Origin of the sequence: Telluria aromaticivorans (assembly GCF_013003915.1) — a bacterium.
In the GTDB taxonomy this organism is placed as follows: Bacteria; Pseudomonadota; Gammaproteobacteria; order Burkholderiales; family Burkholderiaceae_D; genus Telluria; species Telluria aromaticivorans.
Genome location: NZ_JABAIV010000005.1, coordinates 304,687 through 361,241, shown reverse-complemented (window position 1 = coordinate 361,241; position 56,555 = coordinate 304,687). Strand labels below are relative to the sequence as shown.

Sequence of the window (56,555 nt, the reverse complement as noted above, 5' to 3'; positions counted from 1 at the left end):
GGGCCGGATAAGTGATCGCCATCGTGCAGAACACGGCTGGTCCCGGCTCGGTGTCGACGTGCAGCACCTCCAAGCTGCCCTCGCCCGGTATGACGCTGGCAATGGCGGTATCGAAGCAGCCGTTCGAGCGCGCCCCCAGGAAGACGCCGATGACCATCTGCCGGCTGAAGTCGACCGCCGGCAGGGGCAAGTCGGTGCCGGCATGTTCCTGCCACAGCGTGGCCCAGGCGTCGGCGTCGCGCACCACGACCTCGCGCGGCGCCGTGATCGCGGAGCGGGTGGTATGGGAGAGCGTCTGGAAGGCCAGCGACCCACCCGGCGCCGGCAGCAGGTCGACCGGTTCGACCTTGTGGCCGGCGCCCAGGCCGAGGTCGGCCTTGTCGAGGTTCTGCAGCATGGTGTCGAACAGCGGGCGCAGGCTGGCGTCGCTGCAGCTGGTACGTGGACCGGCAATGGTCTGGCCGGCGCTGCACAGCACCGCCTGCGGGCTCAAGCCCATCAGGGTCTGGGCGTAGGCCGCGTCGGCGCACTGGCCGGCGCGGTCCCACAATACGTATTTGCTGTCGATGACGTACAGCTTGTTGCGGGTGTCGGCACAGGAAGCACCCTGCGCCATCTTGATGTACTCGGAAACGACCGGCACGCCGCCATTCGGCTCGCCCACGGCGATACCCTGCACCGCAGTGCGGCTGGACTGCTCCGTAGTGGAGTCGTCGCCGCCACAGGCAGCCAGGGTAACGCCGATCACGGCGACAGAAAGCAGGACGCGCCCAGCCATGTTCATCTTGTTCTTCTCCTGCTGGCGTGTCTCTTCGCCAGTCGTTTCCTTGGGAATAAAAAAACCCGCCGACACTCGCATATCAGGCGGGCAAACGGAAAACCAGATAAAACCAGATACCTGATGATGAGTATCTTAAGGTTCCTGCATAATTCATTCCCCCCTAAACTGTCGGCGAATTGTCATCAATTTGTAAGGGCGTCGACGGGGCGCCTGGCCCGGGAAGCCTAGTTCATCGCTCTATGTCGCCAGTGGGCCCTTGCTCCTATACAATGCGCGCAAGGAGAAACTATGTATTGCGCAGCGTCCAGTAACCGCAAGTCATGCAGGATGGATACGTGAACCGTATCTTTTTCCGCTTTTTCGTGCTGGTCATGCTCTCGATCACGGCGGCTACCTTCGTGATTTACTTCGCGTTCAGCCGGCTGTTCGGCGATCCGCTCGACGACATCGCCCGCAGCCAGGCGGCCGCGCAAATCTTCCTGCTCGAACAATACGTCGACAAGGCGCCGTCCGACGAATGGCTCACGCGCCTGAACAACGTGCGCGTCGTCTCCGACGTTCGCTACGACCTGGTCACCCTAGCCGAGGCGCGCGCCGCCCTCGGCAGTAGCAGCGGTACTGCGCTCGACCGCGGCGAGATCGTGCTCGATCCCGCCCGGCGCACCCTGTTCCGCCGGGTCGACCTGAGCGGCGAACGCTATATCGGCAGCCACGAAGAAGTGCTGCGCGCCGAAAACCTGCCGATCGACATCGGGCAGGCGCTCAAGATGGAAGCCCTGCGCTATGTAATCGTCGCGATCGCCCTGCTGCTGCCCATCGCGCTGTGGTCGCGTTCGCACTGGCAGGGACTGCAGGCGCTGTCGCGCGTGGCGGACGAATTCGGCAGCGGCAAGCTCGGCGCCCGCGCGCGCATGAAACCTTCCGAGGCGGTCTACCCGCTGGCCGAGCGCATCAACCACATGGCCGACCGCATCGAAGACCTGCTGGAAGCACAGAAAAGCCTGCTGCATTCGGTGTCGCACGAGCTGCGCACGCCGATCGCGCGGCTCGAATTCGCCCTCGAACTACTGGACGCGCGCGCCAAAGACCCCGACCTGAGCCGCCGCATCGGCGCGATGGAGGGCGACCTGCGCGAGCTGAATGCCCTGGTCAACGAGCTGCTCGACATGAGCAAACTCGACAGCGCCCGCAACCTGCAGGCCGCGCCGGCTCCGGTGGCGCCGGTCCTGCGCGAATGCACGGAGATGCTGCCGCCCTCCCCGCACCAGCTGGATTGCGTGCTGGCCGAGGACCTGGGCGAGCTGGAACTCGACCGCCGCCTACTGGCGCGCGCGGTCTGCAACCTGCTGCGCAATGCGCAAAAGTACGCCACTGGCCGCATCCTGCTGGCGGCCACGCGCAACCCACATGCGGTCGAGATCACGGTGGACGACGACGGCCCGGGCATTCCCGAAGACGAGCGCGAAAAGGTGTTCGAGCCCTTCTACCGGCTCGATCGCAGCCGCGACCGCGCCACCGGCGGCTTCGGCCTGGGCCTGTCGATCGCGCGCAAGGCCGTGGCGCTGCACGGCGGCACCGTGCGCGCGGAAGCATCAAGGCTGGGAGGGGCGCGCTTCGTCATTACCCTTCCCGTTTAACGATCATGATTGAGATTTCCATGAAGCGCATCGTCCCTTTCCTGTTCCTGCTGCTGGGCGTGGCCGCGCAAGCCTCCGCCGAAAAGGCCGACGCCTACAAGCAGACCAAGATCGACTGCCGCAAATGCGACCAGGACACGCTCACCGGCATCGCGCTGATGGATGGCGGGGTGACGATCACCCGCGGGACCATGCTGATCGACGCCTGGCGCGGCCGGGTCGAGACCTCGCCCGAGGGCTACCAGCGCGCGACCCTGGAAGCCGGCAGCGGCAGCAAGGTGCGCTTCCGTCAGAAAGCGGACGGCCCGGGCGAGCAATGGATGGAAGGCGAAGCCGAGCGCGTGGAATACGACGACAGGACCGGCCTCGTGAAGCTGTTGTCGAAGGCCAGGGTACAGCGCCTGCAGGACGGCGCACTGGTCGACGAAGCGGTGGGCGAATTCATTTCCTACGACAGCCGCAAGGAGCAGTTCAGCCTGCGCAATACCAGCACCGGCGACGACCGTGCCGGCGCCGGGCGCGCTTCCATCGTGATCCAGCCGCGGCGCCGGCCGCCCACGCCGGTAGCAGCCGGTACCGTCACGCCTTGAGCCGGTGCGGACATCATCTTGATGTCGCGTTCCCGCCAGCGGCGCATTACACTATTGTCATGAACGGAGACCCATCATGACGATGCAATTACGCTGCCGCTGCGGCAAACTACGGGGACAAGTCGACACGGCGCGCGTGGCCGCGCGCGCGGTCTGCTATTGCAAGGACTGCCAGGCTTTCGGGCGTTTCCTGGGCCCGGGCGCGCTCGATGCCGCCGGCGGCACCGAGGTCGCCGCCACCCTGCCCGCTGCCGTGCGTTTCGACAGCGGCCTGGAACACCTGGCCTGCATGTCGCTTAGCCCCAAGGGCCTGTACCGCTGGTATGCCAGCTGCTGCCGCACACCGGTCGGAACCACGCCGCGCGACCCGCGTACCTCGTATGTGGGCTTGATACGGGCCTGCCTGGATGTCTCGCCCGAACAGATGGACCGCGAGCTCGGTCCGGTCAGGTCCCACGTGAACACGGCATCGGCAACAAAGCCCGTAACGTCGGGCGGCGTCGCTACCTTCGGGGTCGTGGCCAGGGTCGGAATGATGCTGCTGAAGGCGCGCCTGGGAGGCGGCTACCGCGACAATCCCTTCTTCGAGCCGCGCTCCAGAACGCCGGTGAAGCCGGTGCAGGTGTTGTCGCTGGAAGAGCGGAAGGCGCTGACCCGCTAGGCCAGCGCCGAACCAGCGCAATCAGCGCTGGCTGGTCTCGGGGACGGTGCGCACGTGCGTAATGCCGTACCACAGGTGTTCCCACCAGTAGTCGCGCGAGTGCACGGTCACGAGGCATGCCTTGTCGATGCCGCCCTTGAAGAGCGGATCGGGACACTTGTTGGTCATCAGGGCGTGGCGCTGGTTCTCGGCATTCACCAGGGCGATGGCGAGCCAGATCGCCAGGCCCGCGAAGAAGGCCGCCAGCGACCACGCAATGTGGTTCACATGGCTGGTCTCAAACAGGTCGTCCTCGTTGGGCCGGGACCCATCGTACATCTTGAGGACTTCGCGTTCGACGTCTTTGCTCATTTGGTCTTGGCTGCCTTCGCAACGAGTGCGTCCATGACCTGGGCGGTCGCCTGCAGCATCTGGCTCACGTCCTGGATCTTGTTCGCTTCGGCCACCTGGCCTGGCGAGACCACGTACTTGCCGTCGATGATGATGGTCGGGGTGCCGGTCACCTTGTAGGAGGCCTGCAGCTGGCCCAGGCGGCGCAGCTTGGTGGTCACGCCGAACGAGTTCCAGGTCTCCATGAACTTGGCTTTGTCCAGGCCGTTCTTGGTGGCCCAGTCGATGATCGCGTCATCGGTCATCAGGCGCTTGCGCTCGACGTGCACGGCGCGGAAAATCTTCGGGTGGAATTCTTCCAGCTTGCCCATCGCTTCGAGCGTCAGGAACAGGTGCGCTTCCGGATCGGCCGGGCCCTGGAACGGCAGGTGCACGCGGCGCATGACGATGTTGTCGCCCTGCTTCTTGACCCAGCTCTGGATCATCGGTTCCACCATGTTGCACGCAGGGCAGTGGTAGGCGAAGAATTCGATGACTTCGACCTTCTTACCCACCGCCTGGACCGGCTGGGGAGCGGTCAGCGTCTGGTAGTCCACGCCGTTTTTCGGGTCTGCCGGCGAAGCAAAGGCAGTGCTGGCGACCATGGTGGCGGCGATGAGGGCAAAACGCAGGGAACGCATAGATTTCCTTCCACAAGTGATTGAGCAAACGCCGGGAGATTACCATCTTTTTACGCTCCCTTAGTAGCTGGGGCGGCAATTTTGCATTTGCTTACGGATTTAACGGTTTGATGTTGAGTTAGTGGCTATGAAACCAACTTGGGTTCCCGCCTTCGCGGGAACGACGGTCTTGGAGCAAACTGCAAGTTCAGATCTCGCGGCCCGCTCATTTAGCACGTCGTTCCCGCCCAATTTTCAGACCGAAATCACCTCGGCCGGCGTTTCCGCACACCGTCCAGCACCTCGCACAGCGCCGCCGCCCCCTCCACCGTCCGCGGCCCCGGCCGCGTCAACAGCTCACCATCGACCGTGACCAGGTTGCCCCGCTTCACCGCTGTCATCCCCGGAAACGGCGCCCACACCTTGAGCCCCGGATTGGCCGGGTCGTAGCGCTTGCCGGCCAGGATCGCCTCCGGGTCGGCCGCCAGCACCGCCTCGATACTGACCTCCGGCGCCACCACCTTCAGCGCACCAAACACATTGCGCCCGCCGCAGATGCGGATCGCATCGCTGGCGATCTGCGCATCGTTGAGCGTGTACAGCGGCTGGTCCCAGATCTGGTAGAACACCGTCACGGGCGAGCGCTTGCCGTAGCGCGCCTCGAGGCCGGCCAGCTTCCTGCGCAAAGCCCCTGCCGCCGCCTGGGCGGTGGGGCCGGTGCCCAGCAGCCGGCCGAGCCGCTCGATATTGCCGGCCACCTCGGCCAGCCGGTTCGGCTCGCTGTGGAAGATCGGGATGCCGAGCGATTCGAGCTGGGCGATCTGGCGCGCCGTGTTCCCGGTATGCCAGACCACGATCAGATCGGGCTTGAGGCTGAGGACGCGCTCCATGTCGATCTGGCTGTTGCTGCCGACCAGGGGGATGGTCTTGGCCGCTGCCGGATAGTCGCTGTAGTTCATGGCGCCGACCACGCGCGCGCCGCCGCCGGCCGCGAACAGCAGCTCGGTGGCATGCGGCGCCATCGAGATGACGCGCTGCGCTGGCGCCTGCACGGTGACGCGGCGGCCGGCGTCGTCCACCACGCTGACCGCCGCCCCGGCACTGACCGCGGTAAAGGCCAGCAGCGCCGGCAGCAGGCGAATCAGCCTGCCCATCAGAAGTCGTACCGCAGCGACAGCTTCAGCTGGCGGCCATCGCTCGGGTAGATGCCCGAACGGCAGCCATAGGCGTTGCTGTAGTACTGGCGATCAAGCAGGTTCAGGCCCGTGACGGCCGCTTCCCATGCGCCCATGCGGTAGGCGTAGCGCGCGTCCACCGTGGCGTAGGACGGGATGCGAGCGCCGCAGGTGTTGGTGAAGTCGTTGCCGTAGCGCTGGCTGCCGACCCACTGCGCGCCGATGTCGGCACTGTGGGCGTCGCTTGGTGTCCAGGCCAGGCGCGTGGTCACTACGTTCTTCGGCACCAGCACCATTTCACGGCCGGCGTTCGGGCCAGCGGTGAACTCGGCTTCGACGCGCTGCCACTGGCCGGTGAAGCGCCATGCCTGGCCGAGCGCGAGCTGGCCTTCGACTTCGACGCCCTGGCGGCGGGTCGGGTCGAGGTTGGTGTTGGCGCCCCAGCCGCCGGACAGGGTCGGGTCGAAGAAGATCTCGTTGCGCAGGCGGTGGCGGAATACGCGTGCGGAGATGCGGCGCGCCTGGCTGCCGGCGCTCACGCCCAGTTCCAGGTCGCGCGAGGTCTGCACGTCCAGCAGCGCGCCGGTCGAGCGGTAGCCGTTCTCGTCAGCGTTCGGGATGCGGTAGCTTTGTCCGGCCTTGGCGTGCAGGGTGAGGCCTGGCGCGGCATCGATGCTGCCTTCGACGCTCCAGCCGTTCTGCGACTGCTCGCCGGCAGGCACGGCCAAAGTAGCGTTGGCCTCGTCCTTCTCGAAGCGCTCGTGGCGCGCGCCCAGGGCCAGGCGGGCGTTGCTGGCGCCGGCGAAGCGCATCTCGTCGCGCAGGTAGACGGCTTTCGAGTCCTGGCTGGCGTTTGAGCCAAAGCTGGTGGCGCGCTCCCAGCGCACCAGGTCGATGCCGGCGACGAATTCGTTCTCCAGGGCGGCCCAGCGCGCGGTCTGGCGCAGGCGCGGCGAGAACTGGGTCTGGCGCGAGCGGTAGGTCGCCTCGGACAGGAAGCCGCCGAAGTCGTAGGCGGAGCGCACTTCGCGCTCACGGTGGCCCAGTTCGGCGGCCAGCTCGAGGCTGCCGACGCGGTGCTCGGCGAAGGCCGTGACGCGGTCGCTGTCGGTGGAACCGAAATCGTTCGGGGTCAGGGTCTGGCGTGGGTTGGCCTCAAACTGCGCTTGCGTCAGTGAACCCGGGAAACGCATGTGCTGGCGCGCGCTGTCGACGCGCATGCCAAGCCGCGTGCCATCGACGGCCCACTGGAAGCCGCCGCTGATCCCCTTCTGGCGGAAGGCGTTGTTGTCGCGGTAGTTGTCGGTACCCTGGTGGGCAGCGGCCAGGTCGAAGGAGAGCGGGCCTGCGCCGTGGCGCACGGAAGCACGCACGTCGTGCTGGTCGAAGCGGCCGCCCTCCACGCTCAGCGAGCCGTGGTAGCCGGGCGCTGCACCGCGCTTCGTGATGACATTGATGACGCCACCGGTGGCGCCTTCGCCATACAGCACGCTGCTGCCGCCGCGCGTGATCTCGATGCGCTCGACGGTATCGACCGGGATCGAGGCCAGGGTCGCGCCGGACAGTTCGTTTTCGTTCATGCGCACGCCGTCGACCAGGATCACCAGGTTCTGGCTGCTGTTCGAACCGAAGCCGCGCAGGTCCAGCCCGAAGTCGGGCGAGCCGTCCAGGCTCTGGCGGCCATAGGCGCCGCCGATCTTGCGGATCGCGCTGTTGACATCAAGGGCGCCGGCGCGGCGGATCTCGTCGGCCGTGATGACGGTGGCGCCGATCGGTGCGTCGGCGGCTTGCGCCGGGAAGCGCGCGCCGGTAATGACGACAGCGGGCAGTTCGGGCGCCCGGACGCTTTGTTCCTGGGCACAGGCATTGGCAGCAAGGATGGAAGACGACAAGGCGCAGGCCAACGCGAGCGGCGTGAGGGCCGGCGCGCTGCGTGGTACGGCAGCAAATTTCATGTGATGGTTCTCGGGTAAAAGCACCGGCCTGCGTCCCCGCACACCGGAGTCAACGGAAGACGCCACCAGCATGCGAGCCCATGGCGCTTCCACCTGTCCTGGCCGGTATCCGGGCTTGCAAGACCGACCGCCTCACCTTCCTATGCGTCGCTGCACAGTGGTGTTCGAGGCGGCCTGCCGTCCCCTGGCACTACCTGGAGGACGACGCTTGTTGACCGTTGCGGGGGCAGCACATCTTGGCAGCAGCGCGCAGCGCCGTTGCCTCGTGTTTCCCGTTTAACTGCGCTCGCTGATCGCGGGCGCGGGCACCAAAACGCAGCGATTATAACCTGACAAGCCCTGGGCCGCGCTTGGGCGCTCCTGTCGGCACTTTGGCCGTCCTGTCGCAAAAGCTTGGCCTTTCGACCATCGTCTGGATATAGTCGAGCCAGTACAAGAACAACATCGACAAGGAGTCCTGCATGCATCGACAAGGAAAACATAGAGGCCTGCGCACGGCCGTCCTGGCTGCGCTGCTTGCCATCGGCGGCGCCGGCGCCTGGTTCGCGCAAGCCGACATGCCGGCAGCCGCCGTGCCGCCGTCGCTGGACGGCATCGCACTGGCGGCGCCGGACGCCGCCGCGGTCACGGTGCCCAGCAGGCCGGATGCCTGGGGCGGGATGCGTACCGCAACCCACGCCACGCTATCCGACCGTGTGGCGAACTACCGTATCGAAGCGACGCTCGACCCGGTGAAACACGTGGTCACCGGCCGCCAGCAGCTCAGCTGGCGCAACCGCAGCGCGGTCCCGGTGCGCAGCGTCTACGTCCACCTCTACATGAATGCCTTCGAGGGCGAAGGCAGCACCTTTCATACCGAGCAGCGCCAGCGCGGCGAACGCTTCCGCAGCGGCCAGGGCAGTGGCGACGGCGACGGCGACGGCGACGGCAAATGGGGCCACATCGCCCTGCGCAGCGTGACGCAAGGCGGCGCGCAGGTCGCATGGCATTTCGTCCAGCCCGACAATGGCCCGCCCACCGACCACACGGTGGCGCGCTTCGACCTGCCGCAGGCGGTGGCGCCGGGTGCGACCACCACGTTCGACATGGCCTTCACCACCCAGCTGCCGCGCGTGACCGCGCGCACCGGCTATTTCGACAGCTTCCACCTGGTGGCGCAGTGGTTCCCCAAGATCGCGGTACTGGAACTGCCGGGCGAACGCGGGGCCACGGCGCCGCGCTGGAACGCGCACGAATTCCACATGGATTCGGAGTTCTACGCCGACTTCGGCAGCTACGACGTCAGCCTGACCGTGCCGAAGGGCTATACGGTCGGCGCCACCGGCGAACTGCAGGGCGCGCCCGCCGAAAAGAACGGACAGCTCACCCACCGCTACGTGCAGCACGACGTGCACGATTTCGCCTGGACCGCCGACAAGCGCTCGGCTGCCCCGCTGGTCGAGACCTGGAACGGCCCGGGCAGCCCGCCCGTGACCGTCCGGGTGCTCTACCCCCTCGAATACGCAGCCAGCGCAAAGCCGGCGATGAAGGCCGCCAGGGATGCGCTGGCCTGGTTCTCGCGCACGCTCGGCCCCTACCCTTACCGCACGCTCACCGTTGTGATCCCGCCATTTAACGCGCAGGAAGCAGGCGGCATGGAATACCCGACTTTCATCACCGCCTCGGGCTATGCCGAGGTGCCGGCCAAGTCGCTGGCCGAGTATGAGCTGGACGGCGTGACCATCCACGAATTCGGCCACGGCTATTTCTACGGCATCCTCGCCAACAACGAGTTCGAGGAACCGATGCTCGACGAGGGCCTGAACGAATACTGGGACACCCGCATGCTGCGCGAGCGCGGCCAGCAGGTGCACCCGCTGCCGCAGTTCTTGCAAGGCATCGGCGTGGCACCCGCCTTCGCGGCCTTCGACACCCTGCGCATGGCTTCGCCGCGCGACAAGCCGGCCGACGCGCCAGGCCAGAACGCCTGGCGGCGCCTGCAGGGCATCGGCCCGGTCTACACCCGCAGCGCCACCGTACTACGCGACCTGGAGGCGCGCATCGGCAGCGCCGCGATGGAGCGCGGCTTCAAGGAGTACTACCGCCGCTGGCAGTTCCGCCACCCGAGCATTGCCGACTTCCGCGAGGCGCTGGCCGATGGCAGCGGCGCCCGTGCGGCGGTGGAGGACGTCTTCGCCAAGCAGGTGTATGCGACTTCGCGCGTCGATGACCGCGTGTCCGAGCTGTCGAGCGACGAAGCGCTGCCGCTGGCGGGTACCCGCCTCGTGGATGGCAAGCGCATCGGGGAGACCGGGGCGGCGCTGGACAAACGCATCGCGGAGATCCGCAAACAATGGGAAAAAGCGAATCCGGCAGCGAAAAAGGGGACCGGCCCCTTCCCCTGGCACACCCAGGTGACGGTGCGCCGCGAAGGCGCCAGCGTGCCGCAGACGCTGCTCGTGAAATTCGAGGACGGCAGCAGCGAGACCGTGGATTGGCACGCCGATGAAAAGTGGCGCACCTTCAGCTGGACCAGGACCGCGCGTGCGGTATCGGCCGAACTCGATCCGCGCCGCAACCATTACCTCGACGTGAACAAGCTCGACGACAGCCGCACCATGAAGCCTGACGGCAGCGCATCGACCCGCTGGGGCAGCGAAGCTGCGGCCCTTTACCAACTCATCCTGTCCTTCATCGCCACCGTATGACGACCATGAACGCTCCTGTTGCAGCGCCGACGCTGCAAGCTGCTGCGCCGCGCGCCGCCCCTGTCCAACATGGCTTGCTGCGCGCCCTCCGGCCTGCCCTGCAATGGCGCCTGATGCTGCTCTGGCTGCTGGCCTTGCTGCTGCCGGCCATGGTGGCCGCGCTGCCGGTATGGCGGATGCTGGGCGCCGCCTTCGACCGCTCGGTGCACGCCCCGGCTTTGGCGCGGCGGCTCGACCTGGTCGCCATCTCCGACGTCCTGAGCCTGCACGGCCAGCATGCCTCGGCCCTGGCCGGCGGCAGCCTGGTGGCGCTGGTGATGACGCTGCTGCTGTCGCCGCTGCTCACCGGCGCGGCCATCACCGCGGCGCGGGCCCCGGCCCCGATCGGCTTCGCGGCGCTGGCTGCCGGCGGCGTGCACGAATATGGCCGCCTGCTGCGCATGATGCTGTGGGCGGTGGTGCCGCTTGGGATGGCCGCTTTCCTGGCCTCGATCGCGGTCGGTGCGGCGGACGAGCATGCTGCTAGCGCGGTGCTGGAATCCTCGGCGGGGAATGCGCAGCTTGCCGCCGCGGTCATCGCCGGCCTGCTGGTGCTGCTGGCCCATGCCACGCTCGACGCCGGGCGCGCGGTGCTGGCGCTGGACCGGCGCCGCAAGTCGGCGGTGCTGGCCTGGCGCGATGGACTGCGCGTGCTGGCGCGACGGCCGCTCGCGACGCTCGGCTTCTATGTCGGGGTGACGGTGGTGGGGCTGGGATTGGCCGGCGCGCTGGCGGTGGCGCGCCTGAATGTGCCGGCGCTGGGTGCGGCCAGCCTGGTGGGCGGGCTGCTGCTGGCGCAACTGGCGGTGCTGGCGCTGGCGTGGATGCGTTGCGCGCGGCTGTTCGGGTTGATGGAACTGGCGCGCGGTGTGGTCGTACGCTGATCGGTCAATGGGACTGGCGCGCGGGATGGGCACGCTGATGGGGTTTGGTAGGGTGGGCGGGTCTTCCCGCCCGCGCGTTCAAATCATGGCAATGCTGCCCGTGCGTCAGTTCACCCGCTAACTATCACCGCGTGGGCGGGAGACCCGCCCACCCTACAAAGGCAAAACCGGTGGCGTTACGTGCCGCGCTTGCCGCGCGCAGCCTCTTCCGCCTTCTTGGCCGCCTTCTCTTCCGCCAGACGTGCCTTCTCCGCGACTTCAGCGGCATGCTGCGCCAGCGCCGCCGCCCGGCTTTCCGGCGTCTCGAGGCTGATCCGCCCCAGCGCGCCGGTGCGGTAGTCCTGCAGCAGCGTGTGCGCACCTTTTTCGTAGTCGAATTCGCCGCCGCGCACGCGGAAGCCGCGGCGCGCCGCCACACCTTCGATCACCGAGACGCCGTCCATCCCGTCGGTCTTGAAGCCGTAGCGGGCGGTCAACAGTTGCGGGTAGCGCTCCAGCAGCAGGTTGCCCAGGTATTCGGCCACTTCTTCCTCGATCAGCGCGTTGGTGCCGATCGCATGGCTCGCGGCGAGCATCAGGCCGTCGCTGGCCATAGCGATCTTCGGCCACAGCATGCCGGGAGTGTCGACCAGCACGGTGTGCTTGCCGAGGTAGAGCTTTTGCTGGACCTTGGTCACGGCCGGTTCGTCGCCGACCTTGGCCACGCGTTTCTTCAGCAGCGCGTTCATCAGGGTGGACTTGCCGACGTTCGGAATCCCCATGATCATGATGCGCAGCGGCTTGGTCGGCACGCCGCGGTGCGGCGCCAGCGACAGGGCCAGGTCGGGGATGCGCGCGACATCCGCCGCTTTCTTGGTCGTCATCGGGTAAGCGGTCACGCCCTTGCGCGCCTCGTAGAACGCTTTCCACGCGGCGGTCGCGACCGGGTCTGCCAGGTCGGTCTTGTTCAGGATTTTCAGGCAGGGGCGCTGGCGGAAATTACGCAACTGGTCCACCAGCGGGTTGCAGCTCGCCTCCGGCAGGCGGGCGTCGAGGACTTCGATCACCAGATCGATGTTCTCCATCTGCTCGGCGGCTTCCTTCTTGGCCGCATTCATGTGCCCCGGGAACCATTGTATCGACATGCTCTATTCTCTCAATCTTCAATCAGGGCGCTATTTTACGCTGGTGCTGCGGCATCGAAGCAACAGACCAGCCGTTCTGGCCAGTCTGTTGATGCAATGCAACGCATTTGATCTTGACCGGCGCACACTTGTGGTTCTCGTCCCTGCCTGCAATCCGGAGAATTACATGCGCATCATCACCCATAAGGTCCCGAACAAGTCGCTGGCACGCTGGTTTGCATTCGGCATGCTGTGCGGCGTCATCGGCGCCGCCTGCTTCGTCGACCGCTTCCCGCTGCTGCCGGTCTAAAGTCTAAGGCCGCGTCGGGGCTCCCGGCTGGGCACAGGCACTGGGCGGCAGTGGCTGGCCCGGCTCGAAGGCCGCCAGGCGCTCGCGCGCCATGTTACGGTCCTTCGCATATTCGGCCAGATAGCGGTCCCGTTCCTCGCTCTGCCACTCCGCGTTCGACACCCCGTTCATCGACTTCGTGCGGCTGGCAACCACCCGCCCCGCCAGGCGCGGCATCAACAGGCGGTCCGGATCGACGTTCTCGCGCAGCAGGTAGCCGTCGACGTCGCGCAAGGTCAAGGGCAAGGCCGGCGTTTCGTCCGTCATCAGCTTGCCAAACACCGCCAGCCTGATCTCGCGCGGCCCGGTCTCGAGCACCTCGTTGTAGGTCGCCACCGCGAACGGCCGGCCACGCGCATCGTCAACCCGCCCGGTGACCACATAGCGGCCAGGCTGGCGTACATCGAGGCGCAGGTAGAAATTCAGCGACCCGTTCTCGACCGCTTCGCGCACCTGCCCGCTCCAGGTGGCCGGCAGGGTCGGCGTGTACACCACGTCGAACAGCGCGAAGCCATTGCGCCCTCCGGCGGTGTAGCGCACCTCGGTGCGAATGGTGCCGTGAAAGCCCGCCAGCCCGGTCTGCGCCGGCGACAGCACGCCGGCGAAGGCATTGTCGCCGGAGACCGGGTCGGCACCGGCGCCGTCGTCAGCAAAGGCCAGCGCCACCTGCCCGGTGGCACGGCTGGCGCCGTAAGTCATGCCCTGGGCCACCGCGCGCGTGACCACCAGCGGCACGGTTTCGCCCTGCGCATTCACTGCCCGCAGCGAGAACGCGGCGGATTCGCCGGCGGCCAGGTAGACATGGGATTGCGAAGTCTGCAGCAGCACCGTGGCGGAGGTAGCCCCGCCCTCGACCCGCATCGGGTGCATCTCGGCGATCGGCTGGTTCGGGTGCAGCTGGTCGGGGTTGTGCGCGGCCGGGCGCGACTCCATCGGGTATTTGCTGCCTTCGCGGTAGCTGCAATAGGTGTGGTCGGTGAGCTGGACGTGCTCGACCAGCTGGCGGCGGCGCTCGGCGCGGTCGTTCGGGATCGCCAGGCCTTCGTTGCCCCCGACCTGGCCGAAGAACTGGGGGCCGGCGGGCGGCGGCGCGGAGGCTACGGTGGAAGCCGCCTGTTCCGCGCCGCCTTTCATCCAGAGCCCGAGCGCGGCCAGCGCCGCCACACCGAGCCCAAGGGGCAAGGCGTAGCGGCGCCAGCCGCGTGGCGCAGCAGGTGTCTGCCTAGAAGGCACTGTTCACCACGGCGTTGCGCACGACCCCCACGATGCCGCCCCAATTGCCGTTGGCGTAGTGGTTGTAGGCCTCGCTGTCGTCGCGGAAGATCACCGAGTGATAGCTCCACTTGGCGCTGCCGCCCTCGTTGGCCGCGGTGCCGAGCGCGAGGTCGTTGCAGAACCAGTCGCTCGGATTGCAGTAGGAGCCGCCGGAACTGCCCGCCACGCCGCCGGTGCTGTGGTAGGCCACGGCCTCGTCGTCCTGGCCTGGCAGGATGCCCGAATAGGCGGTGCCCTTCGCGCCCGCGTACATGTAGAACCAGACGTTACGCGTGGTGTTGTGGTTGTACATGGCGCGCGCTGTCGACGTCTTGAGGTCCTGCACCAGCGGCTCCGAGGTGGTCCAGGAACCGGCGTCGGACAGTTCCGAGCCGCCGCCCGCACCCGATGCGGCGCGCACCCACTTGATGTTCCAGCCGGTCTGCGAGCTGCCGTCGCTGTTGCCGCATACGCCGGCCGTGTTGGCGCTGGCGTTCTTCTTCAGGCGCGCCGAGCCGCCGTAATTGGCCAGGGTATAGCCCATCATCAGGTCGCCGGCGCTGTGGGTGACCACATAGCACCAGTTGGTGCCGGTGCAGAAGCAGTCGAGTGCATCGCGCACCTTGCCGCTTTGCGAGGCGATGCTGCTGCGGCCGTCCCAGTTGACGGCCTTCTTGTTGATGCCCGCCGCAGTCGAGGACGGCCCCCAGTAGGCGAAGTCGTTGTAGTTGCCGATGGCCCCACCGCCGGTGCGGCCATTGATCCAGAGGGTGTAGTTGGCGGCGGATGCCAGGCTTGACGCGAGTAACAGGCACAGCGCGCAGATGATGCGTATTTGTCTCACTGTCTTTCTCCTTTTGTCGTCGTTGTCAGCCGACTGTACGGCTGAGTTCGACTCTATGCCTGACATTTACGCGTGTCAATTTGCACAATTGAAAAGGATTGCACTGTCGCTTTATTGGATCGGACCGCTCAGAGGGCCGTATTCACCACCGCGCTGCGCACCACGCCGACGATGCCGCCCCAGCTGCCGCCGGCATAGTGGTTGTAGTTCTCGACGTCGTCGCGAAACACCACCGAGTGCCAGCCCCACTTGGCGCGCCCGCCCTGGTTGGCCGCCGTGCCGAAGGTCAGGTCGTTGCAGAACCAGTCGCCCGGGTTGCAGCAGGAGCTGCCCGAACTGCCGGAAACGCCGCCGGTGCTGTGGTAGGCCACGACCTCGTCGTCCTGCCCCGGCAGCAGCGCCGAGTAGGCCGTGCCCCTGGCTGCCGCATACATGTAGAACCAGACGTTGCGCGTGGTGTTGTGGTTGTACATGGCGCGCGCGGTGGAGGTCTTGAGGTCCTGCACCAGCGGTTCGGAGGTGGTCCAGGAACCGGCGTCGGACAGTTCCGAGCCGCCGGCCGCGCCGGAGGCGGCGCGCACCCACTTGATGTTCCACCCTAGCTGCGAGCTGCCGTCGCTGTTGCCGCACACGCCACCAGTTGCCGGGCTCGCGTTCTTCTTCAGGCGCTGCGAGCCGCCGTAATTGGCCAGCGTATAGCCCATCATCAGGTCGCCCGCGCTGTGGGTGACGATATAGCACCAGTTGGTGCCGGTACAGAAGCAGTCGAGGGCGTCGCGGACCTTGCCGTTTTGCGTGGCGATGCTGTTGCGGCCGTCCCAGTCGACGGCCTTCTTGTTGACGCCGGCTGCGACCGTGGATGGTCCCCAGTAGTTGAAGTCGCTGTAGTTGCCGATCGCCCCGCCGCCGGTGCGGCCGTTGATCCAGAGGGTGTAGTTGGCCGCGGCTGCCAGGCTGGAAGCGAGGAACAGGCATAGCGCGCAGAAGCTGCGGATAGCTCTCACGGTTGTCTCCCTGTTATTGGTGTCGCCGAGTACGGGCGCGTCGAACCACACGGCCGCACCGGGGCGAAGTATCCAAGGAAGGGTTAGATCGGGAGGATGGGGGCTGCGTTCCGCGCTGAGGCTGCGCGTCGTGAACTCAGGTTCCGGCCTGCGCCGGAACGACGGTTTTGAAGCTGGAAATGAAAAAAAGCGTTTGCTATGTTCGGCTGCCCTTGCTCGTCATCCCGGCGAAGGCCGGGGTCCAAGTCCATCGCGCAGCCCAATCCCTATTCGAGCTCCGCCAGCACCTTCAAATGCGCCACCACGCTCCGCCCCAGCGCCGACAGCGCATACCCACCCTCGAGGCAGCTGACGATGCGGCCCTGTGCATACTGTTTGGCGATGCCCATCACCTGGCGCGTGATCCAGGCGTAGTCGGCCTCGACCAGGCCGATACCGCCCATGTCGTCCTCGCGGTGGCCGTCGAATCCGGCCGAGACGAAGATCATCTGCGGCTTGTGCGCATGCAGCGCGGGCAGCCACAGCTCCGTCACCAGCTTGCGCACCGCCTCGCCATCGCACAGCGCCGGCACCGGCACGTTGACGCTGGTGGCGGTGATCGGCTCAGGGTCGCAATACGGGTAGAAAGGATGCTGGAACAGGCTCACCATCAGCACGCGCGGGTCGTTGCGGAAGGCATCCGCCGTGCCGTTCCCGTGGTGGACGTCGAAGTCGACGATGGCTACGCGCTCCAGCCCGTGCACTTCCATCGCATGGCGCGCCGCGATCGCGACGTTATTGAAGAAGCAGAACCCCATCGGCTCGGTGGGCGTGGCGTGGTGCCCCGGCGGGCGTACCGAGCAGAAGGCGTTGTCGACTTCACCAAGGATCACGGCGTCGGTCGCCGCCACTGCCGCGCCGGCCGCGCGCAGGGCCGCCTGGTAGCTGTGGTGGCAGAGGATGGTGTCGCCATCGAGCGGATAGTAGTCGCCTTCGAGCGGCACGTTGTCGCGCACCAGCGCCACTGCGCCCGGCGTGTGGTTGCGCAGGATGTCGCTCATGTCGGCCAGCGGCGCGCTGCGCTGTTCCAGCAGGCCGTCCAGGCGGGCCGAGATCAGCTGGTCGTCGATCGCCTGCAGGCGCGCCGGCGATTCGGGGTGCCAGTCGCCCATCTCGTGCCGCAAGCAGTCGGGGTGGCTGTAGATTGCTGTGCTCATTGTGCTTGTCTCTGCCTGCGTATTTTGTGCCGGACCACCCATGCGCCATGCATGCGTGGCCGCGCCTGTTCACCCGCGCGCCCTTTCTCGCATAGAATCAATGCGAAGGCTTGTTGCCGACGGAGTATAAAGCTTGCCGATGGCGCTAATCTACCATGCCGGCGCCCGCCTCCGCTCGACCAGCATGGCGCCCGTATCGAATGAACCACCGAATGAACCACCGGAACCCAACCATGTTCAATCAACTACACGCCGCCGCGCGCCAGGTCAGCCAGGTCGTGGTCGGGAAGGACCAGCAGGTCCGCCTCGCCATCACCTGCCTGCTGGCGGGCGGCCACCTGCTGCTCGAAGACCTGCCCGGCGTGGGCAAAACCACGCTGGCGCATGCGCTGGCAATCTCGCTGGGCCTGAAGTTCAACCGTGTCCAGTTCACCAGCGACCTGCTGCCGGCCGACGTGGCCGGCATCTCCATCTACGAGCGCGAGAAGAACGACTTCGTATTCCACCCCGGCCCGATCTTCACCCAGGTGCTGCTGGCCGACGAGATCAACCGGGCGACGCCCAAGACCCAGTCCGGCCTGCTGGAAGCGATGGAAGAACGGCAGGTCAGCGCCGACGGCGTCACCCGCGCCCTGCCCGAACCCTTCTTCGTGATCGCGACCCAGAATCCGGCCAGCCAGGTCGGCACCTTCCCGCTGCCCGAGTCGCAGCTCGACCGCTTCCTGATGTGCCTCTCGCTGGGCTACCCGGACGCCGCCGCCGAACGCGCGCTGCTGATGGGTGAAGACCGGCGCGCCATGCTGCGCAACTTGCAGCCGGCGATGCAGCCGACCGAGCTGGCGCAAGCGCAGCGCGCGCTCAAGGAAATCCACGCCTCGCCTTCCTTGATTACGTATGTGCAGTCGCTGGCCCAGGCGTCGCGCCAGAACGGCCTGTTCGCCGAGGGCCTGTCGCCGCGCGCCGCCATCGCCCTGCTGCAGGCCGGGCGCGCCTGGGCGGCGCTGGAGGGACGCGACCACGTGATCCCCGAAGACATCCAGGCCGTGCTGGTGCCGGTCTGCGCCCACCGCCTGCGCCCGCTCAAGGCGGCGCAGGGCATGGCGCTGGCCAGCCGCGACCTGGTGCTGCAGCTGCAGAAGTCGGTCGCGCTGTAAATGGTGGCGGGCTCGAGCCGGTCATCGGGAGGACTGCGCGGCTGGGCGCGCCGCACGACCGGCAAATGGCTGCCGCGCCGCGGCACGCTTGACACGGGCGAAGTGGTGCTGAGCCAGCACCGCATCTTCATCCTGCCTTCGCGCGCAGGCATCGGCTTCGCCGTGCTGCTGCTGGTGCTGCTGGTCGGGTCGATCAATTACACGCTCGGCCTGGGCTTTGCCCTGACCTTCCTGGCGCTGTCCTGCGCGCTGGTCGACATGGTCTTCACCTACCGTAACCTGGCCCATCTACGCCTGCAGCAGGGCCGCGTGCCCGCGGTCTTCGCCGGCCAGGAAGCCCAGTTCGAACTGCACCTCACCAACCGCACCGCGCTGGCGCGCTACGGCGTCTGGATCGATTTCGCCGACAGCGCGGAGCAGCGCCACGTCACCGACATCGGCGCCCACGGCAGCGCGGCGGTGCTCCTTGGCGTGCCAACGAGCGCGCGCGGCTGGCTGCAGCCGGCGCGCGTGGTGCTGTCGACCCGCTTCCCGCTCGGCCTGTTCCGCGCCTGGAGCTACTGGCGCCCGGCGGCACGGGCCCTGGTCTACCCGCGCCCGGAAGAAGGCGCACCGCCGCTGCCATCCAGCGGAAGCGGCGCCGGCAGCGGACGCCTGGGGGGTAACGACGACTTCGCGGGCGTGCGCAGTTACCAGGCAGGCGACTCGCCGCGCCAGCTTGCATGGCGCCAGATCGCCCGGCTCGACCCCGCGCTCGGCGGGCAGCTTGTGACCAAGCATTTCGAAGGCGGCGTCAGCGACGAGCTGGTGCTCGATTTCGCCGCGCTCCCGGCCCAGCTCGACCTGGAACTGCGGCTGTCGCGCATGACGCGCTGGGTGCTCGATGCCGAGCAGCGCGCCCTGCCCTATGCCTTCCGCCTCGGCGCCACGCATTACGAAGCCGCCGCGGGCGCCGCCCACCAGGCGGCCTGCCTGCGCGCGCTGGCGCTGTACGGCATGAAGGAAGCTGCATGAAGGCCAACGCGCTCAAGGCACTCTCGCGCGACAAGGCCGACACCCTGCTGCTGCTGGGGAGCGCGGTGCTGGTGCTGGCGCCGCACACGGCGCACCTGCCGCTGTGGGTGTCGCTGCTGTGCGCGGCCACGCTGGCCTGGCGCGCCGCCGTTACGCTGCGCGGCAAACGCATGCCGTCGACGCTGGTGCTGCTGCCGATTGCTGCCGCCGCGATGGCGGGCGTTCAGTTCAGCTACGGGACCATCCTCGGGCGCGACGCCGGCGTTGCCATGCTGGTGCTGCTGGTCGCCTTCAAGATGCTGGAGATGCATGCGCGCCGCGATTTGTACGTGGTGATCTTCCTGTGCTTCTTCCTGGTGCTGACCAACTTCTTCTACGCGCAGGGCATCGGCAGCGCGCTGCTGATGGTGGCCGCGGTGCTGGCCCTGCTCACCACCCAGCTGTCCTTCCAGTTCACCGGCGTCGTGCCGCCGCTGCGCGCACGGCTTGGCCTCGGCCTGAAGATGCTGCTGTTCGCAGCGCCGATCGCGGTGGTGCTGTTCGTGGTGTTCCCGCGCCTGGGCGGGCCGCTGTGGAGCATGCCGGGCGGCGGCGGTGGTGGCGGTGGAAAGTCCGGCCTGTCCGACCGCATGGCCCCGGGCCAGATGTCGAGCCTGGCCATGTCGGACGACCCGGCCTTCCGGGTGCGCTTCCATGGCCGCGTGCCCGACAAGGGCCAGCTTTACTGGCGCGGCCTGGTGCTCGATGCTTTTGATGGCGTGGCCTGGACCCGCGGCGGCTCGACGCCGACGCGCACCAGCGTGCCCTTGCGCGTGCGCGGCGAGCCGCAGCGCTACGAGGTCACGCTGGAGCCGTCCGACACGCGCTGGCTGTTCACGCTCGAGATGCCGCGCCACCTGCCGCCGGTGGCCGGACACAAGGTCAGCGTCTCGCACCAGCTCGAGATGACCAGCAGCCGCCCGCTGGCGCAGCGCGTGCGCTATACGATGGCGTCCTATCCCGACTACACGCTGGACCGCGCCGATGCACTGGACGACCCGAGCCAGTGGCTGCTGCTGCCCTATGGCTTCAACCCGCGCGCCCTCGCCGCCGGCCTGGCATTGCGGAAGGAACCGGAGCCGGCCCGCCGCGTCAATGCCGTGCTGCGCCAGTTCCGCGAACAGCCCTTCAGCTACACCTTGGAGCCGCCGCTGCTCGGCCGCCATTCGATCGATGAATTCCTGTACGGGACGCGCAGCGGCTTTTGCGAGCATTACTCGGGCGCCTTCGTGTTCCTCATGCGCGCGGCCGGGATCCCGGCGCGCGTGGTCACCGGCTACCAGGGCGGCGAACTCAATCCGATCGACGGCTACATGACGGTGCGCCAGTCCGATGCCCACGCCTGGGCCGAGGTCTGGATGCACGGGCGCGGCTGGGTGCGGGTGGATCCGACCGCCGCGGTGGCGCCGGAGCGGGTGCGGCGCAACCTGGCCTCGGCGGTGGAAGCGCCGGCGCCCTTCGGCATCGACGCGCTGCGCGGCCTGTCGATGTTCCAGCTCGAGCGCGATTCGGTGCTGGGCCGCCTGCGCAACGCGATTGGCGCCGTCAACAACGGCTGGAACCAGTGGGTGCTGAACTACACGCCTGAACGCCAGCGCGGCGTGCTCAAGAACCTGCAGTCGAGCCTGGGAGGCTGGCGATTTGTCGCCTTGCTAACGTTTGGCGCTGGAGTGTTGCTCCTGGGCAGATTTTTGCACCGCCGCGGGGAAATTGATCCTGTCGAAGCGGTATACTCTTCCCTATGCAAGCGCCTTGCCCACCTGGGCCTGGCCCGTGCAGCGGACGAAGGGCCCACCTCCTATGCGGCCCGGATCGCGGCCACCCAACAGCTGGCGCCGCCATCACGTGAAGCCGCCGCCGAGTTCTTGCGCCGCTACAGCGCATGGCGCTATGCGCCACCCCAGCCCGAGACGACCGTGCGGCTGGCCACTACCTTGAAGAGTTTATTGTCGCAAGTTAGATGAAATCGATTGTTCCCCTGTTTGCTGCGTTGGCACTGGCCTTTGCCCCGATCGGGCAGGCTGATGCCGGCGCGAAGGATCCACACGCCCGTAGCGTTTCCGCCAAGGCCAAGCCTGGCAAAACGAAGGCAAAAGCGACGGCAAAGACCAAAGCCGCCAAGTCCGGCAAGCGGGTCTCGATCAAGTCGAGCCGCGTGATCAAGACCGCAGCGGCGGCCGCCGTGATCGACTACGACGGCGAGCACAGCAATTTCCTTGAATGGCAGGCCATGCGCGAGTTCATCGACGAGATGGTCAGCCAGCACGGCTTCGACCGCGCCTACCTGGAATCGCTGTTCGCCCAGGCCCGCTTCATCGATTCGGCCGTGCAGCTGGTCAAGCCCATGCCACCGGGCAAGCCGAAGAACTGGCAGGTCTACAGCAGCCGCTTCATCGAGCCGATCCGTATCGCCGCCGGCGTGCGCTTCTGGAACGAGCATGCCACGACCCTGGCGCGCGCCGAGGCCGCCTATGGCGTGCCGGCCGAGATCATCGTCGGCATCATCGGCGTCGAAACCATCTATGGCCGCGACACCGGCAAGTTCCGCGTGCTCGACACGCTGGCGACGCTGGCCTTCGGCTATCCGGACACGCCGAACCGCGCCAGCCGCATGCAGTTCTTCCGCAGCGAACTGGCCAACACCCTGCTGTTTGCACGCGAGCACAAGGTCGAACCGTTCTCGCTGCTCGGTTCGTTTGCGGGTGCGGTCGGCATGCCGCAGTTCATGCCAGGCAGCATCCTGAAATTTGGCGTCGACTTCAATGGCGACGGCCAGATCGACCTGCGCAATTCGCCCGAGGACGCGATCGGCAGCGTAGCCAACTTCCTGGTCCAGCACGGCTGGAAAACGGAATACCGCGACGCACCAGCGGTGCCGGCCGACGTGTCGCCGAACCATGCCTGGGAAAAGCTGCTCGACCGCGGCCTGGCCGCCACCTTGCGCCCGGAAGAGCTGCGCGCAGCTGGTGTCACGGCCGCCACTGCCCTTCCGGCCGAGCGCCTGTATGGACTGGTCGACCTGCAGAATGGCGCCGAGGCGACCGAATACTGGGTCGCGAACGATAACTTCTTTGCCATCACGAAGTACAACCGCAGTTATTTCTATGCCATGTCGGTGATCGAGCTGGGCCGGGCAGTAAGCGCTTCCAGGGCCAATTAGGCCTTGCTTAATGGAAAAGTTTGTATCGAGTTGTAACGCTTTGCGTTTGTTGTAGCCGCGCCTACGCTCCCCTTTTGCGTGCATACCCCCCGGGGGTATGCACCATTCTGCCCAAGATTCTCCCCAGAAACGTCCATCGGCGTCTCATACTCCCCAAATTGTTGCAATCCTGTCAGCATTTACCATACCGTGCGGCATCTCGGCCCGGATGGTTCTACACTGACGCTTAATCAAAAAACAATTAATGTTTCCGTGACTTTATGAGAGAATTGCATTGGGGCTATTGTTGCGGTGAGACAACAATACTCGGGATAGAAGTCTGATTCTTGTTGCTAGTGAGTATCAGATTGAAAATTAGTTGTACAATTGAATAGATAATTACGAAATACCAGATTCGGAGTCGAGCGCCGCATGGGGACTCCGTCCAACCCAAAATAGGATATTGAATCATGACAAACCAAGTCGGCATCGATATGAACAGCGATTCGGAGTCCGATGAACTCCTGCAATACAACCCGAACCGCCTGCTCGACACCCTGATCGAGAACCTGCGCCTGAAGAACGACGCTGCACTGTCGCGTGCCCTGGAAGTGGCGCCGCCGGTGATCTCGAAGATCCGCCACCACCGCCTGCCGGTCGGCGCTTCGCTGCTGATCCGCATGCACGAAGTCAGCGACCTGTCGATCCGCGACCTGCGTTACCTGATGGGCGACCGCCGCGCCAAGTTCCGCATCAGCGACAAGCAGTTCAAGCCGAAAGAAGGCGCATCGCCATCGAAAGAGGCGTAATCGCCGGCTGGCACAGTGCAGGGCCACGGCCCTGTTGTTGCCACGCCAGTTGTAGCCAGGAGGGTAATCGTCGCGACGCGCGTTGTGCAGTCGTGTAGATCGGCTTCCTGGACTGCAGGTAGTAAAAAAGCCATCCGTCGGATGGCTTTTTTGTTGGCTGCAGCGTTCGCTTCAAGCCGGGAACACGCCCGTCGACAGATAGCGGTCGCCGCGATCGCAGACCACGAACACGATCGTCGCATTCTCGACCGTCTGCGAGATGCGCAGCGCCACTTCGCAGGCGCCTGCCGCCGAGATGCCGCAGAAAATGCCCTCCTCGGCCGCCAGGCGGCGCGCCATCTGTTCGGCCGCGGCCTGGCCGACCGACTCCACCTGGTCCACGCGCGCGCGCTCGTAGATCTTCGGCAGGTAGGCTTCCGGCCACTTGCGGATGCCCGGGATCGACGAGCCTTCTTCCGGTTGGGCGCCGATGATGCGGATCGATTCCTTCTGTTCCTTCAGGTAGCGCGACACGCCCATGATGGTGCCGGTCGTGCCCATGGCGCTGACGAAATGGGTGACGCGGCCGTCGGTATCGCGCCAGATTTCCGGGCCGGTGGTTTCATAATGGGCGCGCGGATTGTCGCCATTCGCGAACTGGTCGAGGATGATGCCCTCGCCGTTCTTCTGCATTTGTTCGGCCATGTCGCGCGCGTATTCCATGCCGCCCGATTTCGGCGTCAGGATGATCCGCGCACCATAGGCGGCCATGCTCTGGCGGCGCTCGATCGACAGGTTGTCCGGCATCAAGAGCACCATCTTGTAGCCGCGGATCGCGGCGGCCATCGCCAGTGCGATCCCGGTATTGCCGCTGGTTGCTTCGATCAGGGTATCGCCCTGCTTGATCTGGCCGCGCTCTTCCGCGCCAAGAAGCATCGACATGGCGGCGCGGTCTTTCACCGAGCCGGCCGGGTTGTTGCCTTCGAGCTTGCCAAGGATGATGTTGTTGCGTGCGGCTGCGTCCGCGCCGGGCAGGCGCACCAGGCGCACCAGCGGGGTATTGCCGATCGTGTCTTCGATGGTCTTGTAAGCCATTCCTTGCTCTCTCGCGATTTCCTAAACCGCTATTCTAATCCGGACGGCAAGGTGGCGTTTGGAGCTGCCGCGAACCGTAGGGCGGCGCGGCTCAACCCGGCAGCCTGGCCAGCCCGCGGCGCTGACGCCGCCCACGCTTTCAAATCTCGTGAGCAGACGCCAAGGCTGCTCGAATTGCGCTTGAACGCGTGGACGGCGTTCGCGTTTCGGACGGATCAAGGCGCCAGGGAAAGCCGCCCAGCCTACGGAAAATCAGCGCTGCGGCAGCGGGTAGGTGGCGACACTGACGTTGCCGTCCTTGTCCACCGCCTGCACGCCGAAGAACACATTGTCCTTCGACAGGTCCACGGTTGCCTCGACCACGTTGCCGACCCACTTGGCACCCTGCCAGTTGGACGCGGTCGTCTCGCGCCACACGATGCGGTAGCCGGCCAGGTCCGGTTCCGCATTCGCCTGCCACACCAGGGTCGAATCGTTGGTCAGCTTGTCGGTGCGCAGCTTGACGTTCTGCGGCGCAGCCGGTGCCAGCGCCAGCGAGGCCAGCGCGGCCGCGTTCACCTTGGTCACCCTGGCGATGTAATCGTAGTCATTGAACTCCACCAGGTCGCCGTACACCTTGCCGTTTTCGGTGCGCAGGTCCTGGTGCTGGTGCGCGAAGTCTTCGGCCGGTTCGGTAAAACGCAGCGCCGCATAGCCCTGCTCCAGGAAGGGCATGTGGTCGCCCCCGCGCAGGTAACGGTCGGCGCGGTGGATCACCGACACCTTGAAGCCCTTCACATAGCGCTCACCCTGCTCCTTGGTATGGCGGGCCAGCTGGCGCGAGAGCGAATCGCTGTCGCCGCCGGTGGCCACCAGCTGGCGCACGGCCTCGCTCATTTCCTTGGTGGCAGGGATGCTCTGCGAGAACAGGCGCACCTGCTTGTTGTCCACCTTGCCATTGTCGGCGCGCGAGCTGCCGATGATATCGTTGGTGTACATGCCGGCCACGTTCAGGTTGTTCTTGCGCGCCTGTTCCGCCCAGTGGCGCGCGCCCAGCAGGCCCTGCTCTTCGGCAGCGACCGCCATGAACACGATGGTGGCGTCGAACTTGTACTTGGCCATCACGCAGGCCAGTTCCATGGCGGCGGCGGTGCCGGAGGCGTCGTCGTTGGCACCGGGGGCGTCGGCGGTGTAGTTCATCACATCGGTCACGCGCGAGTCGTAGTGGCCGCTGGTGACATAGATGCGGTCCTTCGAGGCTGCCTGGGTGCCCGGCAGCGTGGCGACCACGTTGACGATCTCGGTCGGGCGCGAAATGCGCGCCGACACCGGGGCGATGTGGCTGTCGAAGGCCACCTGAAGGGGCGTGCCGGCGCCGCAGCTTTCCAGCTCGGCCTTGATCCAGCGCCGGGCAGCGCCGATGCCGCGCGTCTCGGATTCGGTTTCCGACATGGTGTGGCGAGTGCCGAAGCTCACCAGCTTGGCGACATAGCCTTCGATGCGCTTGGGGGAGATTTCCGCCAGAATCTTGTTGATCTGGGGCTGCTGACGCTTGACGTCCGGGGCGGCCGGGCTTGCAGCTGCGGCAGCGGCGGAACCGGCTGCCACAGCGAGGAGTGCTGCTAACAGGGATGAAGAGATGCGTGCGTGAGGCATGAGTACCTTTCTGGTTGTCGTGTGCGAGTCGATATGCACATCTTCTCACGCGGATTGCTTGGTGTCAGTCAATACACAGCATGGCGGGCACAGCCCTGCCTAGCCCATAAAAAAAGGCTGCCGCGGCAGCCTTGTTGCTCATCAGGCGGCGAGCGCCAGCCTGGTCGGCGCAGCGCCTGGCTGCCGTGCCTCGTGCAAGCGGAACACGCTCACCACCTGCGCCAGGCGGCCGGCCTCGGCTTCGAGCGAGGCGGCCGATGCCGTCGCCTGCTGCACCAGCACCGCATTCTGGCGCGTGGCTTCGTCCATCTGCCCGATCGCATCGTTGACCTGGCCGATGCCGGTACTCTGTTCGGCGCTGGCGTGCGTGATGTCGGCCATGATGTCGGTGACGCGGCGTACCGAATCGACGATATCGTCCATGGTCGTGCCGGCTTCATCCACCAGGCGCGCGCCGGCATCGACGCGCTCGACCGAGCTGCCGATCAGTTCCTTGATCTCCTTGGCCGCCGCCGCCGAGCGCTGCGCGAGGCTGCGCACTTCGGTGGCCACGACCGCAAAGCCGCGGCCCTGCTCGCCGGCCCTGGCCGCTTCCACGGCGGCGTTCAGCGCGAGGATATTGGTCTGGAAGGCGATGCCGTCGATGACGCCGATGATGTCGACGATCTTCTTGGACGAGGCGTTGATCGAGGCCATCGTCTCCACTACCTGCGACACCACGGCGCCGCCGCGCAGCGCCACTTCGGACGCCGATTCCGCCAGTGCATTGGCCTGGCGCGCATTGTCCGCGTTCTGGCGCACGGTCGCGGTGAGCTGCTCCACCGACGCGGCAGTCGCTTCCAGGGTGCCGGCCTGGCGTTCGGTGCGTCCCGACAGGTCACGGTTGCCGTTGGCGATCTCGGTCGACACGCTGGCGATGCTCAGGGTGCCGTTGCGCACCTGCTCGACGATGCCCACCAGGCTGTCGCGCATGCCCTTCATGGCGAACAGCAGGCTGCCCTGGTCGTTGGGTGCCGTCTCGATCTTGACGCCCAGGTCGCCGGCCGCGATGGCGCCGACGATCGAGGCGGCGTAGTCCGGCTGGCCGCCGAGCTGGCGCAGCAGGCCGCGGGCGATATACCAGGCGCCCATGGCGCCGGCTGCGATGGCGCCCACGCACAGCAGCACCATCCAGCCGAAGAAACCGGAAGCCACGGCGCGCGCGCCGGCGGCGTCTTTGTTATTGAGTTTTTCCTGCAGGTCGATGAAGCGGTTGATGCTGGCCAGCCAGTCCACGAAGGCCGGCGCCGCCTGCTGCGCCAGCATTGCATTGGCTTCCTGTACCTGGCCTGCGGCCTGCAGCGCGCTGACGCGCTCGATCAGCGGCTTGGTGCGGCGCTCCTGTTCCTTGATGGCGGCCAGCGCTTCTTTCTCGGCCGGAGAAACCTCCGCCAGCTCCTGGAACAGCTTGTCCATCGGACCGGCCGAACGGGCGTAATTCTCGTCCAGGGTCTTGATCAGGCCATTTGGCGCGGCAGCGGCAGCCGGGTCGGCGGCCAGTACCACGTCGCGCAGCGCAATCGCACGGTCGTGGACGCTGCCGCGGAAATTGATGGCGTAGCGTTGCTTGACGTTGTTGACGTCGTTGATGCGGTTTAGCGTCTGGTCGATCTGTCCGACCCGGCTGATGGCCAGGCCAGTCAGGACTATCATCAGGAAGAAAACAGCACCGTAGCCGATTGCGAGGCGGGCACCGATAGTCAGGGACTTCTTTGTCATGGCGATATCGTTGGAATGGGGGCTGGACCGGTGCGCGGAATGCGCATTCTTAGTTTCCCAGCGGCAATCAGTAGAGTATCTTATAGACAGGGTTCCGCTAACAAATTCGTCATTAATGTTGTTGCAACCCAACAGACAATTTGGGTTATCGCCAACATTTCAATATAAGTGACGGAATTGAATATTTTGCGGCGAGAAGGTTTTGCTCGCGGAATGAAAAAACCCGCGTCGCCGCGGGTTCGTTCTGGTCCGTATGAGCTTACATCGCCGCCTTCTGCTCCGCCGGCTTGGCCTTGGCATCCGTCTTGGCCGAGGTTTTCTCGGCCTTGGCCGCAGCCGGCTTGGCAGCCGCGCCTTCCTTGGCCTTGCCGTTGACCTGCAGGCCGGCCTCGGACAGCTTCATGGCCTTCTTGTCGCCGACACCCTTCACGCGCTGCTGGAAGTCGGCCCAATCCTTGAACTCGCCCTTGGCGCGTTCGTCGAGGATCATTTTCGACATGCTCGGGCCCACGCCCTTGACGCCGTCAAGTAGCGCCGCGTCGGCCTTGTTGACGTCTACCTGGGCGAAGGCAAAGCTGGTCGAAGCGACCAGTGCGGCGACAGCAAGCATCAGTTTCTTGATCATGTGATTTTTTCTCCGTTGGTTTTCGCAGGCTGGACGGCGACGCCGCCCATCCCTGCATTAACGGAGCTGCCCGGCCGCCGTTGACGGGCCGGGTTTGATCGAGCTCAACCGGGGAACAGTTCTTCCCGGGTCACGGTCGCCGTGCCCAGCTTGCCGACCACGATGCCGCCTGCGCGGTTGGCGGTGGCGAGGGCTTCGGCCAGCGGCGCGCCTGCGCCCAGCATCGCGGCCAGGGTCGCAATGACGGTGTCGCCCGCGCCCGAGACGTCGAACACTTCGCGCGCGTCGGCGTGCACGTGCAGCACTTCACCGGCGCTGTACAGGCTCATGCCCTCTTCCGAACGGGTGAGCAGCAGCGCGTCCAGGCCCAGCTCGACCCGCAGGCGCTGGGCCTTTTCCGTCAGCTGTTCCTCGGTCTTCCAGGTGCCGACCACGCGCTGCAGTTCCGAGCGGTTCGGGGTCAGGATGGTGGCGCCCTGGTAGGGCGAGAAATCGTCGCCCTTCGGGTCGACCAGCACGATCTTGCCGGCCGCGCGCGCAGCTTTCACCATCTCGGCCACGTTTACCAGCGCGCCCTTGTTGTAGTCGGACATGATGATCACGTCGTAGTCGGGCAGCAGCGCCTTGAACTGGTCGAGCTTGTCGCGCAGGACGGTTTCGGTCGGGGCGTCCTCGAAGTCGATGCGCACCATCTGCTGCTGGCGGCCGATGACGCGCAGCTTGATGATGGTGGAAATCGCGTCGTCGCGCTTCAGGTAGCTGTGGATCGCGGCGCCGGCCAGCAGTTTCTCGACTTCGTCGCCCGCTTCGTCGTTACCGGTCACGCCCAGCAGGCCAGTATGGGCGCCCAGCGCGGCCGCATTGCGCGCCACGTTGGCGGCGCCGCCCAGGCGCTCTTCGCGGCGCTCGATGCGCACCACGGGCACCGGGGCTTCGGGCGAGATGCGCGAGACTTCCCCGAACCAGTAGCGATCTAACATGACGTCGCCCACCACCAGCAGGCGGACATTCGAGAGTTGCGGGGCCGCCTGGTGGCGGAAACTGTCAGTCGCCAGCAGGCGGCTCGGGGTCAGGTCGGTCATGGGTCTGTCTTCTCGATGCGGCAATGCGCCGCATCAGTTCATCACGTTGAGTTCTTCGCTACGGCGCGGCGGGTAGGTCTCCCAGCGGCTGCAGCCCGGGCATTGCCAGTAGAACTGGCGCGCCTTGAAGCCGCAGTGGCTGCACTGGTAGCGCGCCAGCTTCTGGGTGTAGCGCTGCACCAGGTTCTTCACCATCGACAGCTCTTCCCAGACGTGGGCGGGAGCGTCCATCAGGCGCGCTTCCAGCAGCTTGTCCAGGCCCAGCAGGGTTGGGTTGCGGCGCAGTTCCTCGATCACCAGCTGCTTGGCCGCCTCCACGCCATCGAGTTCGATGACGGCCTTGAATACCACCTCCACCAGGTCGATCGACGAGGCCTCGAGCAGGTAGGCGCGCAGCAGGTTGACGCCTTCCTGCGGCCGCCCCACCTTGCGGTAGCCATCCATCAGGCGTGCGGCCACCAGCGCCACGTGCGGCACGCTCTGGTGCTCGACGCGGCGCCAGGTCATGATCGCGGCTTCGACGTCGCCCTGGGCCAGCTGGGCGTCGCCATACAGGATGGTGGCGCGCACGCTGGAGCGGTCGACCTGGATCGCCTTGTCCAGCAGTTCCATGGCGTCGCTCGGCTGCAGGTGCACGATGGCGTCCTGCGCCAGCTCGCAATAGAACTGGGCGATTTCCTTCTGGCGCGCACCGGCGCCCGATTCCTGCAGGCCACAAGCGACATCGATCGCGCGGCGCCATTCCTTTTCGCGCTGGTAGATTTCCAGCAGCGCGCGGCGCGCCGGCACGGCATAGGTGGTGTCGACCAGCAGGTTGAAGGTCTCTTCGGCGCGGTCCAGCAGGCCGGCTTTTAAATAGTCCATGCCGAGTTCGTACTGGGCCTGGGCCTTCTGCTCGCCCGGCAGGTCGGGACGCGACAGCAGGTTCTGGTGGACGCGGATGGCGCGCTCGATCTCGCCGCGGCGGCGGAACAGGTTACCAAGGGCAAAGTGCATGTCGGCCGATTCCGGGTCGAGCTTGACGATCTCGATGAAGGAATCGATGGCCTTGTCGGGCTGGTCGTTGAGCAGGTGGTTCAGGCCCTTGAAGTAGCCGCGCGGCAGGGAGCGCGACTCGGACACGATTTCATTGATGTCGACGCGGGCGGCGATCCAGCCCAGGCCGAAGAAAAAGGGGATGCCAAGCAGCATCCAGATTTCGAATTCCATGTGTTTTTATTCTTTGTGGCGTGTAAGCAGAGCTTACAGCGCCGGGTTCACGGCATCCGGCTGCGGCTGGGCGGCGCCGGTACCGGCGGCGCTCTGCAGGGCCTGGATGGTGTTCTTGTGCTGCGAGGTCTGGCGGCGCTGGCGGAACACGGTCGGCGTCAGGGCCAGGATGCCAAGGGCTGCGCCGGCGATGAAGAAAGCCAGCAGCATCAGCACGAGCGGGCCGCGCAATTCATAGTTGAGGAAGAAATGCAGGTCGACTTCCTGGGTGTTTTTCAGCGCGAAGCCGAAGAACAGCACGAACAGGATGAAGCCGGCGATGGTTGAAACAAATTTCATCGGAAGTGACCGCTGGTTGAGTGCGCAATGGCGAAGTGTCGCATATCCAACATGATATTTCAAAAGGCGTGAGGCTGCCGGGCGGCTGAGCCACGACGAACCCACCAAAAAAAACGGCATCCCCAAGGGGACGCCGTTCTTGCCTGCCAGTTCGCAGACGACTCCAGAAGACCTCAGTCCTCGACGATCGGTTGCCCGACCATGGCGTCCACCCGCTCGCGCAACTGTTTGCCCGGCTTGAAGTGAGGCACCCGTTTTTCGGGCACCATCACCTTGTCGCCGGACTTCGGGTTGCGGCCGATGCGCGGGGGCCGGCTGTTCAGCGCGAAGCTGCCGAAACCGCGGATCTCGATGCGTTGCCCGGTCGCCAGGGCGTTGGTCATCGCATCGAGGATGGTCTTGACAGCGAATTCCGCGTCTTTCGCCACCAGCTGGGAATAACGCTCAGCCAGTCGGTTGATCAGCTCGGACTTGGTCATCTCGTCGCCTCAGGAACTATTAGTTCTTGTTATCGAACTTGGCCTTCAGCAGTGCGCCCAGGCTGGTGGTGCCGGTAGCAGCGCTGTTGTCGTTGGCCAGCTTGCTCATCGCTTCCTGGGTCTCGACATTGTCTTTCGCCTTGATCGACAGCTGGATGCTGCGAGCCTTGCGATCGATGTTGATGACCAGTGCTTCGACGGTGTCGCCCACTTTCAGGTGGGTGCCGGCGTCTTCCACGCGGTCACGCGAGATTTCCGAAGCGCGCAGGTAGCCTTCGACTTCTTCGCTCAGCGAGATCACGGCGCCTTTTGGCTCAACCGACTTGACGGTACCGGTCACCAGCGAACCCTTGTCGTTCATCGACGAGAAGGTGTTGAACGGGTCGCCTTCCATCTGCTTCACGCCCAGCGAAACACGCTCGCGCTCGACGTCGATTGCCAGGACAACGGCTTCCAGCTCGTCGCCCTTCTTGAAGCGACGCACGGCTTCTTCGCCGGCTTCGGTCCACGACAGGTCCGACAGGTGGACCAGGCCATCGATGTTGCCCGGCAGGCCGATGAAGACGCCGAAGTCGGTGATCGACTTGATCGAACCCTTGACCTTGTCGCCCTTCTTGTGGGTGACGCCGAAGTCGTCCCATGGATTCGCTTTGCACTGCTTCATGCCCAGCGAAATACGGCGACGCTCTTCGTCGATTTCCAGGACCATGACTTCCACTTCGTCGCCCAGCTGGACAACCTTGTTTGGAGCCACGTTCTTGTTGGTCCAGTCCATCTCCGACACGTGCACCAGGCCTTCGATGCCCTGCTCGACTTCGACGAACGCGCCGTAGTCGGTGAGGTTCGTGACTTTACCGAACAGGCGGGTGCTCTGTGGGTAACGACGCGACAGGCCGGTCCAAGGATCGTCGCCCAGCTGCTTGACACCCAGCGAGACGCGGTTCTTTTCCTGGTCGTACTTGAGGACCTTGGCGGTGATTTCCTGGCCAACCGACAGGACTTCGGACGGGTGACGCACGCGACGCCATGCCAGGTCGGTGATGTGCAGCAGGCCGTCGATGCCACCCAGGTCCACGAACGCGCCGTAGTCGGTGATGTTCTTGACGACGCCGGTAACCACGGTGCCTTCTTTCAGGGTTTCCATCAGCTTCTGGCGCTCTTCGCCCATCGAAGCTTCGATGACAGCGCGGCGCGACAGCACGACGTTGTTACGCTTGCGGTCCAGCTTGATGACCTTGAATTCGAGGGTCTTGCCTTCGAATGGGGTGGTGTCCTTGACCGGACGGGTGTCGACCAGCGAACCCGGCAGGAACGCGCGGATGCCGTTCGTCAGGACGGTCAGGCCGCCTTTGACTTTACCGTTGACGGTACCGGTGACGATCTCGCCCGATTCCATTGCTTTTTCCAGAGCCAGCCACGATGCCAGGCGCTTGGCCTTGTCGCGCGACAGGATGGTATCGCCGAAACCATTTTCCAGCGATTCGATGGCCACGGAAACGAAGTCGCCAACAGCGACTTCCAGTTCGCCCTGGTCATTCTTGAATTCTTCGATAGGGATGAAGGCTTCCGACTTCAGGCCTGCGTTGACGATCACGAAGTTGTGATCCAGACGCACGACTTCAGCGGAAATGACTTCGCCCGAACGCATGTCTTGACGCGACAGCGATTCTTCAAACAGGGCGGCAAAGCTTTCCATACCGGTTGCTTCGGTGGTTGCAGTAGACATAAAGGTTATTACTCGAGTTAGCCCAGCAGGCCGACGATAATGCGGACTGAACTGGGGTTAGGTTGAAACACACCTGCGAAAACAGAATTGTTGTCGCAGGCACCCTACAGGACGATGTGCTGTTGTTGGGCTTGCGTACCAGGCGCATGAACTGCCGCACCTGCTACATTCACCACCTCTTCCAGCACGTCATCCCGGCGCAGTCGCAAACAATGCCACTGGCATTGTTTGCCCCAAGTTCCTGTGCGTTTCCCGCGGCGATGACTCGAGCCAACGATGACGCAACGAACCTGGATTCCGGCCTGCGCCGGAATGACGGTTTTTAGGCTGACAACTCCGGGCAAACCGCCATTTCTAAACTTTCAACACCAAACTCAGGCGTCGAAATCAAGCATGCGCATACCACGACAACACCTGTTCGACCGCTTCCGCAGCCGTCATATCGGAGGTATCGAGGAGATGCGCATCTGCCGCCGGGGCCAGCGGGGCGATCGCGCGCTTTGTGTCGCGTTCGTCTCGCTCCTGCAAATCCGCCAGCAGATCGTCCATATTAGCAGAAATTCCTTTGTCAATCAATTGCTTATACCTGCGCTCGGCACGTGCCTTGACGCTTGCGGTCAAGAAAACTTTTAACTTCGCGCCAGGAAATATCACGGTGCCCATGTCGCGTCCATCGGCCACCAGGCCGGGGGCTTCGCGGAAGCCCAGCTGCAGCGCGAACAGCGCATGGCGCACGGTCGGCAGCGCAGCGATCTTCGATGCGATGTTGCCAACTTCTTCCGCGCGGATCGCTGCCGTCACGTTCTCGTTGTTCAGGAACACGTCACCGCCGACAAAACGCGCAGGCAGGTGCTCGGCCAGCTTGGCGATAGCGTGCTCGTCGCGCAGCTCGACGCCGCGGCGTAGCGCCTGCAAGGCGGTCAGGCGGTACAGCGCGCCTGAGTCGAGCAGGTGAAAGCTGAGGCGCTCGGCGACGCGAGAGGCAACCGTGCCCTTGCCGGAGGCGGTCGGGCCGTCGATGGCGATCACTGGGATAGGATTGTTCGGCATATTTTTGTCAGGCGGGCAGTTGTAGGGTGGGCGGGTTTCCGCCCACGCGGTTACGTGTTCAGAATAATTCGTTCCTGGCGATACCCGCGAACGCCTCGAAATACTCGGGGAAGGTCTTGGCCACGCACTTCGGGTCGTTGATGCGCATGGCGTTGCCCCTGCGCGCCTTGCCGTCGAGAGAAGCCAGCGAGAAGCACATCGCCATCCGGTGGTCGTCGTAGGTGTCGATGGTGGCGGGCTTCAGCTGCTCGGGCGGGGTGATGCGGATGTAGTCCGGCCCCTCCTCCACTTCGGCGCCGACCTTGCGCAATTCGGTCGCCATCGCGGCCAGGCGGTCGGTTTCCTTCACGCGCCAGCTGCCGATATTGCGCAGCGTGCTCGGGCCGTCCGCATACAGCGCGGCCACCGCGATGGTCATCGCCGCGTCCGGGATGTGGTTGAAGTCGGCGTCGATGGCTTTCAATACGCCGTTCGAACGCGCCTCGATCCAGTTCTCGCCGCGGGTGACGATGGCGCCCATGCGCTCGAGCGCGTCGGCGAAGCGCACGTCGCCCTGGATGCTGTGTTCGCCCACGCCCTCGACCCGCACCGGCCCGCCGCCGATCGCGCCGGCCGCCAAAAAGTACGAGGCCGACGAGGCATCGCCCTCGACATGGATGCTGCCCGGCGAGGCGTAGCGCTGGCCCGGATGCACGGTGAACGAGGACCAGCCGTTCTGCTCCACCGTCACGCCGAAGCGGCGCATCAGGTTCAGGGTGATCTCGATATAGGGCTTGGAAATCAGCTCGCCGACCACGTCGATCGATACCGCGTGAGTGAGGGCCATCAGGGGCGCCGCCATCAGGAGCGCAGTCAGGAACTGGCTCGACACATTGCCGCGCACCGCCATGCGGTGCGCGTGGATGTGGCCACGGCGGATGCGCAGTGGCGGGAAACCGGCTTCGCCGGTGTACTCGATCTGGGCGCCGACCTCGTTCAGTGCCTCGACCAGGTCGCCGATCGGGCGTTCGTGCATGCGCGAGACGCCGTGCAGGGTGTAGTCGCCGCCGATCACGGCCAGGGCGGCGGTGAGCGGGCGGATCGCGGTGCCGGCATTGCCCATGAAGAGGTCGGCCTGGTGGACCGGCAGCACGCCGCCATTGCCGTGGACGATGACGGTGCGCTCGTCGACTTCATCCCACTTGATGCCGAGCGAACGCAGCGCCCCCAGCATCACCATGGTGTCGTCCGAGGCCAGCAGGTCGTGGATGGTGGTGGTGCCTTCGGACAGCGCCGCGAGCAGCAGCGTGCGGTTCGAGATGCTCTTGGAACCCGGCAGGCGCACCGATCCTTCGACGTGGATGACCGGCTCTAAGTCGATGTGTTCGGGGTAGTGTTTAGACTGCGTCATTCTGTGTCCTGGTGTTGCGGCGGGGGCGAGCCGGCCTCGATCGCCTCGATCCATTCGCGCCGCGCGCGCTGCGCGTTGGCGTAAACAGCTTCGAGGCCGGGACCGTCGGCGGCTGCAAGGTGGGCCCGCAATGTCGTTAATTGTGCCAGATAAGCATCGAGCTCGTGGAGCAAGGCGTCGCGGTTGGCCAGGCTGATGTCGCGCCACATCTCGGGCGAGGAGCCGGCGATGCGGGTGAAATCGCGGAAGCCGCTGGCGGCGTACTGGAACAGCATGCCCGCATGCGGCTTGGCGGCGATGTCGTCCACCAGCGCATAGGCCAGCAAATGCGGCAGGTGGCTGACTGCGGCGAACACGCGGTCGTGGTCTTGCGCGCTCAAGGTATGGATGAGCGAGCCGCACAGGCGCCAGGCGCTTGCTACGCGCTCGACGTCGCCGGCGGCGTTTTCCGGCAGCGGCGTGAGCACGGTCTTCTTGCCACGGTACAGGCCGGGCATTGCGGCATCGGGACCGTTCGATTCGCTGCCGGCGATCGGGTGGCCGGGCACGAACTGGCCGACATGCGCGCCCAATGCTGCACGTGCGGCAGCCACCACGTCGCACTTGGTACTGCCGGCGTCGGTGATGATGGTCTGCGGCTCGAGATAAGGCAGGAGCGAAGCCAGGATAGGCCCGGTCTGGCCCACGGGCGCAGCGAGCAGCACCAGGTCGGCGCCGCGCATGGCATCTTGCGGCGTGGCGCAGACTTCGTCGACGATGCCCAGCTCCAGCGCGCGTGCCATCGCGTCGGGCGAGCGCCCCAGGCCGGCCACCGTGCGCACTGCGCCGGCCTCCTTCAGCGCCAGCGCGAAGGATCCGCCGATCAGGCCGGCGCCGACGATGACGAGCCGTTCGATCATCAACCCAAGGCCTTCTTCAGCGCTTCGATGAAGGTAGCGTTCTCCTGCGGCAGGCCGATCGAGATGCGCAGCCACTGCGGCAGGCCATAGTTACCGACCGGGCGCACGATCACGCCCTGCTTGAGCAGCGCCAGGTTGACGCGTGCACCGGCCGCGTCGTCGCTGCCGACCTTGACCAGCACGAAGTTGCCGAACGACGGCACATATTCCAGGCCCAGCTCTTCAAAAGCGGCGATCATCTGCTGGTAGCCCTCGGCGTTGTTGCGGGCGCCCTTCTCCAGGAATTCCTTGTCGTTCAGCGCGGCGATCGCCGCGGCCTGCGCCAGCGAGTTGACGTTGAAAGGCTGCCGGATGCGGTTCATCAGGTCGGTCACCGCAGGCTGGGCGATGGCGAAGCCCACGCGCAGGCCGGCCAGGCCGTAGGCTTTCGAGAAGGTGCGCGAGACGACCAGGTTCGGGTATTTGCGCACCCAGGCACTCGACTCGAACTGGTGCGCCAAGGCCAGGTATTCGTTATAGGCCTCGTCGAGCACCACGACCACGTTGGCCGGGACCTTGTCCAGGAAGGCTTCGATCTGCTCGGCCGAAATGAAGGTGCCCGTCGGGTTATTCGGGTTGGCGACATAGACCAGGCGGGTGTCGGCTTCGATGGCCGCCGCCATCGCATCCAGGTCGTGGCCGTAGTCCCTGGCGGGGACCACGATCGCGCGCCCGCCCACGCCCTGGGTTGCCAGCGCATACACGGCGAAGGAATACTGCGAGTACACCACCGACTCGCCCTTCTGCACGAAGGCGTGGGCGGCGATTTCGAGGATGTCGTTGCTGCCGTTGCCCAATGTGATCCATTCGGCCGGCACGTCGTAGCGGCTTGATAACGCGGCCTTCAGCTCGAAACCGTTGGCGTCCGGGTAGCGGCCCAGGTCTGCGGCGGCCTGCGCCATCGCGGCGCGGCTCGACTCCGGCACGCCGAACGGGTTCTCGTTCGAGGCCAGCTTGACGATGCTGGCTTCGTCGAGGCCGAACTCTCTGGCGACTTCAGCGATGGGTTTGCCGGCCTGGTAAGGGGCGATGGCGCGAACGTAATCTGGACCGAATTGGGACATGGGATTCTCGAATAAAAGTAGAAATCAGGAAGCGCTCAGAGGCTTTGCGGGTAGGAACCCAGCACCTTGAAGAAAGCGGCGTTGTCTTTCAGTTCTTCCAGCGCGCGGCTGACGGCGGCATCGTGGACGTGGCCTTCGATGTCGACATAAAAATAGTATTCCCAGGTGCCGATGCGCGCCGGGCGCGATTCGAAGCGGGTCATTGACACGCCATGCTTCGCCAGCGGCGCCAGCAAATTGTAGACGGCGCCGGCCTTGTTCGGCACGGCCAGCACCACCGAGGTGTGGTCGCGGCCCGATGGGCCGGTCTGCAGGCTGCCGATCACCGCGAAGCGGGTGCGGTTGTGCGGATCGTCCTGGATGTGGGCCTGCACCACGCCGAGTTGATACTGCTCGCCCGCCATCTCGCTGGCGATCGCCGCAACCGTCGGGTCCTGGCTGGCCAGGATCGCGGCTTCGGCATTCGACGCGACGGCGCGACGCTCGATGCCGGGATGGTGCAGGTTGAGCCAGACCTGGCACTGGGCCAGCGCCTGCGAGTGTGCGCAGACGACGCTGACGCCATCCATGGAACCGGTTTTCGTCATCAGGCTGTGGTGCACGGGAATGGAGATCTCGCCGCTGATGGTAGTGGTCGTCGCCAGCATCAGGTCGAGCGTACGGTTGATCGCCCCTTCCGACGAGTTCTCGACCGGGACCACGCCGAAGTCGGCGGTGCCGGCCTCGGTAGCGCGGAACACCTCGTCGATCGACACGCAGGGCAGCGTCTCGATGGCGGTGCCGAACTGCTGGAACACGGCCTGCTCGCTGAAGGTGCCGGACGGGCCGAGATAGGCCACCGTGACGCGCTTTTCGAGTGCGCGGCAGGCCGACATGATCTCGCGGAAGATGGTCTGGACGTCCTGGTCTTTCAGCGGGCCGGGGTTGCGCTCGGCCACGCCGCGCAGCACCTGCGCTTCGCGCTCGGGGCGGAACACCGGGGCGTTGGTTTCGGCCTTGACGTGGCCGACTTCCTGGGCGACGCGGCCGCGCCGGCCCAGGAGTTCCAGGATTTGCGCGTCGATCGCATCGATCTGTTCGCGCAGGGGGGTGAGTTTTTCGGACATGTAGTTCAACCAGAAATCGGGCGTTGGCAAAATTCGCGGCGCGGCGTGAACGCGTTCTCGTAGGGTGGGCGGGTTTCCCGCCCACGCGGTGATAGTTAGCCCGTGAAAACCGTTTCGCGTCCGTGCTACCGCTGGATGAACGCGCGGGCGGCGGAGCCGCCCACCCTACGGGTCACGGCAATTCGGGCTTACCGTCCCGCGAATTCGTTCAAATAATCGACGAGGGCTTGCACCCCCTCGAGCGGCATCGCGTTGTAGATCGATGCCCGCATGCCGCCGACGGACTTGTGGCCCTTCAGTTGCAGCAGCCCGCGCGCCTTCGCGCCGGCCAGGAATTGTTCGTTCAGGGATTCGTCGCGCAGGAAGAACGGTATGTTCATGCGCGAGCGGCAGTCCAGCGCCACGCGATTCTGGTAAAAATCGTCGGCGTCCAGCGCCTCGTACAGCAGGCGCGCTTTCTCGATATTACGCTGTTCCATCGCCGCCACCCCGCCCTGCGCCTTGAGGTGGGCAAACACCAGGCCCGCGATATAGATCGCATAGGTCGGCGGCGTATTGAACATCGATTCGTGCTCGGCCACCGTCTTGTAGTGGAAGGCCGAGGGGCAGTCCGGCAGCGCATCCTCCAGCAGGTCGTCGCGCACGATCACGATGGTCAGGCCGGCCGGGCCGATATTCTTCTGGGCGCCGGCGAAGATCAGGCCGTACTGCGACACGTCGATGGTCCGCGACAGGATGTGCGAAGACATGTCGGCCACGATCGGCAGGCGTGGATCGACCTTGGGCACGAAGTTGTACTCGACTCCGTCGATGGTTTCGTTGGTGCAGATGTGGAGGTAAGCCGCGCCGGGGGTGAGGCGCCAGGTGTCCTGTGGCGGCACCGAAGTAAACCCGCCCGCTTCGCCGGATGCGGCGATGTTCACGTTGGCGTAGCGTTTAGCTTCCTTGATCGACTTGCCAGACCAGGTTCCGGTGTGGATGAAGTCGATGGTGGCCGGCTGGCCGCAGCAGCCGGCCAGGTTCATCGGGATGATGGCGTTCTGCGCCAGTCCCCCGCCCTGCATGAACAGGATCTTGTAGTTGGGCGGCACCGCCAGCAGTTCGCGCAGGTCGGCCTCGGCCTGCTTGTAGATCGAGATGAATTCCGGACCGCGGTGGCTCATCTCCATGACCGACATGCCGCTGCCGTGCCAGTCGAGCATCTCGCTCGCTGCCTGCTGCAGCACTACCTTCGGAAGCACGGCCGGTCCGGCCGAGAAATTATGGATCTGCGTGGGTTGGGCCATGCGGCGGTCCTTTCCTGTCCTGTTAGGGTTTCTGCACGTCCTGCATCACATCCTGCATCAGCTTGCCGAGACGCGGGGTCACGACACGCTGGCCGACCGCCATGCTTTCGGCCGTCAGCCGCGGGGTCACCGACAGCATCTTGCGGCCCAGAGACGTGCGGTAGAAGACGGTCAGCTCCTTGATCTCGGCAACCGTGTAGTGGGTGGCATACAGTGGCACCATTTCGGCGATCATGTCGTCGGTCAGGGTCGGATCGCGGAACAGCTTGCCGACTGCCCTGGTCACGCTCGGCAGCATCCTGTCGATTTTCGCCAGCGCTTCCTGCTTCTTCTCCGCGTTCATGCCAGGGTCGCTCTGCACGACACTCGCGAGCTGGGCGCGCATCATCGCCGGCATGGCCTTTTCCATCTCCGCAAATTGCGCGGTCATCAGCTTGCGAACTTCCATTGCATCGAGCATGGCCTTGACGGCGACGGTGGTCTGCGGGTCCGCGCCAGGTGCGGCCAGGGCGAAGGATGGGAGGGCTGCAAACGTGGCGACAGCGGCCAGGGAAACGAAGAATTTTTTCATCGGGCTCTTAAGCGGCCGGTGCAGCCGGTGACGTCGACTTGCGCACAGGCTCACCAGGCCGTGCGAAAAACAGAAGGGCTGCACGAGGCAGCCCTTCCCTTGCAGTTTACTCCGGCGCCTGTTCGAGCTCGACCTCTTCGAGGTCGGTTTCGACGATGCGCTGCAGGCCGGACAGCTTGGTGCCGTCTTCCACTGCGATCAGGGTCACGCCCTGGGTCGCGCGGCCCATCTCGCGGATCTCCGACACGCGGGTGCGGATCAACACACCGCCGGTCGTGATCAGCATGATCTCGTCGGTGGTGTCGACCAGGGTCGCGGCGACGACCTTGCCGTTACGCTCGCTGGTCTGGATCGCGATCATGCCCTTGGTGCCGCGGCCATGGCGGGTGTATTCAAGGATCGGGGTGCGCTTGCCGAAGCCGTTCTCGGTGGCCGTGAGCACCGACTGCTGCTCGTTCTCGGCCACCAGCAGCGCGATGACCTGCTGGCCTTCTTCGAGGTTCATGCCGCGCACGCCTCTAGCGGTACGGCCCATCGGGCGCACGTCGTTCTCGTCGAAGCGCACTGCCTTGCCGCCGTCCGAGAACAGCATCACGTCGTGCTGGCCGTCGGTGAGTGCGGCGCCGATCAGGAAGTCGCCTTCGTCCAGGTCGACCGCGATGATGCCGGCCTTGCGCGGGTTGCTGAAGTCCTTCAGCGGGGTTTTCTTGACGGTGCCGAGCGAAGTCGACATGAACACGTAGTGGTCTTCCGGGAAGCTGCGGTTCACGCCCGACAGCGGCAGGATCACCGTGATCTTCTCGTTGTCCTGCAGCGGGAACATGTTGACGATCGGCTTGCCGCGCGAATTGCGCGAGCCTTGCGGCACTTCCCAAACCTTCAGCCAGTACATGCGGCCGCGGTTCGAGAAGCACAGCATGTAGTCGTGCGTATTCGCGATGAACAGCTGGTCGATCCAGTCTTCGTCTTTGGTCGCCATCGCCTGCTTGCCGCGGCCGCCGCGCTTCTGGGCGCGATATTCGGCGATCGGCTGCGACTTCATGTAGCCGGTATGCGAGAGCGTGACCACCATGTCCTGCGGGGTGATCAGGTCTTCGGTATCCAGGTCGCTGGCATTGTGCTCGATGACAGAACGGCGGGTGTCCTTGCCGTTCTCGGCGTAGTCGGTCTTGATCTGGACCATCTCGTCGCTGATGATGGTCGTCACGCGTTCCGGACGCGACAGGATGTCGAGCAGGTCGGCGATGTGCGACATCACTTCCTTGTACTCGTTGACGATCTTGTCCTGCTCCAGGCCGGTGAGGCGCTGCAGGCGCATCTGCAGGATTTCCTGGGCCTGCTCGTCGGACAGCTTGTACAGGCCATCAAGCTGCATGCCGTAGTGCTTCGGCAGGTGCTCGGGACGGAAAGCCTCGACGCCGCCGATGGTGCTGCCTTCTGCGGTACGCAGCAGCATTTCGCGGACCAGGGACGAATCCCAGGCCTTCTGCATCAGTTCCACTTTCGCGATCGGCGGGGTCGGCGCGGCCTTGATGATCGCGATGAAGTCGTCGATGTTCGCCAGGGCGACTGCCAGGCCTTCGAGCATGTGGCCGCGCTCGCGCGCCTTGCGCAGCTCGAACACGGTGCGGCGGGTGACCACTTCGCGGCGGTGCGACAGGAAGCACTCGAGCATCTGCTTGAGGTTCAGCAGCTTCGGCTGGCCGTTGACCAGCGCCACCATGTTCATGCCGAAGGTGTCCTGGAGCTGGGTCTGCTTGTACAGGTTGTTCAGCACCACTTCCGGCACTTCGCCGCGCTTGAGCTCGATGACCACGCGCATGCCCGACTTGTCGGACTCGTCGCGGATGTCGCTGATGCCCTCGAGCTTCTTGTCGCGCACGTTCTCGGCGATACGCTCGAGCAGCGATTTTTTATTAACCTGGTAGGGCAGCTCGTCGATGATGATCGCGATGCGGCCGCCATCCTTGCCATACTCTTCGAAGTGGGTCTTGGCGCGCATCACCACGCGGCCGCGGCCGGTGCGGTAACCGTCGCGCACGCCCGAGACGCCATAGATGATGCCGGCAGTCGGGAAGTCCGGCGCCGGGATGATCTCGATCAGCTCGTCGATCGTGCAGTCCGGGTTGCGCAGCAGGTGCTGGGCGCCGTTGATGATCTCCGACAGGTTGTGCGGCGGGATATTCGTCGCCATGCCGACCGCGATGCCCGACGAACCGTTGATCAAGAGGTTAGGGATCTTGGTCGGCAGGACGGTCGGTTCTTTTTCCTTGCCGTCATAGTTCGGCTGGAAGTCGACCGTGTCCTTGTCGATGTCGGCCAGCAGTTCGCTCGCGATCTTGTCGAGGCGGCACTCGGTGTAACGCATCGCCGCGGCGCTGTCACCGTCGATCGAGCCGAAGTTGCCCTGCCCGTCCACCAGCGTGTAGCGCAGCGAGAAGTCCTGGGCCATGCGCACCAGCGTGTCGTAGATCGACGCGTCGCCGTGCGGGTGGTATTTACCCATGGTATCGCCAACCACGCGCGCGCACTTCACGTACGGGCGGTTGAAGTTGTAATTACTCTCGTGCATGGAGTACAGCACGCGGCGGTGCACCGGCTTGAGGCCGTCACGCACGTCCGGCAGAGCACGTCCCACGATCACGCTCATCGCGTAGTCGAGGTAGCTCTTGCGCATTTCTTCTTCTAGGGAAATGGGAACTGTTTCTTTTGCGAATTGATCCATTGGGCGGGTCGACTGCTTTCAGGCTGGTGGTGAGGTTTTTCTAACTCGTGATTCTACCATGCACCTCTTATTGCCAGCACAATTCCTCTGCAGGTCAAAAGGTGACGGCGGAGACTTCCAATATTGTCGATCCGAACATAGTGGATTTGACTCAATGTTGCGACAAAACAACGTGATGAAGAATATGCACGATGTTTGATTTAGGTGCAGTCGTACGTTTTCAGTGCATGTGGCAAAATGGACAGGAAATTAATTGTTTGTTTCACAATGCGAAGTTGACCACACGGGCGATGTGTTATTATCTTGACCACAACGCCCCGCTGCATAACGCATTGCCGCACGGAATCCACCGAAAGGAAAAGAATATGAATAAACTGGCAACTCTCCTGCTGATCGCTTCGGCCCTGGCAGGCAACGCGTTTGCACAAAGCGCGCCGCCGTATGCACCGCTGACCACCGACATCAAGGCACGCACCCCGCACAGCGCCTATGTCCAGGACAGCCGCGGCGTGATCGCCCGTAATCCTTTCGGCCTGTGCTGGCGCACCGGCTACTGGACCCCGGCTGATGCCGTGCCAGGCTGCGACGCGCCGATCTGCGTACCACCGGAGAAACTGGAAAACGGCAAGTGCGTCGCTCCGCCGCCACCGCCGCCACCTCCTGTTGCTGAACCGGCTCCTGCGCCAGCGCCGGCGCCAGTGCCGACTTCGGAAAAAGTGTCCTACTCGGCCGATGCCTTCTTCGATTTCGACAAGGCCGTGCTCAAGCCAGCCGGCAAGGCAGCGCTGGACGACCTGAGCTCGAAGCTGGGCGACATGAACCTGGAAGTCATCATTGCCGTCGGCCACACCGACTCGATCGGCACCGATGCCTACAACCAGAAGCTGTCGATCCGCCGCGCTGAAGCCGTCAAGACCTACCTGAAGGGCAAGGGCGTGGAAGAAAACCGCATCTATACCGAAGGCAAGGGCGAGAAGCAACCGGAAGCCGACAACAAGTCGTCCGCCGGCCGCGCCAAGAACCGCCGCGTGGAGATCGAAGTCGTCGGTACCCGTACCGTCAACAAGTAATCCCGGCTGTTGCCAATGAGCCCCGCTACGGCGGGGTTTTTTTCGTTTTATTGGCAGCGCGTACGCCATTGATGGGGTACGAACTTCGATTCCGGCCTTCGCCGGGATGACGTAAATTAGTAATCGTTTGCGAACGTCACTCGAATCCTGCACCCTCGAGACCGCCGCACCGGCGCAGGCCGGTGCCCAAGTTTTGCTACTCCATCCACACGCTTATTTTCCGCGCCGCAACTCAATCCATTTCCAGTATTATCCGCCTATGACCACGAACGCAGACCCCTTAGAAATCCAGAAATTCAGCGAGCTGGCCCACCGCTGGTGGGACCCGACGTCTGAATTCCGTCCGCTACATGAAATCAATCCACTGCGCCTGGAGTGGATCAACGCGCGTGCCCCGCTGCATGGCAAGAACGTGATCGACATCGGCTGCGGCGGCGGCGTGCTGTCCGAAGCGATGGCGCGCAAGGGAGCCAAAGTCACCGGCATCGACCTGTCCAAGAAGGCATTGAAAGTGGCCGACCTGCACAGCCTGGAGTCCGGCGTCGAAGTCCGCTACAAGCTCATCGCTGCCGAAGACATGGCCCTTGAAGAAGAAGGCCAGTTCGACGTCGTCACCTGCATGGAAATGCTCGAGCACGTGCCGGATCCGGCCTCGATCGTGCTGGCCGCCGCCAGGCTGGTAAAACCGGGTGGCCGCGTGTTCTTCTCGACCCTGAACCGCAACCCGAAGTCCTACCTGTTCGCCGTCATTGGTGCGGAATACATCCTGCGCATGCTGCCGCGCGGCACCCACGACTACGGCAAGTTCATCACGCCGGCCGAACTGTCGCAATATGCGCGCCTGGCCGGCCTGCAGGTCGATGGCCTGAAAGGCCTGACCTACAATCCGCTCACCAAGATTTATTCGCTCAACAACGACACCGATGTGAACTACATGGTGGCGTGCAGCAAACCTCTTTGATCCTGCCTTTCATTTTCCTATGACTCTTCCGACCTTCCTGCCTGCACCGCGTGCCGTCCTGTTCGACCTCGATGGCACCCTGGCCGACACCGCGCCCGACCTCGCGGCCGCCGTCAACTGGCTGCGCACCGAGCGCGGTTTGCCGCCGACGCCGTATGCGGTGCTGCGACCTACGGCCTCGGCCGGCGCGCGCGGCATGATCGGCGCCGCCTTCGGCCTCGGTCCGGGCGACGAGGGTTACGAAGAGCTGCGCCTGCAGTGGTTCGACCGCTACCAGGACAATATGGCCGTGCACAGCTCGCTGTTCGGCGGCATCGCCGAACTGCTGGCGGGCATCGAACAGGCCGGCATGGCCTGGGGCGTCGTTACCAACAAGCCGGCGCGCTTCACCGATCCGCTGATCCCCCAGATCGGCCTGTCGCATGCGGGCTGCGTGGTGTCGGGCGACACCACGCCGCGCGCCAAGCCGCATCCGGACCCGCTGCTCGAAGGCGCGCGCCGCCTCGGCGTCGATCCGCAGCATTGCTGGTACGTGGGCGACGACAAGCGCGACATCGAAGCCGGCCAGGCGGCGGGGATGGTCACCGTGGCCTGCAACTGGGGCTATTGCGGCGCCATCGAACCCTCCACCTGGGGCGCCGACTACCTGCTCGACACCCCGACCGACCTGCTGCAGACGCTGCGCACCGTCGTGGACACCGCACGCATTGCCGAACGCGCGGCCTGAATTCCTTCGAACTGGCGGGCCAGACTACCTCTGGCCCCGCTTACACATCCTTACGATTGATACAGGCTTCGGTCTATCCTTTGGACCAGCCTGCCAGTAATCTACTCCCATACAACAACACATTGTCTTCTAGGAGCAGAACATGGAAACCACCGCACGCCTCAACCGTATTCATCCACTGATGGCAGCTGCCGCCGCCTCGGTCGTGATCGTCAGCCTGACCGGCGCCGCCGCCATCACCGGCCTGCTCCCGACCTCGAAGAGCGCCCCGGACGCGCAAGCCGCCCTGGCAGCCGCATCGCCCTACGGCATGCAGCAGCCAGGCATGGTCCCGATGACCAATGCCCAGGGGCAGCTCGTGATGGTACCGGCCGCAGCCGTGCAAGGCCAGATGGCGACGCCGCTGGCGGCCACCCAGGTCACGCCGCAGATGGCGATGCAGCTGGCAGCCGGTCCTCAGCAGCTTAATCCGCAGCTTCAAGCGCAGCAGATGGCCATGCCGCTGGCGGGCCAGCAGCTTGCCTACGTGCAGGCAGCCCAGCCGGCCCCGGTGGTCGTGAAGGAAGTGATCAGGGAAAAGCCGGTGGTGCGCGTGGTCGAGAAAACCCGTGTGGTGCACCATCACCACACGGCCAAGGCCACCCGCGCCAGCGAGCCGCGCTACTACCCGCAGCCTGCTCCGGCACCTGCCCAGCCGAATTATGTCGGCATCGGCACCGGCGCCGTCATTGGCGGCCTGATCGGTAACCAGATCGGCGGCGGCAACGGCAAGAAGCTCGCTACCGTGGCCGGCGTGATCGGCGGCGGCCTGCTCGGCAACGAGATCGCTAATCGCAACCGGTAAGCCGCTCCCTACTCCCCAAGAACCGCAGGCGATCTCAGCCTGCGGTTTTTTTTCGGAAAATGCAGACGATGATGTCGCTCGGGAAGATCTTCAGGACGGGAATCGCGCACATGATGGCGATGTACTGCACCCACAGCGACACGGGCGAGACATTGCCCGCGCAGCTCAGGCGCTCGCGCAAGCCCTTGGCGCGCAGGGCCGGCAGCTCGGCGCTGTCGACCAGCTCGAAGCCACGCCCCGCCACCAGTTTAGACAGGTTGGCCGGGCTGAAATAATGCACGTGTGGCGACGGCAGGTCTTTCTGCCACAGGCGCTCGAAGGGCGTACGCCAGCCCAGCCGGGCGATAAATTTTGACAACTGGTAAAAAAACCCGCTGCTGCTGGGAAGGTTGAGGATCAGGATCCCTTCGCGATCCAGGCGCTGGCGGCAGGCCTCGAGCGCGCTGCCGATGTCCGGGATGTGTTCGATGACGTCGTTGAACACGATCACGTCGAAACGTTCGTCATCGCGCAGCACATCCGGGAAAAAGCCCGCCCGTACCGGCAGGCCCCGCGCGGCAGCGCGCGATCCCACCACCGCGTCGGGCTCGACGCCGAGCACGTCGAAATCGTCGCGCGCCGTTTCCAGGAACCAGCCATGGGCGCTGCCCACGTCGAGCAGCCGCCGTGCCCCTGGCCGCGCATGCCGCTTGGCGTACTGGACGATCGCGCGGAAATTCTCGAGTCGCAGCGCCTTCAGGCCAGCTTCGCGCTCTGCCTCATTGACCTCGGGGCCCGTATGCTCATTGATTGCAACGGACAGGGCCGCGCTCTCATAGTGGCAGGCCGGACAGGTGGCATGCCATGCAGCAAGCCCTGCTGTTTGAGGATTACCGCAGACGATACAAACCATTGCCATTCCTTGACGAGGGACTAAAAGCGGATCGGGTAACCCGGCAATGATATGGTAGTTCCGGCATGCTTTGAGCATATTCGTGAACTGCTTGACATCTGCCTCGATGTGCGCGGCTGCGCTGCGTGCGCAGGCAAATTGGAGTACAATGAAGATTCGTTGGGGGCGACCTGGTTTCGACGTGGGTTGCGAAGCAGCGCAGGGCATACCGAGGACTGGTTACCTCGTAAATACATCCAGAAAATCAATAACTGCAAACGATAACTCGTACGCACTCGCAGCTTAATTGCTGCTAGCTCTACAACACCTCGCCCCTGGGGTGGCCGCAAGGCAGTAGAGTCATTTACAGGGGCTCGCAGTAGGCTGGGTTACTTAGTCGACTGTTAAATAATAGGTAACTCGCTTGTACAAAGGGTGCACATCCCCGTTGTCCAGGTTAAATTAATTGATAGTGCTAAGTATGTAGAACTGTCTGTAGAGTGCTTGCGGACGCGGGTTCGATTCCCGCCGCCTCCACCAAGTATGCAAAAAACCGCCTCGGCGGTTTTTTTTCGTCGGCGCCAGCTGCGGCGGGAATTGAACCCGCGGGACGCGGGGGATTTCCGGGATTTCGGGGAGCACCGCTCCCCGCCGGAAATCCGACTTGCGCTTGCAAGCGCAAGGCTCTCCGATTCGTCTGACTGAAGGGAAGTCGCGCAGCGATTCCCGCCGCCTCCACCAAGTATGCAAAAAGCCGCCGCGGCGGTTTTTTTTCGTCGGCGCCAACTGCGGCGGGAATTGAACCCGCGGGACGCGGGGGATTTCCGGGATTGCAGGGAGCACCGCTCCCCGCCGGAAATCCGACTTGCGCTTGCAAGCGCAAGGCTCTCCGATTCGTCTGACTGGAGGGAAGTCGCGCAGCGATTGCCTTCCGACTCCACTACGCGCAGGTGCGCGGCGCAGCTCGCGCGTCATCTCTCACCTTCAGCCATCTACAAGGCTGTGTTTCATTGTCAGTGAAGCGCTTGTGTCGAAATGTCGGACCTGCCCCCCATACTGCTGCAAGCGGGCCAGGCACCGCTTTTTCACGGCCCTTCCTACCCTTGCCTCTCGGCGCGAGCCCTCCAGCTAGTTGAACAAGACGACAGCAAAAATCGACGCTTCGTTGATCACTCAGGTGTCACTCGACATTTCCCAAAACCGTCAAACGCGGCCGGCCATCCCTCCACTACATTAGGCATCTGACGTCAGGGAGGGACTGCGCATGAACATCGTCGGGTGGATTCGGAAAGGAGACCAGGCTGCATGCGGCGGCGTCGTGGCCGAGGGCGAACCGACCTTCACGCACAGCGGGCAAGCCTTCACCTTCCAAGGCGCGAAAATGTCCTGTCAAAAAAACTGCGTCATTTCCGAAGGATTCGCCGGCTCGATACTCTCCAACTCTCGCTGCCGGGTGCTGCACGGCATGAAGACCGCGGCCGGCTGCCCTCTCCTTTCTACCCTCAACGGTCGGGATGGCGTCAGCGACGCATCCGACACGATGCCGCCCGTTCGATTCGTGCGAAATGATTCTGGCGAATGGGCCGGCAAGACCAATGAAGGATACGACCAGCATTTCCTGCTACGTGACCAGCAGACCGGTCAGCTCCTTTGCAATCGCCACTATCGTCTTACGTTCAATGGACAAACCGTCGAGGGGAAAACTGACGCGGGCGGGAAGACCGCCAAGGTCGCGGCCGATGACCCGTCCGAAGTGTGTATTGAGATAATGCCAGAGGGCTACACCGGAGCAACTGCATGACCTCGGCGCCGGTTCCATACGTCACGGCGAAAGCTGCGATGACACTGAAATCCGACACCACGCCCATCACCATCAAGGTTAATAAACCACGAGGGACAATTTATTGGGGCGGGGCTGGATTAGACGGCCCATACATTTCCGATCAAGTAGCTGCATTTCAAACTGTCGGCATTCAACATGTTGTTCGAGGAACCAGAACTTATACCATGCCGGTAGACTCTATACGTTCGGGCCTGAGCGTTCGGTACCGGGATAGCCCAATCGACGAGGACTGGCATATTCACGGAATGGAATATAACTCAGCACCGCAATTCAATATGATTGGCTACTCTTACGGAAGTTTGGTCGCCGCACAAACGGCTCAATTTTATGCCCATAACGGGCATATCGTTGACCATTTGATCCTTGTCGGAAGCCCGATCGATAGAGAATTCCTGGAGCTCTTAAAGAAGCAAGAGAATATAAGAAAAATTGTCGTCAAAAATCTGAGGGAACATGGAGACCCAATATACGCCGGAATTTCACAAATTCCTCTTTTGCTTTCTGTGCCCTGCCTCTACCGGCAACTGAAGAAGACCAAGGATACTGGCGAGGGAACCGGTCATTTTTATTATGCGAGTACAAGTGCAGACGGAGCCAGAAGAAGGCTTGATCTGGCGAAATTCATCTACGGCCATGGGCTCAGATGAATACGAAGCTTGCACTTAAGGCTATGGGCATAGGCTTGGCCTCCATAAGCTTCGCGCTGCAATTTTATGTAGTCCTGTTTATCGTATCCGAGCTATTTACCTTCGGGAGTGTAGGTTTTCCTTCAGGGCTCGCTTACGGTGCAAGTCTACCGTTCTCCTTGGCCACATATCTAAGCGCATGGGCAATAATGTACAGCGCGCGAATTGACATCTCTTTGAAAAAAACTCACGCCATATTCTTTGGCTCACATGTTTTTATCTGGCTTTGCATGTTTTCCTTTCCTGGCACGTTCGCCCCACGATAACGATTTTAATCAATCAATATGAAGTTTACCCTGAAAACAGTCGCAGCTTGCCTCGTTTTTGTCAGCCTGGGAATTCAGGCCTATATCCTTTTTATACTTTTTCCGAATTAATTATCTTGCACCACACTGGAGTTATCACCGCTTTTGCTTACAGCTCAGTCTCCTATTTTCAGTGCCAACTTATGGCGCCGCCGTGATTCTTATTTACTGCGCAGACATTCGACTCCGCATGAGATGGATTCATGGATGTTATCTTTGGTCACATTTATTCATCCTGACCTGCATGTTCACCTTACCCGGCAACTTTGTATAAAATTTGCGCACAATGCAAATGCCTGCAGATCGAGCACCGTAACGCCAACCTTTGAAAACGCTGGGAATTCACCTACAGAAAGCGTTTCCGTAGCAATCAGCCGCAAGCGAGCGGCACAAAAAAATGGCGCCCCTGTTTCTCAAGGCGCCATTCAGGCAGCTGACAATCGACTGACACAGCAAAAGCCTACGACGTCGGGCCCGGATCCGACCCCGCCTGCTGCATCACCATCAACTCCTTCATCAGCGCATCATTGAACGCCGGGATATCCGCCGGCTTGCGGCTCGTGATCAGCTTGCCGTCAACCACCACTTCGTCATCGGTCCACTCCGCCCCCGCATTGACCAGGTCATCCTTGATCGCCGCATAGCTGGTCAGGTGCCTGGACTCCGCAATGCCCGCATCGATCAGCGGCCACGGGCCGTGGCAGATCGCGGCGATCGTCTTGTCCGCATCGTCGAAGGCCTTGATGAAGGCGATCGCTTCAGGAATCTGGCGCAGCCGCTTGGGGTTTTCCTCGCCGCCGGGCAGCAGCAGCGCGTCGAAATCGGCCGCATCCGCCTGCGACAGGCTCAGCTCCACCCTGAACTTGTCGCCCTGCTGGTCGTGGTTCATGCCCTGTACTTCCTCGCCGGCCTGCTTCGGCGAAACCAGGGTGACCTGCACGCCCTTCTGCTCGAGAAAACTGCGCGGTCCGGTGTATTCGACCTGCTCGACGCCATCGGTCATGAGGACCGCCACGCGCCGTCCCTTCAGGTCTTTTTCGCTCACCAGGTCTGCTTCTTCGCCCATATATCCTCCCGTTGGTTCATTCAATCGTTGACAACGATTGTAGGTCGCCTGCTTCTGAGGCGTCGCGCGGAAGGCGTGCGTAAAGTACGGAAAAAAACGCCGGATGAAAGAGCGGGCTACAGCAGGTAACAGACGTCGTCGCGGTCGCGCCGGTTCGCGCGCGTGCTCAGGAAGCCGTCCAGCCCGAGGCGCGTCAATCCGTCCAGGCTGGCGCCGATCACGTCTTCGCGCCGCAGGATCACCTGCAGTTCGCGGTAGGGAATGTCGATGGCGAACTGGTCGAGCAAGGCGGCGATGGCGCGGGCGCCGCTGGCGCCCGGCAAGAAGCGCTGGAACACGGTGCCGGGCACCGGCCCGACGCGGATCCGGATACCGAGCTCGGGCCGGGGCAGCCGGTCGCCGAGGGTGGCGCCGATGCCGACCTCGCAGTTGTTCGCGCCTAATTTACTGCGCTGGTCCAGGCCAAGCATGTCCGAGCCGCCGGTGAACTGCTCCACCTTGACCGGCACCTGCAGGTATTCGCCCAGCACGCCCGCGACCAGGCCCGCCGACACCACACGGCTGCGCAACTGGGCGGCAAAATAGGCCAGGCTCTCGGAGGACAGCCCGGCTTCGAGCTGCGCGTGGCCGGCGACGCCGCCCAGCGCCGCGAGCTGGGCGAGGAAGCGGTCGCGATTGCGCTCGTCCGGCCCGCCGCGCACGCGGTACTTGCACCAGGCGCGGTAGAACAGCGCCACCTGCCGGTTCGAGAACGCGTCGTAGAAGGCGCGCGGGCCTTCGTCGCGCGTGGCATGCTCCCATTCGCCGATGCGTTCAGTGTAGTGCAGCGGCAGCGTGCCGTTCACGCCGAGCAGGCCCATCACCGCCGTGCGCAGGCGCACCCGTGTGGAACCGTCTTCCAGCGCATCGAGCGCGAGCGACTCGATTTCGCTCGTGGGAAAAGCCAGCGACAGGCTGTTCTCGAAACGGACGCTTGATTCCAGCGAGCCCCCGCCACCGTGGCGCTGGAGCCAGCGCGCCAGCAGCCTGACCGCCTGGAACAGCTCGACCTGCCAGGGTTCCTCGAGCAGCCGGTCGATCACACCAGGGTCAGGCTGCCGTTGCGGGGATCGCATCGCAGTAACTCCCGGTCCGACTGGCTTGACCGCACCACCAGCCTGGTGAAGCTGTTGATGTGCACGTACAGGCCGAAGAAGCGGTTGACCACCTCGGCGAACACCACCAGGCTGGCGCCGGCGAAGGCCTCCTCGTCGACCGTCATGCGCACTTCAAGGCCGTGCACCAGCGTGGCGCCGATCTTGTTGCGGATCCAGGCCGTGGACGGCAGGGTCTGCAATTCGGTAATGCCGGCGATCTGGCGCTGGGTCGCGGCCGAGCGCGAGACGTCATACAGGGTCAACACTTCACGCAAGGCGTCGAGGTCGCCCAGCGAACGGTGGTTGAGGGCCAGCTGGGCGACCAGGCGCCAGTGCGCGCCCCCGGACGATGGAAAACGGTGCGGGGGCGTGGGTTTGCGCAGCAGGTGGATCGGCAGGCCGCTGGTGGCGGTCTCGCTCATCAGGTCGCCCCCTGGCGCGCCCACGCCGACCGTGGTCGCATGCGCGCCATTGGTGCAGGTCAGGTCGATCGAGGCTACGCATTGCTCGTCGGCCGTCAGCGAAAAGCCGGCATCCGTGAACCCGATCTTCATGCGTTGGCGGTGCAGGCCGCGGTCGTCGCGCCGCGCGAACCAGTAGCGCTCGCGCAGTTCGCCGCCCTCGCCATGCCGCAAGCCGTAATAAGGCCGGTACTCCAGCAACTGCACCCTGCTCTCTACCGTGCGCAGCACGGTGACGGCGTCGATACTGTAAACCTCGACATACTCTTCGTGGCGCCCGGGCACGACATCGTACATTGCCGTGCGGTGGGTAATACGCACCGGCATGGCCGCCTGGTGGAACAGGTTGACCACCGGCGCGCAGCCGGGCACCAGGTGCTGCGCCCCCAGGCTGCCGAGCAGCCGCGCAGCGCCGGTGTCGCCGTGCAGGCCATTCACGATCAGGTGCAGGGTAAAGCGGTGCGCTACGGGGGGCAGCAGCGGCGCCAGCTTGCCCAGGTCGATGTCGATGAAATGGAATTTCTCCGGGAAGGCGAAGTATTCGCTCAGCAACCGGTAGGCGCCGTGCTCGCTCTGGCGCAGCGGCACCAGGGCATCGTCGTCGCCAAAGCCGCCCAGGGCCAGCGGCACGCGTTCCAGCGGGCGCCAGCTACCTGGGTCGCCGGTCTCCAGGTAGCTGGCGCCGACGCGCATGAACAGGGTATCGAGCAGCGCGGCCGCCAGCAGAGGATCGGCATCGAGATAGAGGCGCAGGCGCGGCATGCCTTGCTGGTGCAGCAGCCGGACCGGCGCCGCGCTCTCGATGGTCAGCGTCACCTGTCCGCTCGCGCGTGCCGGCAAGCGCAGGTTGGCAGGCGCATGCACCACCGGCTCGTAGCGTGCGCCTGCCACGCTAAGGGGCGCCAGCGTCACCGGGCTCGCGGTGCGGAAGCGGCAAGCCGTGCCCTTGCCGTGCAGTGCGCTCATCTCGGTGCCGCGCGGTACGGCCTGCACGCCCTCGCCCTTGCCGGGTGCGTGCGGCCCCGGCTCCATGCCCACGCGCGCGATCGAACACGAGGGTATGCCCTGCAGGAAGTACGGATACAGGCTGCCCAGCAGGGCTTCGGTGAACTCCGGGTAGTCGTCGTCGAGTTTCTTCGAGGTGCGGGCATTGAGCAGGGCGCAGGCCTGGATCAGGCGCCGAATATGCGGGTCTTCGCTGCCATCCGCACCCATGCCGAGCTCGCTCGCCAGGCGCGGGTACTGGCTCGCCAGCTCGCGTCCGACCGTATTCAGGTAAACCAGTTCACGTTCGTAATACGGCAGCAGTTCTTCCATGGTGCACTCCTGTCATGACACCCTAAGGTGGTGCAGTTTTGCGCAGGCGTTCTTGTGCATGCTCAACAACCGATGAGCAACTGATCTATCCGGCTTGCATGAGGCGCTAGCAAATGCGTGCAAGCACAGCCAAGCCGTCGCGCCAACTTGTCGCTGAGTCAGTAAAATGGCGGGCTCCCCGATACCGATACCGTCCAGATGACCGCCACCACCACCCCTGCCACGACCGCCCCGGTCCGTGCCGAGATCGCCACACTGTGGCGCCTGTCCTGGCCCATGCTGGTCGGCCAGCTGGCGACCGTGGGCATGGGCGTGGCCGACGTGGCGATGACCGGGCACGTCAGCGCCGAAGAACTGGCCGCCGTCTCGCTCGGCACCTCGGTGTGGTCGATCGTGCTGGTCACCGTGATGGGCACGATGATGGCGATTAACACCGTGGTCGCGCACGAGATCGGCGCGGCGCGCTATGACCAGATCCCGCACTCCGTGCGCCAGTCGCTGTGGAAAGGCGCGCTCGTCGGCCTGGTGGCCTGCCTGTTCGCCAACCTGTGCACGCTGCTGTTCGACCACGTCGGGCTGGAGCAGCCGGTCGCCGACCGCGCCTCGCTGTTCCTGCACGTGATCAGCCTCGGCATGCCGGCCTTCGCCTGCTACCGCGCGCTGTACGGCTACACCACCAGCATCAACCAGACCATCCCGATCATGTGGATCGCGATCTTCGGCCTGCTGTTCAACGTGGCCTCGAACTGGCTGCTGGTCTACGGCAACTGGGGCTTCCCGGCACTGGGCGCGGTTGGCTGTGCGGTCTCCACCGCAGTGGGCATGTGGCTGATGCTCGGCGCCATGGTCTTCTGGATCAAATATTCGCCAGCTTATCGCCTCACCTACCCCTTCACTGGCTGGGAAGGCCCGGACTGGACCGAAATCGGGCAGATGCTGCGCCTGGGCCTGCCCATCGGCGTCACCTATTTCGCCGAAGTCAGCGCCTTCGGCCTGATCAGCCTGCTGGTGGCACGCTTTGGCGTGGTGGCAGTGTCTTCGCACCAGGTCGCGCTGAACTTTGCTTCGCTGGTGTTCATGGTGCCGCTCAGCTTTTCGATCGGCATGATGACGCGGGTCGGCCAGGCCATGGGCGAAGGCAGTCCCGAACGGGCGCGCTTCGTCGGCTGGGTCGGTGTGGGCATGTCGGTTGCCTTCGGGGCGTTGTCGGCCCTGTTCATCGCGCTGTTCCGCTGGGAGATCGCGGCGATGTACACCTCCGATCCGGCGGTGCAGGCGGCCTGCGCCCACTTGCTGCTGTTCGCGGCGCTGTTCCAGCTGTCCGACGCCACCCAGGTGGCGACCGCCTCGGCCATCCGCGGCTACCAGGTGACGCGCCCGCCCATGATCATCCAGTTGGTCGCCTTCTGGGGCGTATCGCTGCCGCTGGGCTGCATCCTCGGGCTGGCGCCGCAATGGTTCCCCTGGGTGCCGGCCGCGCCGATGCAGACCACCGGTTTCTGGATCGGCCTGGTCGTGGCCCTGACCATCGCGGCGGTGCTGCTGACCTGGTCGTTCGAACAGGTCGCGCGCCAGCGCATCCGCGAGGGTGCGGCGGCGCGCAAACCCGCGGTGTAATTACAGCTTTTCAAGGGGGACTCTGGTATCGTTCCGCAGTTGTAGCAAATTAACTTACATCAGAGACATTTAATGCGCCCTCACCTGTTCCTCCTGGCTGCTTTCGCTGCCAACCTCGCGGCCGCTCCCGCATCGGCTGAACGCCTGACGCTGGACCGTATCTACGGCGACACCGCCCTGGCCGGCGCCAGCGTGAAGACCCTGCGCGTGTCGCCGGACGGCGAACGCGTCACCTTCCTGCGCGGCCGTGCCGACAACCAGTACCAGCAGGACCTGTGGGAATACAACATG

General features: G+C 64.5%; 50 protein-coding genes, 1 other RNA gene and 1 riboswitch (2 of these 52 only partly in view). Of the genes, 20 read left to right on the top strand and 31 right to left on the bottom strand.

Annotated elements, in window-relative coordinates; translation table 11 throughout:
- Positions 1 to 784, bottom strand: the 5' portion of a protein-coding gene (locus HGB41_RS16320; protein WP_171086313.1) for a protease complex subunit PrcB family protein. The gene continues 68 nt to the left of window position 1, outside the view; the window shows 784 of its 852 coding nt (coding positions 1-784); its start codon is at positions 782 to 784; its stop codon lies off the left edge, out of view.
- 332 nt (positions 785 to 1,116) lie between these two features.
- Between HGB41_RS16320 and HGB41_RS16315 the strand changes: the two genes are divergently transcribed.
- The 3 genes from HGB41_RS16315 (at position 1,117) to HGB41_RS16305 (ending at position 3,669) form a co-directional block, all read left to right on the top strand.
- Complete coding sequence (locus HGB41_RS16315; protein WP_171086311.1) at positions 1,117 to 2,418, top strand: ATP-binding protein; 1,302 nt, start codon at positions 1,117 to 1,119, stop codon at positions 2,416 to 2,418.
- 20 nt (positions 2,419 to 2,438) lie between these two features.
- The gene (lptA, locus tag HGB41_RS16310; RefSeq protein WP_171086309.1) at positions 2,439 to 3,008 is read left to right on the top strand and encodes a lipopolysaccharide transport periplasmic protein LptA; all 570 of its coding nucleotides are present in this window, start codon (positions 2,439 to 2,441) and stop codon (positions 3,006 to 3,008) included.
- Positions 3,009 to 3,084: 76 nt separating this feature from the next.
- Positions 3,085 to 3,669, top strand: coding sequence for a DUF6151 family protein (locus HGB41_RS16305; protein ID WP_212760974.1), 585 nt, complete (start codon positions 3,085 to 3,087; stop codon positions 3,667 to 3,669).
- 21 nt (positions 3,670 to 3,690) lie between these two features.
- On the opposite strand, the gene HGB41_RS16300 is transcribed toward HGB41_RS16305, so the two are convergent.
- From HGB41_RS16300 to HGB41_RS16285, 4 genes are all read right to left on the bottom strand, one after another.
- A complete protein-coding gene (locus tag HGB41_RS16300) occupies positions 3,691 to 4,020 on the bottom strand; it encodes a hypothetical protein (protein ID WP_171086303.1) in 330 nt (109 codons plus the stop codon).
- Positions 4,017 to 4,679: a thiol:disulfide interchange protein DsbA/DsbL gene (locus tag HGB41_RS16295; protein ID WP_171086301.1), complete on the bottom strand. Its 663-nt coding sequence runs from the start codon at positions 4,677 to 4,679 to the stop codon at positions 4,017 to 4,019. Before HGB41_RS16295 ends, HGB41_RS16300 begins: the two co-directional genes overlap by 4 nt.
- Positions 4,680 to 4,924: 245 nt before the next feature.
- Positions 4,925 to 5,812, bottom strand: a complete 888-nt coding sequence (locus HGB41_RS16290; protein ID WP_171086299.1) for a cobalamin-binding protein — start codon at positions 5,810 to 5,812, stop codon at positions 4,925 to 4,927.
- Positions 5,812 to 7,788 carry a TonB-dependent receptor gene (locus HGB41_RS16285; RefSeq protein ID WP_171086297.1) on the bottom strand — a complete coding sequence of 659 codons (1,977 nt, stop codon included), beginning with the start codon at positions 7,786 to 7,788 and terminating at the stop codon, positions 5,812 to 5,814. The genes HGB41_RS16290 and HGB41_RS16285 overlap by 1 nt, the downstream gene beginning before the upstream one ends.
- Before the next feature lie 83 nt (positions 7,789 to 7,871).
- Positions 7,872 to 8,116, bottom strand: a riboswitch (cobalamin riboswitch).
- A gap of 133 nt (positions 8,117 to 8,249) precedes the next feature.
- Here HGB41_RS16285 and HGB41_RS16280 point away from each other — a divergent pair.
- Together HGB41_RS16280 and HGB41_RS16275 are read left to right on the top strand one after the other, a co-directional pair.
- On the top strand, positions 8,250 to 10,475 hold the full coding sequence (locus HGB41_RS16280) for a M1 family metallopeptidase (protein WP_171086295.1): 2,226 nt from the start codon (positions 8,250 to 8,252) through the stop codon (positions 10,473 to 10,475).
- The gene (locus HGB41_RS16275; RefSeq protein ID WP_212760973.1) at positions 10,472 to 11,398 is read left to right on the top strand and encodes a hypothetical protein; all 927 of its coding nucleotides are present in this window, start codon (positions 10,472 to 10,474) and stop codon (positions 11,396 to 11,398) included. The genes HGB41_RS16280 and HGB41_RS16275 overlap by 4 nt, the downstream gene beginning before the upstream one ends.
- A 176-nt stretch (positions 11,399 to 11,574) precedes the next feature.
- On the opposite strand, the gene ylqF is transcribed toward HGB41_RS16275, so the two are convergent.
- The gene (gene ylqF / locus HGB41_RS16270) at positions 11,575 to 12,495 is read right to left on the bottom strand and encodes a ribosome biogenesis GTPase YlqF (protein WP_229423074.1); all 921 of its coding nucleotides are present in this window, start codon (positions 12,493 to 12,495) and stop codon (positions 11,575 to 11,577) included.
- A gap of 193 nt (positions 12,496 to 12,688) precedes the next feature.
- On the opposite strand from ylqF, the gene HGB41_RS23755 reads away from it, so the two are divergent.
- Positions 12,689 to 12,811 (top strand): hypothetical protein, encoded by a 123-nt coding sequence (locus HGB41_RS23755; RefSeq protein WP_267874205.1) that lies wholly within the window; start codon positions 12,689 to 12,691, stop codon positions 12,809 to 12,811.
- Between the two features lie 3 nt (positions 12,812 to 12,814).
- On the opposite strand, the gene HGB41_RS16265 is transcribed toward HGB41_RS23755, so the two are convergent.
- The 4 genes from HGB41_RS16265 to HGB41_RS16250 form a co-directional block, all read right to left on the bottom strand.
- A complete protein-coding gene (locus tag HGB41_RS16265) occupies positions 12,815 to 14,083 on the bottom strand; it encodes a flagellar basal body-associated FliL family protein (RefSeq protein ID WP_171086288.1) in 1,269 nt (422 codons plus the stop codon).
- Positions 14,073 to 14,948 carry a hypothetical protein gene (locus HGB41_RS16260; RefSeq protein WP_171086286.1) on the bottom strand — a complete coding sequence of 292 codons (876 nt, stop codon included), beginning with the start codon at positions 14,946 to 14,948 and terminating at the stop codon, positions 14,073 to 14,075. Before HGB41_RS16260 ends, HGB41_RS16265 begins: the two co-directional genes overlap by 11 nt.
- A gap of 128 nt (positions 14,949 to 15,076) precedes the next feature.
- Positions 15,077 to 15,952, bottom strand: a complete 876-nt coding sequence (locus HGB41_RS16255; RefSeq protein WP_171086284.1) for a hypothetical protein — start codon at positions 15,950 to 15,952, stop codon at positions 15,077 to 15,079.
- Between the two features lie 266 nt (positions 15,953 to 16,218).
- On the bottom strand, positions 16,219 to 17,148 hold the full coding sequence (locus HGB41_RS16250) for a histone deacetylase family protein (RefSeq protein ID WP_171086282.1): 930 nt from the start codon (positions 17,146 to 17,148) through the stop codon (positions 16,219 to 16,221).
- A 233-nt stretch (positions 17,149 to 17,381) separates the two neighbouring features.
- Here HGB41_RS16250 and HGB41_RS16245 point away from each other — a divergent pair, with 233 nt between their 5' ends.
- From HGB41_RS16245 to HGB41_RS16225, 5 genes are all read left to right on the top strand, one after another.
- A complete protein-coding gene (locus tag HGB41_RS16245) occupies positions 17,382 to 18,302 on the top strand; it encodes an AAA family ATPase (RefSeq protein ID WP_171086280.1) in 921 nt (306 codons plus the stop codon).
- A complete protein-coding gene (locus tag HGB41_RS16240) occupies positions 18,303 to 19,316 on the top strand; it encodes a DUF58 domain-containing protein (protein ID WP_171086278.1) in 1,014 nt (337 codons plus the stop codon). It begins immediately after the preceding gene.
- Complete coding sequence (locus HGB41_RS16235) at positions 19,313 to 21,319, top strand: transglutaminase TgpA family protein (RefSeq protein WP_171086276.1); 2,007 nt, start codon at positions 19,313 to 19,315, stop codon at positions 21,317 to 21,319. The genes HGB41_RS16240 and HGB41_RS16235 overlap by 4 nt, the downstream gene beginning before the upstream one ends.
- Complete coding sequence (gene mltB / locus HGB41_RS16230) at positions 21,316 to 22,515, top strand: lytic murein transglycosylase B (RefSeq protein ID WP_171086274.1); 1,200 nt, start codon at positions 21,316 to 21,318, stop codon at positions 22,513 to 22,515. Before HGB41_RS16235 ends, mltB begins: the two co-directional genes overlap by 4 nt.
- A 449-nt stretch (positions 22,516 to 22,964) precedes the next feature.
- Positions 22,965 to 23,303, top strand: coding sequence for a hypothetical protein (locus HGB41_RS16225; protein WP_171086272.1), 339 nt, complete (start codon positions 22,965 to 22,967; stop codon positions 23,301 to 23,303).
- 171 nt (positions 23,304 to 23,474) lie between these two features.
- On the opposite strand, the gene cysM is transcribed toward HGB41_RS16225, so the two are convergent.
- The 17 genes from cysM to gyrA form a co-directional block, all read right to left on the bottom strand.
- Entirely contained in the window at positions 23,475 to 24,377 is a 903-nt protein-coding gene (gene cysM / locus HGB41_RS16220; protein WP_171086271.1) for a cysteine synthase CysM, read from the bottom strand.
- Between the two features lie 252 nt (positions 24,378 to 24,629).
- Complete coding sequence (locus tag HGB41_RS16215; RefSeq protein WP_371868533.1) at positions 24,630 to 25,964, bottom strand: M20/M25/M40 family metallo-hydrolase; 1,335 nt, start codon at positions 25,962 to 25,964, stop codon at positions 24,630 to 24,632.
- A gap of 189 nt (positions 25,965 to 26,153) precedes the next feature.
- Complete coding sequence (locus HGB41_RS23870) at positions 26,154 to 27,770, bottom strand: methyl-accepting chemotaxis protein (RefSeq protein WP_171086267.1); 1,617 nt, start codon at positions 27,768 to 27,770, stop codon at positions 26,154 to 26,156.
- 259 nt (positions 27,771 to 28,029) lie between these two features.
- Positions 28,030 to 28,395: a ComEA family DNA-binding protein gene (locus HGB41_RS16205; protein ID WP_171086265.1), complete on the bottom strand. Its 366-nt coding sequence runs from the start codon at positions 28,393 to 28,395 to the stop codon at positions 28,030 to 28,032.
- Positions 28,396 to 28,499: 104 nt separating this feature from the next.
- The gene (gene rfaE1 / locus HGB41_RS16200) at positions 28,500 to 29,477 is read right to left on the bottom strand and encodes a D-glycero-beta-D-manno-heptose-7-phosphate kinase (RefSeq protein ID WP_267874204.1); all 978 of its coding nucleotides are present in this window, start codon (positions 29,475 to 29,477) and stop codon (positions 28,500 to 28,502) included.
- 33 nt (positions 29,478 to 29,510) lie between these two features.
- Entirely contained in the window at positions 29,511 to 30,686 is a 1,176-nt protein-coding gene (gene lapB / locus HGB41_RS16195) for a lipopolysaccharide assembly protein LapB (RefSeq protein ID WP_171086263.1), read from the bottom strand.
- Positions 30,687 to 30,719: 33 nt separating this feature from the next.
- On the bottom strand, positions 30,720 to 31,025 hold the full coding sequence (locus tag HGB41_RS16190; RefSeq protein ID WP_171086261.1) for a LapA family protein: 306 nt from the start codon (positions 31,023 to 31,025) through the stop codon (positions 30,720 to 30,722).
- Positions 31,026 to 31,198: 173 nt separating this feature from the next.
- Complete coding sequence (locus HGB41_RS16185; RefSeq protein WP_171086259.1) at positions 31,199 to 31,504, bottom strand: integration host factor subunit beta; 306 nt, start codon at positions 31,502 to 31,504, stop codon at positions 31,199 to 31,201.
- A 19-nt stretch (positions 31,505 to 31,523) separates the two neighbouring features.
- Positions 31,524 to 33,200 carry a 30S ribosomal protein S1 gene (gene rpsA / locus HGB41_RS16180; RefSeq protein WP_171086369.1) on the bottom strand — a complete coding sequence of 559 codons (1,677 nt, stop codon included), beginning with the start codon at positions 33,198 to 33,200 and terminating at the stop codon, positions 31,524 to 31,526.
- Positions 33,201 to 33,617: 417 nt separating this feature from the next.
- Complete coding sequence (cmk, locus tag HGB41_RS16175) at positions 33,618 to 34,280, bottom strand: (d)CMP kinase (protein WP_171086257.1); 663 nt, start codon at positions 34,278 to 34,280, stop codon at positions 33,618 to 33,620.
- Positions 34,281 to 34,338: 58 nt separating this feature from the next.
- Complete coding sequence (aroA, locus tag HGB41_RS16170; RefSeq protein ID WP_171086256.1) at positions 34,339 to 35,670, bottom strand: 3-phosphoshikimate 1-carboxyvinyltransferase; 1,332 nt, start codon at positions 35,668 to 35,670, stop codon at positions 34,339 to 34,341.
- Positions 35,667 to 36,569: a prephenate dehydrogenase gene (locus tag HGB41_RS16165; protein ID WP_171086253.1), complete on the bottom strand. Its 903-nt coding sequence runs from the start codon at positions 36,567 to 36,569 to the stop codon at positions 35,667 to 35,669. Before HGB41_RS16165 ends, aroA begins: the two co-directional genes overlap by 4 nt.
- Positions 36,569 to 37,672: a histidinol-phosphate transaminase gene (hisC, locus tag HGB41_RS16160; RefSeq protein ID WP_171086251.1), complete on the bottom strand. Its 1,104-nt coding sequence runs from the start codon at positions 37,670 to 37,672 to the stop codon at positions 36,569 to 36,571. The genes HGB41_RS16165 and hisC overlap by 1 nt, the downstream gene beginning before the upstream one ends.
- Before the next feature lie 35 nt (positions 37,673 to 37,707).
- Positions 37,708 to 38,778, bottom strand: coding sequence for a prephenate dehydratase (pheA, locus tag HGB41_RS16155; RefSeq protein WP_171086249.1), 1,071 nt, complete (start codon positions 38,776 to 38,778; stop codon positions 37,708 to 37,710).
- Positions 38,779 to 38,966: 188 nt separating this feature from the next.
- Entirely contained in the window at positions 38,967 to 40,064 is a 1,098-nt protein-coding gene (gene serC / locus HGB41_RS16150) for a 3-phosphoserine/phosphohydroxythreonine transaminase (protein WP_171086247.1), read from the bottom strand.
- 22 nt (positions 40,065 to 40,086) lie between these two features.
- Positions 40,087 to 40,635 (bottom strand): DUF2059 domain-containing protein, encoded by a 549-nt coding sequence (locus HGB41_RS16145; RefSeq protein WP_171086246.1) that lies wholly within the window; start codon positions 40,633 to 40,635, stop codon positions 40,087 to 40,089.
- A gap of 106 nt (positions 40,636 to 40,741) precedes the next feature.
- Positions 40,742 to 43,360 carry a DNA gyrase subunit A gene (gene gyrA / locus HGB41_RS16140; RefSeq protein ID WP_171086244.1) on the bottom strand — a complete coding sequence of 873 codons (2,619 nt, stop codon included), beginning with the start codon at positions 43,358 to 43,360 and terminating at the stop codon, positions 40,742 to 40,744.
- A gap of 365 nt (positions 43,361 to 43,725) precedes the next feature.
- Here gyrA and ompA point away from each other — a divergent pair, with 365 nt between their 5' ends.
- The 4 genes from ompA to HGB41_RS23865 all read left to right on the top strand — a co-directional run bounded on the left by ompA (position 43,726) and on the right by HGB41_RS23865 (position 46,962).
- Positions 43,726 to 44,430, top strand: coding sequence for an outer membrane protein OmpA (gene ompA, locus HGB41_RS16135; RefSeq protein WP_171086242.1), 705 nt, complete (start codon positions 43,726 to 43,728; stop codon positions 44,428 to 44,430).
- Positions 44,431 to 44,689: 259 nt separating this feature from the next.
- Entirely contained in the window at positions 44,690 to 45,391 is a 702-nt protein-coding gene (gene ubiG, locus HGB41_RS16130) for a bifunctional 2-polyprenyl-6-hydroxyphenol methylase/3-demethylubiquinol 3-O-methyltransferase UbiG (RefSeq protein ID WP_171086240.1), read from the top strand.
- Positions 45,392 to 45,410: 19 nt separating this feature from the next.
- The gene (locus HGB41_RS16125) at positions 45,411 to 46,118 is read left to right on the top strand and encodes an HAD family hydrolase (RefSeq protein WP_171086237.1); all 708 of its coding nucleotides are present in this window, start codon (positions 45,411 to 45,413) and stop codon (positions 46,116 to 46,118) included.
- Positions 46,119 to 46,260: 142 nt separating this feature from the next.
- Positions 46,261 to 46,962, top strand: coding sequence for a glycine zipper 2TM domain-containing protein (locus tag HGB41_RS23865; protein WP_171086235.1), 702 nt, complete (start codon positions 46,261 to 46,263; stop codon positions 46,960 to 46,962).
- Between the two features lie 34 nt (positions 46,963 to 46,996).
- Here the strand turns inward: HGB41_RS23865 and HGB41_RS16115 are convergent, their stop codons facing one another.
- On the bottom strand, positions 46,997 to 47,932 hold the full coding sequence (locus HGB41_RS16115; protein ID WP_229423064.1) for a class I SAM-dependent methyltransferase: 936 nt from the start codon (positions 47,930 to 47,932) through the stop codon (positions 46,997 to 46,999).
- Between the two features lie 83 nt (positions 47,933 to 48,015).
- Between HGB41_RS16115 and ssrA the strand changes: the two genes are divergently transcribed.
- From ssrA to HGB41_RS16100, 3 genes are all read left to right on the top strand, one after another.
- Positions 48,016 to 48,373: a transfer-messenger RNA gene (gene ssrA / locus HGB41_RS16110) on the top strand.
- Between the two features lie 724 nt (positions 48,374 to 49,097).
- Positions 49,098 to 49,634 carry a PAAR domain-containing protein gene (locus HGB41_RS16105; RefSeq protein WP_171086233.1) on the top strand — a complete coding sequence of 179 codons (537 nt, stop codon included), beginning with the start codon at positions 49,098 to 49,100 and terminating at the stop codon, positions 49,632 to 49,634.
- Positions 49,631 to 50,323, top strand: a complete 693-nt coding sequence (locus HGB41_RS16100) for an alpha/beta fold hydrolase (RefSeq protein ID WP_171086231.1) — start codon at positions 49,631 to 49,633, stop codon at positions 50,321 to 50,323. The genes HGB41_RS16105 and HGB41_RS16100 overlap by 4 nt, the downstream gene beginning before the upstream one ends.
- Before the next feature lie 804 nt (positions 50,324 to 51,127).
- On the opposite strand, the gene HGB41_RS16095 is transcribed toward HGB41_RS16100, so the two are convergent.
- From HGB41_RS16095 to tssF, 3 genes are all read right to left on the bottom strand, one after another.
- Positions 51,128 to 51,733 carry a type 1 glutamine amidotransferase domain-containing protein gene (locus HGB41_RS16095; protein ID WP_171086229.1) on the bottom strand — a complete coding sequence of 202 codons (606 nt, stop codon included), beginning with the start codon at positions 51,731 to 51,733 and terminating at the stop codon, positions 51,128 to 51,130.
- A 116-nt stretch (positions 51,734 to 51,849) separates the two neighbouring features.
- On the bottom strand, positions 51,850 to 52,848 hold the full coding sequence (gene tssG / locus HGB41_RS16090; RefSeq protein WP_171086228.1) for a type VI secretion system baseplate subunit TssG: 999 nt from the start codon (positions 52,846 to 52,848) through the stop codon (positions 51,850 to 51,852).
- Entirely contained in the window at positions 52,812 to 54,647 is a 1,836-nt protein-coding gene (gene tssF / locus HGB41_RS16085; protein WP_171086226.1) for a type VI secretion system baseplate subunit TssF, read from the bottom strand. The genes tssG and tssF overlap by 37 nt, the downstream gene beginning before the upstream one ends.
- Positions 54,648 to 54,845: 198 nt before the next feature.
- Here tssF and HGB41_RS16080 point away from each other — a divergent pair, with 198 nt between their 5' ends.
- Both HGB41_RS16080 and HGB41_RS16075 read left to right on the top strand, forming a co-directional pair.
- Positions 54,846 to 56,264 carry an MATE family efflux transporter gene (locus tag HGB41_RS16080; RefSeq protein WP_171086219.1) on the top strand — a complete coding sequence of 473 codons (1,419 nt, stop codon included), beginning with the start codon at positions 54,846 to 54,848 and terminating at the stop codon, positions 56,262 to 56,264.
- A gap of 72 nt (positions 56,265 to 56,336) precedes the next feature.
- On the top strand, positions 56,337 to 56,555 hold the 5' end (the start) of the coding sequence (locus HGB41_RS16075; RefSeq protein ID WP_171086218.1) for a S9 family peptidase. It continues 2,013 nt past the right edge of the window; only the first 219 of its 2,232 coding nucleotides appear in the window; the start codon lies at positions 56,337 to 56,339; its stop codon lies beyond the right edge, outside the window.

Excerpts from the sequence above, each read along its gene's own strand:
- HGB41_RS16115 (WP_229423064.1), bottom strand. The coding sequence starts at position 47,932 with ATGCTCAAAGCATGCCGGAACTACCATATCATTGCCGGGTTACCCGAT.
- cmk (WP_171086257.1), bottom strand. The coding sequence starts at position 34,280 with ATGCCGAACAATCCTATCCCAGTGATCGCCATCGACGGCCCGACCGCC.
- HGB41_RS16185 (WP_171086259.1), bottom strand. The coding sequence starts at position 31,504 with ATGACCAAGTCCGAGCTGATCAACCGACTGGCTGAGCGTTATTCCCAG.
- tssF (WP_171086226.1), bottom strand. The coding sequence starts at position 54,647 with ATGGAAGAACTGCTGCCGTATTACGAACGTGAACTGGTTTACCTGAAT.
- HGB41_RS16250 (WP_171086282.1), bottom strand. The coding sequence starts at position 17,148 with ATGAGCACAGCAATCTACAGCCACCCCGACTGCTTGCGGCACGAGATG.
- serC (WP_171086247.1), bottom strand. The coding sequence starts at position 40,064 with ATGGCCCAACCCACGCAGATCCATAATTTCTCGGCCGGACCGGCCGTG.
- rpsA (WP_171086369.1), bottom strand. The coding sequence starts at position 33,200 with ATGGAAAGCTTTGCCGCCCTGTTTGAAGAATCGCTGTCGCGTCAAGAC.
- HGB41_RS16080 (WP_171086219.1), top strand. The coding sequence starts at position 54,846 with ATGACCGCCACCACCACCCCTGCCACGACCGCCCCGGTCCGTGCCGAG.
- cysM (WP_171086271.1), bottom strand. The coding sequence starts at position 24,377 with ATGGCTTACAAGACCATCGAAGACACGATCGGCAATACCCCGCTGGTG.
- mltB (WP_171086274.1), top strand. The coding sequence starts at position 21,316 with ATGAAATCGATTGTTCCCCTGTTTGCTGCGTTGGCACTGGCCTTTGCC.
- HGB41_RS16095 (WP_171086229.1), bottom strand. The coding sequence starts at position 51,733 with ATGGGCGAAGAAGCAGACCTGGTGAGCGAAAAAGACCTGAAGGGACGG.
- HGB41_RS16275 (WP_212760973.1), top strand. The coding sequence starts at position 10,472 with ATGACGACCATGAACGCTCCTGTTGCAGCGCCGACGCTGCAAGCTGCT.
- HGB41_RS16225 (WP_171086272.1), top strand. The coding sequence starts at position 22,965 with ATGACAAACCAAGTCGGCATCGATATGAACAGCGATTCGGAGTCCGAT.
- aroA (WP_171086256.1), bottom strand. The coding sequence starts at position 35,670 with ATGACGCAGTCTAAACACTACCCCGAACACATCGACTTAGAGCCGGTC.
- HGB41_RS16235 (WP_171086276.1), top strand. The coding sequence starts at position 19,313 with ATGAAGGCCAACGCGCTCAAGGCACTCTCGCGCGACAAGGCCGACACC.
- HGB41_RS16290 (WP_171086299.1), bottom strand. The coding sequence starts at position 5,812 with ATGGGCAGGCTGATTCGCCTGCTGCCGGCGCTGCTGGCCTTTACCGCG.
- HGB41_RS23865 (WP_171086235.1), top strand. The coding sequence starts at position 46,261 with ATGGAAACCACCGCACGCCTCAACCGTATTCATCCACTGATGGCAGCT.
- hisC (WP_171086251.1), bottom strand. The coding sequence starts at position 37,672 with ATGTCCCAATTCGGTCCAGATTACGTTCGCGCCATCGCCCCTTACCAG.
- HGB41_RS16305 (WP_212760974.1), top strand. The coding sequence starts at position 3,085 with ATGACGATGCAATTACGCTGCCGCTGCGGCAAACTACGGGGACAAGTC.
- HGB41_RS16245 (WP_171086280.1), top strand. The coding sequence starts at position 17,382 with ATGTTCAATCAACTACACGCCGCCGCGCGCCAGGTCAGCCAGGTCGTG.
- HGB41_RS23755 (WP_267874205.1), top strand. The coding sequence starts at position 12,689 with ATGCGCATCATCACCCATAAGGTCCCGAACAAGTCGCTGGCACGCTGG.
- lptA (WP_171086309.1), top strand. The coding sequence starts at position 2,439 with ATGAAGCGCATCGTCCCTTTCCTGTTCCTGCTGCTGGGCGTGGCCGCG.
- HGB41_RS16105 (WP_171086233.1), top strand. The coding sequence starts at position 49,098 with ATGAACATCGTCGGGTGGATTCGGAAAGGAGACCAGGCTGCATGCGGC.
- lapB (WP_171086263.1), bottom strand. The coding sequence starts at position 30,686 with ATGGAATTCGAAATCTGGATGCTGCTTGGCATCCCCTTTTTCTTCGGC.
- rfaE1 (WP_267874204.1), bottom strand. The coding sequence starts at position 29,477 with ATGACCGACCTGACCCCGAGCCGCCTGCTGGCGACTGACAGTTTCCGC.
- HGB41_RS16205 (WP_171086265.1), bottom strand. The coding sequence starts at position 28,395 with ATGATCAAGAAACTGATGCTTGCTGTCGCCGCACTGGTCGCTTCGACC.
- HGB41_RS16285 (WP_171086297.1), bottom strand. The coding sequence starts at position 7,788 with ATGAAATTTGCTGCCGTACCACGCAGCGCGCCGGCCCTCACGCCGCTC.
- HGB41_RS16295 (WP_171086301.1), bottom strand. The coding sequence starts at position 4,679 with ATGCGTTCCCTGCGTTTTGCCCTCATCGCCGCCACCATGGTCGCCAGC.
- HGB41_RS16280 (WP_171086295.1), top strand. The coding sequence starts at position 8,250 with ATGCATCGACAAGGAAAACATAGAGGCCTGCGCACGGCCGTCCTGGCT.
- HGB41_RS16300 (WP_171086303.1), bottom strand. The coding sequence starts at position 4,020 with ATGAGCAAAGACGTCGAACGCGAAGTCCTCAAGATGTACGATGGGTCC.
- HGB41_RS16125 (WP_171086237.1), top strand. The coding sequence starts at position 45,411 with ATGACTCTTCCGACCTTCCTGCCTGCACCGCGTGCCGTCCTGTTCGAC.
- ubiG (WP_171086240.1), top strand. The coding sequence starts at position 44,690 with ATGACCACGAACGCAGACCCCTTAGAAATCCAGAAATTCAGCGAGCTG.
- HGB41_RS16165 (WP_171086253.1), bottom strand. The coding sequence starts at position 36,569 with ATGATCGAACGGCTCGTCATCGTCGGCGCCGGCCTGATCGGCGGATCC.
- ompA (WP_171086242.1), top strand. The coding sequence starts at position 43,726 with ATGAATAAACTGGCAACTCTCCTGCTGATCGCTTCGGCCCTGGCAGGC.
- ylqF (WP_229423074.1), bottom strand. The coding sequence starts at position 12,495 with ATGAATGCGGCCAAGAAGGAAGCCGCCGAGCAGATGGAGAACATCGAT.
- tssG (WP_171086228.1), bottom strand. The coding sequence starts at position 52,848 with ATGCGATCCCCGCAACGGCAGCCTGACCCTGGTGTGATCGACCGGCTG.
- pheA (WP_171086249.1), bottom strand. The coding sequence starts at position 38,778 with ATGTCCGAAAAACTCACCCCCCTGCGCGAACAGATCGATGCGATCGAC.
- HGB41_RS16240 (WP_171086278.1), top strand. The coding sequence starts at position 18,303 with ATGGTGGCGGGCTCGAGCCGGTCATCGGGAGGACTGCGCGGCTGGGCG.
- HGB41_RS16145 (WP_171086246.1), bottom strand. The coding sequence starts at position 40,635 with ATGAAAAAATTCTTCGTTTCCCTGGCCGCTGTCGCCACGTTTGCAGCC.
- HGB41_RS23870 (WP_171086267.1), bottom strand. The coding sequence starts at position 27,770 with ATGACAAAGAAGTCCCTGACTATCGGTGCCCGCCTCGCAATCGGCTAC.
- HGB41_RS16190 (WP_171086261.1), bottom strand. The coding sequence starts at position 31,025 with ATGAAATTTGTTTCAACCATCGCCGGCTTCATCCTGTTCGTGCTGTTC.
- HGB41_RS16100 (WP_171086231.1), top strand. The coding sequence starts at position 49,631 with ATGACCTCGGCGCCGGTTCCATACGTCACGGCGAAAGCTGCGATGACA.
- gyrA (WP_171086244.1), bottom strand. The coding sequence starts at position 43,360 with ATGGATCAATTCGCAAAAGAAACAGTTCCCATTTCCCTAGAAGAAGAA.